A 54,557-nucleotide genomic window follows, 5' to 3' on the forward strand; every position below is an offset into this window, starting at 1 on the left:
AAACCTCATCAATCTTCGATGGCACTGCTCAAAATCCTGATTGGTTAGGCGAGGAGCCAGAGCGAATTCAGCAGTTAATGTCAGCGTAAAGCATGAGGGGATTGAGTTTAACTCAATTCCTGCAGGAACCTGGGCACTGTTGGCGGTCTGTCCTCAGCTTGCCCCTTTTGCCCTTTGTGTCGGCTCTAGCCCCTAATCATTCACGGATAGCATCAGCTGTGGGGTCGGGATGTGGTGATCCGCGCGAAGGGGGATGACCGCCGTCCCCACGGCAAAAAACTCAATCACATGGGCACCCCAGGAATAGCGCCCCTCATGCAATTGGACGCCCACAATGCCTTCTGCTTTCAAGTGGATCGCCTCTGCCTGCATCCGTTCCATCGCGAGTTCGCGGGCATCGTACAACCCCTGGGTGAAGTTAGTCATTTCCACATTTTTACCGATGTTCTTGAACCACTGCCCAAAGCCCTGGTAGGCGACATGGTAAACGCAATTGCCCATCACCATGCCAACGGGACGATAGCCCGCCCGGAGAAGCGTCCAGAAGTCTTGCCCGGAGAGGTCACTAGTGAACGGTTTGTTGTCCAGGGTGCGGTAGGAAAGGTCAGGGTTGCGGGCACGCACTGCCGTTCCGATCGCCACAAATTCTGCCATGTTCGGTTCCCATTCCATGTGTTTGGCCGTCAACCGCACGCCCACAATGCCATCGGCACCGAGAGCATCCGCTTCTTCCTCCATGCGGCTCATTGCCAGTTCGCGCGCATGGTACATGGCTTGAGAAAGGACGGTCATTTCCATGTTCTGGTTAATGCCTGCCCACTGATAGCCAATGTGATACATAGAGCAACCCACCACCATGCCCACTGGATCAAAGCCCGCTTCTTTGACCAACAAAAATTCATTGACGGTCAGGTCACTGGTAAACAGGCGATGGGCTTCATCTTTACCCCGCATCGCCAGCAGTCGTTCACGGGCATGGGCGGGAAGATCGGAGGGGAGGGAAGAGTTGGTCATTTTGCTTAGCGTGCTGGTGGTTTGCTGACTTCAAGTTGGGAGACTTTGCCTTGGGCAAGGTCGTAATAGAGCAAGGGAGTTTGACGATCGCCCGCTACAGGCTGCGGATCATGGATGATGGCGGTACCCATAGCCACAAAATGTGCCAGCAGGTCGTGATAGGTGGTTTTATTCAGTTCATATTCGATATCTTCGATACCCATGTCAATGTGCATGCCAACGGCACCTTCACCCCCATGTTGACGGATATCGGCGGTGAGACGCTCGGTTGCCAGGTAACGGGCTAGCTGAAACCCCTGCGTGTATGGGGTAATTTCCTGGTTCTGGCTGCTGCCTCTGCCCAAAAAGCCGCCTCTGGTCAGGTTGCGGGTGTTCCAATCCGTGTGGACGTAGTAGGAACAGATGCCCAGCACCAACCCTCTGGGGTAGTAGCCTGCCTGATGCAACTGCCAGAACTCCTGTCCACTCAAGTCGCTGGTGAAGGGGTGGGGGTCAGGGTCCCGGTTGGGGATGCGGATGGCCGTGCCGATCGCGGTAAATTCCACCGTTTGGGCACTCCAGTCATAGGCTCCCATTTGCAGCCGCACGCCAATCACGCCATGTGCACCCAGGAGCATGGCTTCCTGCTGGAGACGGGCGATCGCCAGTTCGCGGGCTGCCAACTGAGCCTGACTGAGGCTGGTGAGTTCTCCGGTAAAGGTGCGGTAGCTGTTGAAGTAGCCCCAAAAGCTGACTTTATAGAAAGCCGTTCCCATCACCAGCCCGAGCGGTTCATAGCCAGCTTCGCGGGTCAGCAGGTGTTCGTTGGAGGTGAGGTCGCTGGTAAAGAAGCGATCATCCCGCTGTCGTTGTTGCTCCAAGCGATGACGGGCACGGTAAGGAATTTGCCCCCGCTCTAGCGCTCTGTGGGTAGCTTCGTGCGCTTCTCGCCGACTTTTAGCCTCTGCCGATTCCCAAAACGCCATCGCTCAACCTCCCAGGACAAATTTATCTAACGCCTGTCGGGTTTGGGCACTGCGCTCTGCCAGTTGCGCCAGTTGTTGGGCGATTTCTGTAGTCCATTGGTCAACAGACAGTTCTGTCGTCTTCAGTACCACTCCCCGCACCACTTTCAAGCTTTTAGCGGTCACGGAACCATGCTGTTCGCGAGTGATCTGGTAATGGTAGTCATCAAACCGCACCAAAATTTCCTTGACTGGGTGGGTTTTGGTGAACAAACCACCCGATCTCGTCATGGTGGTTGCTTGCGGTAACGCTTGTGTCAATTTTTGGGACAGAAACTCCAGCAAATCGCTCGCTTCCTGACAATCCAGACGGAGGGCTGCTACTAAGACATCAACGTGCAAAGCGGGATCAAGGTCTTCAGTCATGCCAAACTTACCGGGTGACTCACTACCATTAAAGCACTGGGTTTTCCGACGGGTGGTATAGCGGGGAAAACCTTAATGTGTCTGTCAATCACTCGATTGAGACTTCACATCGTCGCCTGTGATCAAGCACAACGGTCTCAATCTGGACTAGGATCATGATTGGCGCACTGAATCGAATCTTCGGCTTTTGTTTGTGGCGTTAGCGTTCATCTTGGTCAATCTCTGGGTCTACTCAGATCTTGCGCCAATATCATCAACCCGATTTTCCGCCGTTAAGTAAGCTTCAAAACCCTGGTTTCTCGTCAAAAAAGTGGCTTGTTGAGAAAGGTGCAAGATCTGAGTCTATTTACTGTGGCATTTCGTGAGTTCTCCTAGACCCGGTGGGCGGCTTGTTTACCAGGCATTGCTGCCCCTCAAAACCCTGCTAGAGTTCTTGAGTCATGCGGTTGAACGACGATTTCCGGTCATCACAGCAATTTATCTCCCTGGCTCAGGCTGACTTTGCAATCTACTGACCTTATCCAAATTAGGCGCTTAATGACCTCACGTTACCCTTTTTGAGCGCGATTGTGCTCAGTTGAGACCAGGAAGGCTATAGCCTAACTTTTTCAACGCGTTGCGGAACTTGGTTTCGGTCTCAAGGGGCACGACTAGATAACAGGCTTGTCCAGCGGTAATGGCTTTTGGTTGATCTGCCAGAAAACAAAACGCTTTGGTGCGAGAGTCATTGGCAATCAAGTTTGCCAGTGCCGTATCGCTACAGCGGATCAGTCGGGCAGAACCCAGATCTTGCAAGCTGGTAGTGCGGGTCTGCAAGTCGGCAAGAAACTGGGCTACAGGTTGTGGTAGGGCTTCGCTACTACTGGCGATGAGGAACGTTCGCAGTTCATCCACACTTCGTCCTTGCGCGATCGCATCTAGCAACGTACCTGGATCTAATTGCCAGACAGCATCGGAACGGGGTTGCAAAAAATTATCAAGGAAAAGGCGATCGGCGCGAGTGAGTGGTTGCACCGCTACGATTTCAAGATTTGACAAAATGCGTAGAACTTGCTTTTGTGGCAGCGTTGCCGGAGTGTAGCGATCGCTCAAACCTAGAAAATATGTTCCCAACGACGTGAGCCGAAAATAGGTTAGACCATCATACCGACTGAGCGATCTGCCGTAATAGTAATCCAGATCCCTACCTTTTTGAAAATTGAACACGCCATCATCAGGATGGATATAGGCTACATCCATCAAGCCCAGAGTAGCGGCATATTCAAACAAAAAGCATAGAATATAGCGTGCTTCTAAAACTAGAAAACTGGCATCATAGAGCGATCCATACCCCTCCAACGTCAGGCTTTCAGGATTGCGGCTGACCTCAAATTCGTAACCCGCTGCGATTATGTAGCGAAAAAAGTCATTTAGAGCAATCCATCGCCCAGCAGGACAATCTTTGAGCGCTTCGACAATTTTACTGCGTCGCCCAGCAACAGCGGTCAAGCTACGTTTGCCTTTACCGGTTTGCCCTTTGATGCTGTCAATCCGTCGCAATTCATCCAGCAGTGTATTTTTCAGCCAGTGCTTCCAGATGGCTTGTAGCGTCTTTTCCGATGGCTCATTCAGGGCTTTCTGCCCTGCTTTTGTCAGGTTCAGCCGCTTGCCGCTCAATTCCACCAATTTGCCTGCCTGTAATAGCATCACCCAGGCAAAGGGCTTGATCGGTTCAATGGGATGATCGTATTTCCAGCCTCCAGGTGATTGGGTTTCTGTCCACTCGCTGTAATAGTCTCCTGCTTCCAACACATCTGCGATCGCCGTCAACGTCGCGCCTGTCGGATGAAAGGTCTTATCGCTGATCGCAACTTTGCCCAAATCAACCAACCGTAAAACAGTTTGCAGGTCTCGCCGTGCGATCGCCTCCGTCTCCTGCGACAGCAACGGTAATTCAATAGCACGGTCGATCTGTTTGCGATTACTGGGGTCGTATTCCCGCTCAGTGCGAGAAAGCGTGGTCGGTAGGCTTTCAATACTTTGAATCCGCGTTGGTTCTGGCGGCGGTACAAACGCCTTCAGCTGTGCCTTCAAATCCTGAGGCATCGTGTAACTATAGAAAAATAATGCCAGGAGCGAAGGTTTGTAACTGTAGGAATAGCGATCGCCCGTTCCCCATTTGGGTTTCTCACCATACTTGCTCACAAAACGTGCTTCCTGGTAGCGACCGTCGGCACCATACACAACTTCTGAGATTACGGCTTGCTGGAGGCGATCGCACTGTTGCCAAAGGCGTTTCAAGGATTCGCCCTGCAACTGCTGATGCACGTAGTCTACTAATTCAGCCTTGCGCGTTGGAATTTTTCCCGCTGGCAATAGATTTGCCAACACTTTCAACTGATCTACCGTTTGGTGGGTGAGTGCCTCCAAGACGGTGGGAATGCGATCGGGTTGGGCATAGTATGGCATAACGAGCGATTCCTTCAAACTGTTCAGTGGCTCTGTTTTCACACCTGCGTCGACTCATTGCTTCTGTGGTTTGTGCGCCTGTCAGTTTGTCTACTTTGACTCAAAGTGCACCCACGCGAAAGCTGGTTCCATTGCAAAAAGGTATAGGATTACTGAACCACTATGCACTTTCAGTGCATAGGTTCCCAAGGGCTGAAAGCCCAAGCTACACGTAGAAGCGTTGCCTTCGGTTAGGCGGAGCCACCAGAGCGCCCCGTGCGGGTTTGAGCATTTGTTCTAGCGGTCGCGAAGCCTGAGAATAGCTGTCGTCTAATAAGTAAGGGCATCCAACTCTATCAAACGTCGAGCTGGGTTTGATAGAGACAACCCCTTTCCTGTAGCGATTGAAGGACTGACAGAGAAGCGCCGATAAACGCCCGGTGACTAAAATACTTAGGGAATAGAAATGCGCTAATCCGTCCCAGTTTTCCCTAAGTCTCGAAATCCTGCTCCCTGTTTGGAAGCAGCGGTGTAGGTAGCTCCGCTACCTACACCGCGAAACTTAGGGAAAATTCTTCTCGTTTAACCGGGTAACTGTTCCCTAAGTAGACAACAACTGAAGCGACTGAAACACTTGTACCTTCAGCAATCTTCCCACTTAGGGAATACTTACTCACGGTTCGCCCATTTTTGAGTGAGGTGGTCACATTGGGCTAAAGTCTATCAATGAATAAGCCTGTAGCCGTTACGACTGAACGAGTTGATGATATCCCATTGCTCCTAGCACAGCTAAAACGAATGGGTGTTCAAGAACTGCTGGATGAGCACTTTCCGACGCATGGCAGTTGGCAAGGGCTGAGTTTAGGACAGGTTGCCGTAGTGTGGCTCAGTCACATTCTGTCGCAAGCCGACCATCGTCTCAATCAAGTTCAAGGCTGGGTAGAGCATCATCTTGAGACGGTTGGGGTGAGTTTAGGTCAAGACCTACGGGGACTGGATCTGAGTGATGATCGCTTAGAGAGTTTATTGAGATATCTGAGCAAAGATAGTTCCTGGAAAAGCTTTGAGGAAGCTTTAAGCCAGCGTCAATTACAAGTCTACGACCTCAGTCCCAAGCGAGTCCGTCTGGATAGCACATCAGTCAGTAGTTTTTGGAATGCCAATGAAGAAGGACTATTTCAACGAGGTCATAGCAAAGACCATCGACCTGACTTAGCTCAACTCAAACTGATGTTGGCAACCCTTGACCCATTAGGGTTACCGATTGCGAGTGAGATTGTAGCCGGAAACTGTGCCGATGATCCGTTGTATGAACCCGCAGTGCATCAGGTCAGAGCCACGATTGGGATCAGGGGACTGCTGTATGTCGGAGACTGCAAAATGAGCAGTTTGAGTACCAGACATTTAATTCACTCAGGGGGCGATTATTATTTATGCCCGCTGTCCAAAACGCAGGTCAGTCCAGAAGATTTACAGCAGTATCTATTACCCGTAAAGGAAGATCCGGTCAAACTGGAGGACGTGATCTATAACTATGCCGATGGAACAATGACGCTTATTGCTCAAGGGTTTGAGCAATTACATACTTGCAATTTCACAAAAGAAGGTGCCCCATCGACTTGGAAAGAACGACGCTTAGTCGTCTATTCCATCGCCCATGCCAAGGCGGAGAAAAAAGCTCTCCAAGCCCGTATCGACAAGACTCAAAAAGAGTTGGAAACTCTTAATCAACCTCGTCGAGGAAGGAAACTCTTTCCAGATCTCGATAGCTTTGTCCAAGGGGTTGAGAGGATTATCTCGAAGCACCGGGTTCAGTCTGTATTTCAATTGAAATTCCAAGAGCAAGTAGAGCAACAATCCCAACGCCGATATCGAGATAGATCTGCTCGGATGAATCAACAACTCCGCCGCAAGCGGACGGAGTATGAAACAGCCACTTCTTAGCACTTCTTACGCCCCAAGGGACGGGGAATCGACCCTTGATGAGATTGAAAAACGACGATTTCAAGTGGACTTTGCGCTAGACATGACTGCGGTTGAGCAGCAAATGCAGGGATTGGGGTGGCGAGTCTATGCCACCAATCATCCTCAAACAGAATTGTCTCTCTCTGAGGCGGTCATTGTCTATCGACAGGAGTACTTGATTGAGCGAGGATTTGGACGACTCAAAGGACAACCCCTCTCGCTGCGACCAATGTTTCTCCAACGTGAAGACCATATTAAAGGGTTGATTCGGTTGCTTACAATCGGGCTGAGATTACTGACGCTAGTCGAGTTCCAGGTACGGCGCGCGATTGCCCTTGAAAAGATTGAGATAGCTGGGTTGTATGCGGGTAATCCCAAGCGTTCAACAGCCCATCCCACCACCGAAAGACTCCTATCTAGTTTCAAAGAAATCACATTGGTTCTCATTCACGTTAAAGAAGAAGTCTATGCAGATCTAACTGTTCTAAGTCCCCTACAGCAGAGGATTTTGCAGTTAATGAACTTGCCAATGGAGATCTATTCTCGCCTTGAACCTCAATCTGACGACCCACCTTGAAAATAAGCGAACCGCAAGATTGCAGAACTAGAATTGCCCCGGAGCTACAGCGATGTTGCAACATTGGGGAATGGAAGCGAAGCTCTTTTCGATATCTTCGAGGGTATCGACTGCGGGTGGATACCGTTCCCGGTGGACTGGTTGAGATCGAAGCGTTACCAAATGAATGAGAGTTTGGTATTTACGATCGCAGCTATTTCGCGTATCCCGTCTCTTTCAAAAACTTCCGCAGACTGCCGAAAAACTCAGATCGATCGCTTCCCTGATAAACGTTTTCCACCCGTTTCCACCCGTCTTCTTGCTGACCCAACAGATACTTATCTGCAAGATACGCCGCTAGAACTCCCTTTGTCGCATCTCCTCCTGATGTCGATCGTTCTTGATAGGTTTGCCACAGTCGATACGCATCGCCATAAATTTGCTTCGGATATTGCCGCGTCACATCGACCATTGAACCATTCTCAAATCGCAGAATCATAACGGGAAAGGCTGAACCTGCATAACTTGTGAATGCGTAGGCGAAGCGATCATCGGCACTATAGAACTCCGTTTTGCCATTACCATCTAGATCCCGCAGTCGGTAGCCCAAGTTTCCCCAATTTGCGCGAGACTCAACGTATTGTTTTTGTTGCGGATTGTATTGATAGATCAATGAATACGTGCAGCAATGTGCGCCACCCGTAAAGATATCTGTGATCACTTCAGGATTGTTATCGCCGTTGAGATCTTGAACAGTTAGACCGCCACTGCCAGTAAAGAAAGCCAGCGGGCGATCGAATTCGGAAATTTTCAGCAGTTGATCAAAGATAGATCGTCTCGATCGTTGAATCTTCAGCCGTACATTTCTCGCTTGCGGAATTCCGTTTTCTAGAACTTTCTCGTACGACAGTTCAGCTTTCACATTTCCTTGCTGCGCTGTCGTTGTAAATTCTTCTGCCTGCGCGGGCGACACCGCAAACCCCAACATACCTAACCCAATTAAAGCGATCGTCTGTAAACTCATCATAAACACAAAATCTATTGCTGCAGTTAGCTACAGATCAAGAATTGGGAATTACGAACTCTTCTCGTTTTGTGCGAAATTTCCAGTAGTTCGAGAACGCTAGATGGACAGGTTTCAACAATTGCACAAATCACAGCCTGGTTGTCGTTCGCAGCGAAAGAACTGGCGATCGGGTTGGCAGCGGCGAGAGTACGTCATCTTTTGGGAGGACAAGGAATTAACTTTGTCACCCGCCTCAACATTGAGATTGACAGAGCCACTGCTCAAGCTGAGAAATCTTTAGAAGTTCTTAATCACTATCTTTCTGCTCACCAGTGGCTCGTAGGAGATGCTCCAACGATCGCGGATATTGCTTGCTTTCCAGTGGTTGAGTTTGCCCACGAAGGGAAGATCAGCCTGAGTCCCTATTCGCATGTGCAAACCTGGGTTGATCACGTGAAACAACTACCAGGCTATGTTCCGATGAAAGAACTGGCGGCACCTTCAGCTTAATCTGTTCCTCTTGAATGGAGAGAAAGCATCATGACACTCTCAGGTTGGACTCGCACCGAATCTCCTTTTCATGCAGGCGAATTGGCAATTCAAGCCCGACTAGGAGTTCAAGAACAGAGCGATAAGCAAGGACGGCGAGTGATTCGGGAGTTTCTTCCCGGTCAACGTCGACAGTTTTTTGCCCAATTACCTTACGTCCTTGTGGGAACAGTCGATGCGTCAGGTAATCCCTGGGCTTCTATTTTGGTTGGAAATCCTGGATTTCTCTCTACTCCTGACGCTCGCACCCTGGAAGTTGTCGCGAAACCTTTGTTTGGTGATCCTTTGTTAACCACTCTCGCAGATGGGATTGATATTGGGTTGCTAGGCATCGAATTACAGACTCGTCGGCGCAACCGGATAAACGAGGTTGTGATCGCAGCTCGGAGTGATCGCTTTGAGGTACAGGTAGAACAATGCTTTGGTAATTGTCCCCAGTATATTCAAATCCGTCAGTCTGAATTTACTGAGTTCGACCCGGCAAGTCCCAAGTCTGTACATCGGATAGAACGCTTGGGGAAACAGGAGCAGTCTGTGATCACAACTTCTGACACATTCTTTATTGCGACTGCTTATCAAGCAGAATTAGCCGGATCTGCTAGGGCGTGTCATCAATTAGCTAAACTGGGAATAGCCATGCTTGAGAAGAACTGACGGAACTACCATGACGACTCGACGTTACGCGCTCAGAGATGACCAGTGGGAGCGGATTAAGGACTTACTGCCCGGGCGCGACGGGTATGTAGGAGTGACAGCGAAAGACAATCGGTTGTTTATCGAAGCGGTGCTGTACCGCTATCGAGCAGGCATCCCGTGGCGAGACCTGCCAGAGCGATTTGGGGATTTCCGGGTCGTTCACACCCGCTTCAGCCGTTGGTTAAAGACTGGAGTATGGGAGCGAATGTTTCAGCACTTGGCAGAGGACGCGGATAATGAATACGCGATGATTGACTCCACAATTGTACGCGCCCACCAACACAGTGCGGGGGCAAAGGGGGGGAGCCAGACTCAGAAGCGATGGGTCGCAGTAAAGGGGGATTGAGTACCAAGATTCATGCGGTCGTGGATGCGCTGGACAACCCTATCCGCTTTCATCTGACTCCTGGACAAGCCAGTGACCTAGAAGGAGCCGATGAACCCCTGCCCGACCTCGCTGCCAATACAGTGCTTGCGGATAAAGGCTACGATGCTGACGAACGGGTGATTGAGCCGCTTCAGGCACAGAGGAAGACGGTAGTGATTCCGCCTCGACGCAACCGTAAGCATCTGCGAGAGTATAACCAGGAGTTGTACAAAGCCCGCCATCTCATTGAGAACTTCTTTGCCAAACTCAAGCAATATCGAGCCATCGCCACCCGCTACGATAAGCGAGCCAGGAACTTTTTGGGTGCTTTTATCTCGCTGCTTCCGTAGTCTGGCTCAACTGATGACACGCTCTAGAGATGAGAGATTAGCGATTTTTAGTAGCCAGATCTTTCTCATACAGAAGAGAGATGAATTTGGGCTTACTCTGGTTTACCATGAAATTAAACCAATTGATCCCAAGCCAGTAAAAGCAATTTTCCTTCGGAGGTCGCTTAACAATTGCTCAAGGCAGAGCTTCCTGTTTTCCTTCACTGCCAACTGTCTAACTGTTCAAAGGTGTACTATGGCAACTCCTATTTACCAAGCTGTAATTCTGGGTGGTGGTTTTACAGGTCTGTTCGCGGCTCTGCATCTTAGCCATCAGCATTATCCACGCTCCGTCATTTTGATTGATCAAAACGATCGCTTCTGTTTCAAACCACTGCTATATGAATACTTCAGTGGTGAAATGGATGCAGGACAGGTCATGCCCAGGTACGAAGAGCTACTACAACGTAGTGGAGTAATCTTTGTACAGGGAAGTGTGGAGTCGATCGATTTGCAGCAACGGCAGATCCAACTGGTAGGTGGCGACTGCTATGGGTACAGCAATCTGGTTCTCGGCTTAGGAAGTGTGACCGGATATTTTAGTGTAGAAGGGGCGAAGGAGAATGCTCTGCCTTTTCGGACACAGGACGATGCGATCGCCATTGATCGGCATCTGCGAGATCGGCTGCAACGAGCAATTCAGCTACAAGATTCAGATCTGCGTCGTCGCTTGTTAACCACCATCGTGGTGGGAGGAGGACCGTCTGGGGTTGAGATGGCGGCAACTTTAGCAGATTTTCTGCCGCAGTGGTATGCCGAATTGGGGGGGGATGTAGAAGAAGTCCGAGTGCTGCTGGTGAACCACGGAGAACTGCTCGAAGGGGATGTTAATAGCCAACTGCGGACAACAGCAGAGCAAGCGTTGCAAGAACGTGCTGTCCTTGTAGAGGTGATCATTGGAGCTAAAGTAACGGCTATTCATCTCGATCGCTTGGAGTATCAGCGCAATGACAAAACAGAAACTCTAGATGCTGGAACGATCATTTGGACAACGGGAACGACTACCCATCCACTCATCAAGTCGTTGCCCATTCCAGATGAACATCGAGACAAACATGGGCGGTTGAGCGTCACCCCAACACTACAATTGCCTGATTTTCCAGAGGTTTTTGCAGGTGGGGATTGCGCGATGGATTTGCAGCCAAAATCAGGAAGTGGCGATGCCTATGAGCCAGCGGAAAGCCAGTCGGATCAAACGACTAGTGCCGAAAACCATCATCCCAATCCAAAGCCCTTACCGCCAACGGCACAGGTCGCCTATCAGCAGGGAGCAGCGATCGCCTATAACTTGTGCGCCTCAGCGTTGGGATATGCCTTGAAGCCTGCCAGAGTCAATTTGCGCGGAACCTTACTCAAGCTGGGATTGAACAACAGTGCTGCCAATATTTTTGACACGATTGAAGTCACAGGAGAAGTAGGACATCTGATTCGCCAAGGTACATATTTAGAGCTATTGCCGACACCAATTCATAACTTCAAAGCCACAACAGAATGGCTGAAGGATGAAGTGGTCGAACGCTACCAAACTAATAGCGTGAAGCAAGTTGTCAAAACGGCTGGGATAGTCGGAGGTGTGGTGATGGGAGCCGCGATCGCCCGACGCATTGCCCGATCCCTATCGGACGATCGTTAAAACACAGTTATGCTTCAGGCACTAAACAAGACATTTTTGTAGCGATGCGGTTGATCTGAGGAGGTTTCTGACGAAGAAGTTACCAATCTTGGAAAGCCCCAATTCTGGGGGACTTTGACTTTCAGAACCCTCATGGGAGATAGATAGTTAAATTCATTAAAGGAAATCTCCTTAGTTGAAGGTGAATCTGATTTGGGGATTGCTGCGAAGCAAGTCCTGTCTCATCAAGCCTATATTGTAAATTGGTTTCTGGATGGCAATCAAGCATGGAGTTATCAGGCGATCGCGCAAAGGCATCAGGGTAGCATTCACGTTCACAGCCAGCTTGGAAAAGGCAGTACTTTTATAGTGCGGCTTCCTCTAAATCATGAGGTGTCTGCCTAAAGAGATAGATATTTTTCATGCTGACTTCACTATTCTGTTGAATGAATGATAAATAGCTGTTTTTCGTAAGGAACACGAATCTCATCTAACAAAATCTTTATAAATAAACCAATGTTTCATTTATCGCTTAATCAGCAGGGGCTTCCTTATCCTGATCCGCTTCACCCCATCATCGTTCACTTTGTGATTGCGATGGTATTTTTCTCGTTTATTTGTGATGTATCGGGTTACTTTACTCACCGACCTCGTTTGTTTGAAGTTAGTCTCTGGAACTTAATTGTCGCTGCAATTTCGATTTTTCTCGCAGTCATATTTGGTCAATTTGAAGCAGGTCTAGCACAGCCTCAAGCAGCCGCTCAATCAACACTCAGTTTGCATACCATCATGGGTTGGTCTTTGGCTGCTTTTTTAGTTGCAATCACTGCTTGGCGTTTTGTCATGCGCCATCAAAATCCCTTGAAAGTTTCTCCGATTTATTTAGGAGTTACCACTCTTTTAACTTGTTTAGTATTTTTTCAAATGATGCTGGGAAGTCAACTCGTTTGGGTCTACGGTCTGCATGTAGAACCTGTGGTAGAAGCAACTGAACAAGGGCTTTTGAAATAATGATATTACTGATGGATTTACCCGGATTAAAGCTAGGAGCAAATGGACTGCCTTACCCGATTCCTATTCATCCTCAGCTTGTTCACCTGACCTTAGGGCTGGTCATCATCGCCATCCTGTTTGACATTGCTGGAACGCTGTTTCCACTGGGAAAACCCATTTTTAAGTTTTTAGCACTTCCCGCCATTCGTGCAGGTTTTTATGAGGTTGGTTGGTACAACCTGGTAGGGGCGACAGTTATCACGTTTTTTACCATTGCGGCTGGCTTTTTTGAGCTGATGTTAGCGACTCCACCAACCAATCAAGTCAGCAATTGGGGTTTAGATGCCAAGTCAACGCTGTTGCTGCATGGATTGGGAGGCATTTTATTGCTGGCGGTGATCGTTGGAATGGCGGCCTGGCGGGGATTACAGCGCTACCGCTGGCGTAAAGATCGTCCTAGAGAGGTGCAATGGAGTTATTTACTGGTGGGCGTTGTTCTGCTAGGAGCGCTCTACCTGCATGGCACGCTGGGGGCACAATTGGGCGATGAATTTGGTATTCACAATACGACAGTTCATATATTGAGACATGGGAATGGTTAATATAACGTCCTGACCGAAGAATACTACGAACCGTTTGAAGAGCTGATATTAGCATTATCAAGGTCACATTGAAATAATCAATTTTAGTGCGCTCATAGCCGATTAGTCCTTTACCTGCTTCAACCGCCTCGCAGTCTCCTTCCAACATTCAAAATGATCCCACTGTTGATCATGGTGGACAATTGATTATCTACGTTGGGCTTTCTCTACTTGTTGTCAGTATCACAGCGATCGTCGGGTTGAACATGCTCTCATCACTGCATCAGCTTTAAGTTTGTGCTTAGTATCGTTGGTTGCTTTCGCAAGATGATGATAGTTGGGATGTTGAAGTCACTCCAACATTTTTCTATTCACGATGGTTAGATTAATGATGAGAAGTAGGTTCATCCATATAAGCCTAGACTGCTTCAAGGATGCGATCGCTGTTACTTGCTTGAGCCAGTACATCCTGACTTGCAGACGTGAGAATGAAACCGAACCCAACTTTAGCGCATAGATCGAGAATCGCGTAGCAGGCAGTTTCAGCTTCAACACTGAGCACTCGGAATCCTTCTGCACCCAAAATCCAGACGATCGGATAGCAAAACCACAGGGTTTTTGCCTAGAGTCCATGCATCTCAAAGACCGAGACCGATTGAGGAAGCTCATCGCACTCCTGACCTTAACGTTCTGTTGGGCACATCGCCTTGGGCAGTGGTGTGTGGAACATCAGCCCCTCAAAATTAAAAAGCATGGATGCAAAGCCAGAAGTATTTTTCGCACTGGCTTTGATGTTCTCCGGCAGATTTTCCTGAATCTGCACAGCCAAAACTAGCAGTATCGACAAGCCCTAAATCTTTTGTCCTGGATTTAGAGGTGAGTCATACCTTTTTTCATATCTTTCCAAGTTCTTGACTTTCAGTGCCTACAGTGAAATAGCAAACCAATCTTAGGTAGATTTGACTCAATGAAAACTTCAACAAAACTCATTTTGACTCTTGTTGCGATCGGTACACTCGGACTTGGTGGTTTAGCCAAGCTGGTCAACGCTGCTCAAACTCAATCTCCGGTTGCCGTTATGCCCGCTGCTCAAGTGACCGAAAAAAGTGATGGAGATGGTGAAGCCAACCCTGCGACAGAAGTACCAGAAAACGCTTCTGTCTCTCAGCTTAAAGCCAGCAATCCGAAGGCGGAAAAGAGCGATGGAGACGGTGAAACCAATGATGATGCAAAGGGAACCCAGGAAGCTCAAACGCTGCAATCCTTTGCTAAAATCACGCCTCAACAAGCTCAGCGATCGGCGGAAACGGCTGCAAAAGGAACTGCCAGCAGTATGAAACTGGAAAATGAAAACGGTAGTTTAGTTTATGCTGTTGCGATCGGGCAGAACGAAGTCATTGTGGATGCAGGCAATGGTACTGTCCTCGGTACAAGCACTCCAAACAGTGAGAGTGACGAGAAGACGCAACCCCGCAGCAGCGTTCAAGTTCCTCAATCGGCAGGTGATGGAGATGGCGAAACCAATGATGGTTAGTCTGATTTAGTTCTAGTCTTGAAGGCTTCTAGTAAGACCATCTAGGAGCCTTCAACAGTTAACCGATTCTATTTGTAGAACATCATTGGAGCATCGATCATGAATAAACCGTTAAATAGGGTTCCAGAAATTACGATTTATTTTTGGATCATCAAAGTTCTAGCAACTACAGTGGGCGAAACCGCAGCAGACTTTTTATCCACTACATTAGGGTTTGGGTTAGCGACGACTTCGTATATCATGAGCGGCGTATTACTGATAGTACTACTCAATCAGTTTCGGCTAAAACGCTATGTTCCAGTCAGCTACTGGTTTGCGGTTGTGCTTGCTAGCATTGTGGGTACGCTGATCACGGACAGACTCGTGGATAAGCTTGGGGTGAGTTTAGTTACAACAAATATCATTTTTGGGGTTTCCTTAGCGATCGTTTTCGCTATCTGGTATGCCAATGAAAAGACTTTAGCAATGCACTCGATTCACACGGCAAAGCGAGAACTGTTCTACTGGATTGCGATTTTACTGGCGTTTGCATTAGGAACGGCGACCGGAGACTATCTCGCAGAGGCGTTGAACTTGGGCTATTTTCAAGCTTTACTGCTATTTGGGGCTGCGATCTCGCTGACAGCGATCAGCTACTATTACTTGAGACTGAATGAAGTTCTAGCCTTTTGGATTGCCTACATTTTGACTCGTCCTTTAGGAGCATCACTAGGCGATTTGCTGACGCAACCTCGGTCAAATGGCGGGTTTGGTTATGGTGCAACAAACACTAGCATCCTCTTCTTCTGTGTTATTTCAAGCTTAGTGATCTACTTGAGCCTAAAGCAAAAGCGGGCTAAAGCAAGCGTTTCTGACATTTAATGATGAGCATGATGACTACGCTGTTCATGCTTTTTGGTAGGATGATTCATCATCCGCAGTACATCAGGTTCTCCTGTCTTGACAAAGTGAGTCACGAGGATAACAGCCAGAACCAAGAAAACGATGCTGAGAATCGTTGTGTAGTTAAAACTAATGCCTGCATCTAAAACTTGAGCATTGCGATCGCTGGGCACCAGATGTAATAGCTGAAGCAACAGTTCAATGATGAATGCCGCGCCTGCCATTGCTGCTCAAAAGGTCGCCAGCATAAAGACACTCATTTTGCCTGCGGTACGAGCTTTGGCTTCAGAAAAGCGCGAAAGAGCAGCACCAGTAAGAAGATCATCAAGGGACCCCCGACGAACCCTACCAGCGTAAAAAGTTGGCGGCTTGCAAAATCGCCACTAGATCCACATCCTTTTCGACTAGACAGGCATGACCGCTATGGGGCAAGGTAAAAACCTGTGTATTAGGGAAGACTTTAGCGAGTCGATATGCTTCATTCACTGAAGGCAAAAGATGATCGTTTTGACTACCGATTACCAACACTGGCTGAGTAATTTTCTGTAGCTTTATTTCATCAGTTTTGAACGTTCTGAGCAACTCTAAGCGCTGTTCTGCGGTTCGCTTGGGAGCATCTTGGGTTGCTTTGATTAGAGCATTACGAGCTTTTGGAGATAACCGCGTGATTTGAGCCAGAAAAGGCAACGCCAGTATTGAGGAAAAATCGTAAAAAAATTGAGGTGTCCAGGAAAGCAGAAACGAACCGAGATTCAGCAACGGAACGCGGTGAAACGAAGAAGCTGAATTGATTAAAATAATGCGATCGTACAGTTCAGGAGCTTGTGTCAGTGCGGTGAGTGCCACACAAGTTCCAAACGATTCGCCACAGAGGTAAACCGATCGTGGTGCTTTCTCAAGTTCAGCTTTGGTTAAGGCAATCAATTGTTGTGCAAGTGAGTCCCAGCTATCGAGAGCATCGGCAGGAATGACGAAGCAACGGACATCAAATACAGCCTCCAGTCCAGCCGTTTGAAGTGTCATCAACTCTTTTCCAGTTTCGTCCATCCCTGGTAGAAATACAAACAGTGGTCGGTTTGAATCGGACTGGAAAGGACTAAAAAAGTAAGGTTTACAAGATGTGAAATGAGTCATGTTCTAAAGTCGGATCGCTCCGATAGAGCAAGCATTGCTGAATTGCAATAAGAATCAAACAAGACTCCAAAGCTTTCTAAAGTCAGGCTTGATCGCAAAGGCACGACGGCAGTTTGATTATGAAGCTATTTATTGCATCAAGAGTCCGTCTATAGTCAGAGTGGCAAGAGTCCTGCTGGTAAAGGGTTCCATCAAAAAATGAAATAGGCGTGAAATTTTGTCTGTTCTTTAGAGGGAAGTCATTTTAGTTAAACGTGTTTAGAATTCTCTGAAGTAAAATAGCGAACGTCTGAGGGTATGCGGCTCATAGCCCTCCTTTAGCTAGATATGGAACCTGTTGTTTTCTGTTACAGTCCGCCCAATGCTGCAACTCAGATATGCAGTCACTCGAAGCTGCACTGGTATGAAACTGGAATGTTAAAGATTCTCGAATACTTTCTGCTAGCTATCTTCATCGCTGGGCTGATGCTTATCAGTCGCTGGATGGGGCAGCAAGCCTATACCTGGATGCCGCCTCAGGCAACTGCAGAAGCTCAACGCGTAGATGATTTATTTAGTTTTTTGGTGTCTATTGGCACATTTGTGTTGCTGGGGTTAGTCGGCATGATGCTCTACTCTGTTTTATTCTTTCGGGCGAAGCCGGATGACTACAGTGAAGGGCATCCGGCTAGAGGCAGTGTGAAGCTGGAAATTCTCTGGACAGTCGCTCCAACGCTGCTAGTGCTGTGGATTGCGGCTCAAGATATTAATATCTATAGCCAACTCAACATTTTGGGGCTTCAACAAATTGTCCATCATTCTCTCGATTCTCCTGCCTACGCTGCTACAGACACTCCAAATTCCGCTTCAGATTATCCCAAACCTGCAACCGAACAAATTCAGGTGATGGCGAAACAGTGGGAATGGGCATTTCGCTATCCGAACCAAATCACCAGCCATGAATTGCATTTACCTGTGAATGAAAGAACTCGGCTGGATTTGCGGGCAAAAGAAGTGATTCACGGATTTTATGTGCCAGCTTTTCGCCTTAAACAAGATATTATTCCCGGACGTGATATTGATTTAGTTGTAACGCCGAACCGGGTAGGTAAATATCGTCTGCAAGACTCGCAGTATAGCGGCACCTACTTTGCATTAATGACAGCGGATGTGTATGTGGAGTCGAGAGATGCTTACAATCAGTGGCTGGCTGCGACGGCTCAACAGCCCCTTGATGGAACGAATCCAACCATTGCAGAACAACTGCATCCGCCCAAAACGCTGTTCAAAACGGGATGGAATCCGACATCGACTGAATCGATCGCCAAATCCGCTCCGGTTCAGGGGGGTGACTCATGAATAATTCCTTGATCGGTCGCGGCAGCAACGACCCTGAATCTGCTCAAGCCGAAGCGATCACCTGGCGACACATTCTTCGCTTTAGCACCGATCATAAAGTGATCGGTGTGCAATACATGATCACGACATTCATCTTTTTTCTGATTGGCGGCTTGATGGCAATGTTCGTGCGGGCAGAACTGATGACACCTGAGTTAAATCTGGTCGATCGCCCCCTCTACAACGCGCTCTTTACCCTGCATGGCACGGTAATGATTTTCCTGTGGATTATTCCCTTTAACGCAGGACTGTCAAACTATTTGGTGCCCTTGATGATTGGGGCGCGAGATATGGCGTTTCCACTGCTGAATGCGATTTCGTTCTGGATCATTCCTCCGGCTGGACTGCTGCTCATCTCCAGTTTTCTGCTGCCCAACGGTCCAGCTCAGGCAGGGTGGTGGTCTTATCCGCCCGTAAGTTTTCAAGCTCCATCTGGACAACTGGTTTGGATTATCAGCGTGATGCTACTGGGCATTTCTTCCATCATGGGAGCCGTGAATTTTATCACCACGATCGTTTGGCTCCGGGCACCCGGCATGACCTTCTTTCGGATGCCCGTCTTTGTCTGGTCGGTTCTCAGTGCTCAACTGCTGCAACTGATTAACCTGCCATCGCTCACCGGAGCACTGATCTTACTCATGTTTGATCTGGCGTTTGGGACAAGCGTTTTCAAACCGTCGGAGGGCGGCGATCCGATCATTTATCAACATCTCTTCTGGTTCTATTCTCATCCTGCCGTTTACGTGATGGCGCTGCCTGCGTTTGGCATTATTGCCGAGGTGCTACCTGCGTTTTCCCGTAATCCCTTGTTTGGCTATCGATCGTTGGCGATCGCGTCTTTAGGCATTGCGATGGTTAGCATCTTTGTTTGGGCGCACCATATGTTTGCCAGTGCCACACCAGAATGGATGCGAATTCTGTTTGTTATCACCTCAATGCTGGTCGCTGTGCCGACTGGAGTCAAGGTATTTGGGTGGACTGCAACCATCTGGCGAGGCAAGCTGCATCTGGATACACCCATGCTGTTTGCGATGGGTGGCGCTGCCATGTTCATTTTTGCGGGCATTACGGGTGTCATGCTCGCGTCCAATGCTTTTGATCTTCATGTCAATAATACTTACTTTGTAGTGGGACATTTTCACTACATCGTCTTCAATACCATCACAATGGCAATCTTTGCTGCCGTTTACTTCTGGTTTCCTAAAATTACGGGACGGATGTATGCCGAAGGATGGGGTAAACTACATTTCTGGCTGACGTTTATTGGGGCAAATCTAACGTTTTTCCCCATGCATCCATTGGGCTTACAGGGCATGGTGCGTCGGATTGCTTCCTATCCACCAGAATATCAGGGCTGGAATATCCTTGCCAGTTTAGGAGCCTTTTTACTGGGAGTGTCAACCTTACCTTTCATTGCTAATATGATTGGCTCGGTATTGGATGGACCCAGAGCAACGGACAATCCGTGGGAGGCAACGGGTCTGGAATGGACAACCTCCTCGCCTCCGCCCAGAGAGAACTTTGCCGAAATTCCTCAAGTGATTTTTCCACCCTACAACTATGGTAATCCCATAGCCTACGGCGAAGGCACTGTAACCCAATCAGGGGAGGAAGGCTCTAACGATGAGTAATTCATCCCGACCTAGACTTGTTCATGCTGATGAAAGCCCGATCGACCTCGAACGCCTGCGGCACAGGTTTCCCCACTGGCTTCAACGATTTTTACCAAGCGGAGGGGGTAGCCATGAAGATCATCATGGCAAAGGAATGTTTGGATTTACAGTATTTCTGCTGTCAGAAAGCATCATTTTCTTGAGTTTCTTCTTCACTTACACTGTACTCCGACTCACAACTCCGAATTGGCTGCCTCCAGGAGTTTCAGGACCAGAGTTATCTACTTTTGTCATCATCAACACGGTAATCCTGCTTTCTAGTAGTGCTGTCATTCAATTTGCAGAACGATCGCTCAGTCGTCATCATCTGAATAAATTTCGCGTGTTGTGGCTGTTGACTTCTCTAATGGGAACCTACTTTTTAGTTGGGCAAGGCATTGAATGGAGCCAACTCAATTTTGGGTTGAAAACGGGTTTGGTTGGTGCAACGTTCTATATCTTGACGGGCTTTCATGGCTTGCACGTTTTCAGCGGGGTAATTTTACAGATAATTATGCTGGTGCGATCGTTCACTCCCAATAACTACAGCAACGGTCACTTTGGAGTAAGCGCAACGACGCTGTTTTGGCACTTCGTCGATGTCATTTGGATGATCTTATTTTCACTTTTGTATATTTGGTAAGACAGCATGACAACTGGGGGCGCTCATAAAACAATCTGCGCGGCGATCGCCGCTAACCTGGTGGTCGCCATCACCAAATTTGTGGCAGCCTCGATCACTGGAAGCTCTGCAATGTTGTCCGAGGGCATTCACTCGGTCGTCGATACCACAAACGAGCTTTTACTGTTGTTAGGAATTCATCTCAGTAACCGACCTCCAGATGATAGACATCCCTTTGGTCACGGACAGGAACTTTATTTCTGGACGCTGATTGTTGCTATTTTGATCTTTGCCATTGGAGGCGGTATGTCTATCTACGAAGGCATTAGCCATTTGACTCGCCCTAACCCCATTGAAGATCCAACCTGGAATTATGTTGTACTGGGGATCGCAATGGTATTTGAAGGCTTTTCCTGGTCGGTGGCATTGAAAGAGCTTCTACCTTCTGTCGGAAATCAAACGATTTGGCAAGCGGTTAAAGCTAGTAAAGATCCCACGATCTTTACGGTGCTATTTGAAGATTCGGCGGCTCTGTTGGGCTTGCTAGTGGCATTTCTAGGCGTGTTTTTGGGGCACTCGCTCAACAATCCTTACCTAGATGGAATCGCGTCAATTGTAATTGGAATTATTCTAGCGATCGTTGCGATTCTTTTAGCGCGTGAAAGTAAGGGTTTGTTAATTGGTGAAGGTGCCGATGCTGCCACAGTAAAACAACTGCGATCGCTCGTTCTAGAGGATGACGCTGTTGATGACGTCTTAAAGCTATTGACCCTTTACTTCGGTCCTCATGAAGTGCTGTTAAACATCGAAATTCAGTTCGATCGCACGTTATCTGCTGAAGCGGTGACCCAAGCGATCGAGCGACTGGAATCCACAATTCGTAGTCATTATCCCGACATCCGTAATATCTTCGTTGAGGCTAAATCATTAACAGGGCGTAGGAATGAGCACTAAGTTCTTGGGTCTAGTCGGCAATTTTCAGGGACGATCGGGTAGCCCATTCTTGATTTCGTACAAACGTACAAGCAGTTGAAATTAGAAACAAGGAAGCTAACCAAATCATGAACGATCGGACATCAAAACAACACTCTTCTCAAGATCAGTCACCGCCTACTGTTGACTATTGGCACGTTTGGACGGATCAAGCGGGAGTCAGCCATCAATCCCGTCGTCAAATTCAGGACTTTAAACTCAAAAGCATTGCGCCTCCTGCCTCTCCTCAGTGGTTAGGGCAGGTAAAGCAGCAAGGTGGCACCTTCAGCTTTACCGTGATGCCTGTCGGCTGGACTGGAACCTGGCACGAGAACCCAAAGCCCCAGTGGATTATTCCTCTGTCGGGACGCTGGTTTGTAGAAACGATGGATGGGCAACGGGTAGAAATGGGTGCGGGTGAAATTTCGTTTGGCGCAGATCAGAATACGACAGAAGACGCACAGGGACATAAAGGGCACCTTTCAGGAACGGTTGGCAATGAACCCACCGTTTTGGTCATCGTGCAGTTTGACACAATGCCAGAGATGGATGGCTAAACACTTCTTTTTTAATCAAAAAAGTTGCACTAAGGAACGTGAATTTATTAAGGTGCAACAGATTTTACAAATTGATGTGCTTTCACTGATTACACAGCAATTGTCTCTCCATCAAACTTGGTAAGCGTAAAGCCGTGAAAGTCTTTGTTGAACGTTACTCTTTGATTTTTGAGGATACAGATCGCCACCTCTTCATCTAATTTCAGAGATGCCGCTGCGTCCGATCGCCAGTACACACCAGCAATGTTGCGACCGATCGCGATGTTGACAGCCAACTTGTTTAGAACCTATACAGCCGAACATCACAAACGCTTTAAGGCTTCCCGTTGCGTAACTCTTTGAGAAGCTGATTGTTTAATTCCAAGTGTAGAGAGAGTAGCCAGAGACAACAGTACCCTTGTGGGTACTTTAGCTACTGCATCCTATAAGTATTCAAACCGATCGTGTACAGCGAATGCCCAGCGGCAATAATCAAGCGATCGCGATTTTTTCCACCAAACGTCAGATTAGCAACGGTTTCTGGCACTAGAATTTTACCGAGGTGCGTTCCATCCGGTGCATATACTTGCACACTATCTTCAGAACTGATAAAAACATTGCCGTGCTCATCAATACTTAAGCCATCAGGCTGACCCGGATCAATCACGGCAAACACGCGACCATTGATGGCGTTTTGACCCTCTACAACTTCGTAGATGCGAACATGATGGTAACCCTCAGAAAGGTCGAAAGCAGAAGAGTCTGACACGTACAATAGTTGTTCATCTGGATTAAAAGCCAATCCATTGGGACGCAGCATATCTGTTATTACAGCATCTATTTCACCTGTTGCCGGATCAAAGCGATAGACATAACTTCCGGGTTGTTCTTGCTCACCACCATAGCCTTGATTCGGTTCTGTAATTCCATAGGGTGGATCGGTAAACCAGATGGTGCCATCGCGTTTGACGATTAAATCATTCGGACTATTCAGGCGTTTCCCCTGATAGCGATCGCACAACACTTGCCATTGTCCATTATACTCTTGTCGAATAATGGCGCGTAAACCCGATGAACAAGAGACTAGCCGCCCTTCTAGATCGTGGTCATTCCCATTCTGGTAATCCGATGGATCGCGCAAAACGCTGAGTCCATCACTTGCACTCCAGCGCAGTAACCGATTACCGTGATCATCACTCCAAACGATGCTGTCATCTTCCCGACAATAAACAGGTCCTTCGCTATGAACCGCACCATCGGTCAGCTTTTGGAGTGAAGCCCCTGGGCGAATTAGCGATCGCATTCGATCGTCATAGATTTCAATCGCGTTGGGTAGCATCTCGATTGCTTCTGCCATAAAAACCTCCTGAGCTTTTTAATCTTTTGGCTCCGCAACTAGCAACATAGAATGTCCAGTCGGATCTTTTACTAGATAACCCTGTTGAGATCCGCGATCGTCAAATTGTACAGGCGAAACTTGAAGATGATGTTGTTGGAGTTGCTTTACTGCCTGGTTAATGTCGCTGACAGTTAGTTCAACTTGAACATAAGCAAGGTCATCGCTTTTCAGATCGAAGGGAATCGGACGACCATTGGCGGGTTGAATGTAATCTAACAGTTCAATTCCTAATCCTTCTTGAGCTGGTCGTAGCGCTGTAATGCGGACTTTTGCATTGGGCAAATCGTCCATACGGGCTTGGGTTTCTCGCCAATTAAAACTGCCACCCTCAACCTGCATTCCCAAACGATCACGATAAAACTGGAGGCTTTGCTCAGTATTGGCAACGGCGATCGCCGTATGGTCAATACCTAAAAACAAGCGGTCATTTTTTTGATGCCATTTCTCCCGTCCTTTGTTTGGTGGGAACCAGATCAGTTCTAAGGGATGGCGATCGGGATCTCTAAACTTAAACGCCTGAATATAAGCGGCTTCTTTATTTCCGGGAGGAATGGTTTGGGGAGCGGTTGAAATAGGTTCGATCGGAAACGCTTGAAGATGGGCATAGGCACGATCCATATCGCTAACGACGATCGCCAAATGCTGAAACCATAAATCATTACTTTGCGAATCCAGAGGAATAGATTTTCCTTTGATATCAAGATACTGTTTGAGTCGAATCCGCTCTTCACCCAGTTTCAAGGTAATGATCCGCATTCTGGATGGGGGCATTGCTGCCAGATTGACATACTCTTTGCCGTCAATGGCATCAGAAACTACTTCAAAACCAAGTGCTTTTGTATAAAACTCTCCGGAACGATCGGCATTAGCAACAGTTAAACTAATGGCTTGAATTCGTTGTGCCTGAATCAATGAATCCATAAATCTTTATTTGAATAAAAGTGCATCAAGTGAAAATGCGCCGGGACCAAAAATTGCGATCGCCATCAACATCAAGCAATATATAAAGGCTTTCTCCCAATTGGGTGGCTCACCCTTACCCTTGGGTCCTTCGTACTGTCCTTTAGGAATTAAGTAGGGGTCGCGGGCAACGAAGGGTGAGCCTTGAATAATTTCCAGATAGGCAGCAAATGCCATCAACACAAAGAGGACTGCACTCGCTAGAGGAGTGAGTAGTCCCAAAATCAGGCAAACGCCGCCTACTAACATGGACAGCGCTGAGAGGAAGCACAAAAATACAGGCATTTTGAGCGCCTTTGCCCACTGCTGTAAATGCGTGATTTTTGGGTAGCCATGCAGCAGAAACAGCACTCCTGTCCCCACACGCAGTAAAAGCAGCGTGATCCCCTCCACCCCAGATGGGAAGCCTGTATAAAGCCTGCTCAAAACATTTAGCCCTGGAATATGAGATACGCTGCTACTTGTGAGTAGGACAGCGACGGCAAGACCGATCGCAAATTTGTAGATCATGATTCGTCATCAAAATTGATTACAGTCATATAGGGGTAGAGATAGTAATGACATAGAACTCTCAATTCTATTAGAGAAATCTAATAATGAAATTGACGTGAAATAAGCCTAAGCCAAACGGGAGAAGTACCACTTAAGTCTTATGGTAGAGGTTTTGTTAAGTTTTGCCCTCTAGGCTAAGGTAGAACTCTCTAGCACACCAATGAGCTATTCTCCCTGTTTACTCAAAGGTCAAAAAGCGCTGGTCACTGGCGCAAGCTCTGGTCTTGGTGAAGCTTCGGCAAGATGCTTGGCGAAAGCAGGTGCAGCGGTTGTTGTTAACTACCATTCCGAGAAAGAAGAGGCAGAATCGATCGTTCACGATATTGTTGCTGACGGTGGAGAGGCGATCGCCATTGGTGCCAACGTTGCCAAAGAAGATGGAGTCAAGACAATGTTCGCTCAGATGCTGCGGGAGTTTGGCACGATCGATATTTTGGTCAACAATGCCGGACTCCAAAAAGATGCTGCCTTTGTCGATATGACATTAAATGACTGGAATCTGGTCATCAACGTCAACCTCACAGGACAATTTCTTTGCGCTCGTGAAGCGGCAAAAGAATTTTTGCGCCGGGGTGTAAAACCAGATGTGTCTTGTGCTGCTGGCAAGATCATTTGCATGAGTTCGGTGCATCAGGTGATTCCCTGGGCAGGACACGTCAACTATGCGACCAGTAAAGGTGGCATTGATATGTTGATGAAAAGTATGGCGCTGGAACTGGCACCGCAAAAAATTCGGATTAACAGCATTGCACCGGGCGCGATCGAAACTCAGATCAACACCGCTGCCTGGAGTACACCAGAAGCAAAAGCGAAATTGCTGCAATTGATTCCCTCTGGTCGAGTGGGTATTCCTGATGACATTGGCAAAGCAGTGGTTTGGTTAGCATCCGATGATTCTGATTATGTCAACGGGACAACGCTGTTTGTGGATGGTGGCATGACGCTCTATCCTGGTTTTGCTAAAGGTGGGTAGATCATGCCAACAAAAGTTTCGGTAAATTCGGGTCAAATTGCGATTAATGATGGTTCTACATTTCTTGTCACCGATTCCTATGGTTGGATTGATGACACATTAGCGCAGGGGTTTTTTGTTGCCGATACGCGCTTACTTTCTTACTATGAGGTATCGATCAACCGCGATCGCATACTCCTGCTTGCCTCTAGCCCGATCAACCATCACAGTGCATTTTACCAGTTCACCAATCCTCAATTTCGTACCGTCAATGGTACAGTTCCAAATGGTCGATTAATGATCGGCATACGCCGCGATATTGTCGGTGGAATGCACGAAGATATTGATATTACGAATCATCATTCAGAACAAGTTGATTTTCAATTAATGCTGGCGATTCGCTCCGATTTTGCTGACATCTTTGAAGTAAAGTCGCAGCAAATCTTGACGCGCGGTGAAGCTGAAACGGTTTGGCAAGACGGGAAATTGATCACGGATTACCACAATGGTTCGTTCCATCGTGGATTGATTACCCAGCCAGAATCCGCCAGTTCTCAACCTCGCTATGCCAACGGTCGCCTGCTCTTTGATGTGGTGCTTGCTCCGGGAGAGTCGTGGCACACCTGCATTAACTTTGCGGCGATCGTGGGTGATAAAACGATTTATCCTCAACAAACCTGTGCAGTAGAACATGATACGGAAGCCAAACAGGTCAGCAAGGATTTTCTCGCTCAAGCGACTCAGCTACGATCGTCCAATGCCGAAATTGCGGCTTATTACCAGCAAGCTTTGCTCGATATGTCCGCCCTGCGAATTAAAGTTGAGGGTAATGGGCGCGACTTTTGGATGCCTGCGGCAGGAATTCCCTGGTTCGTCGCCGTGTTTGGTCGCGATTCTGTTGTAGTTAGTATGCAAACGATGGCGGTGTACTATGGGTTTGCTCATGGAACATTGCTGCAACTGGCGCAACTGCAAGCCACAGAAGTGGATGATTGGCGGGATGCCCAACCGGGAAAGATGCCGCATGAACTGCGCCATGATGAATTAACAGAACTCAAGCAACTCCCTTATACGCCCTATTACGGCACGATCGACACCACAATTCTTTGGATTACAACGCTGGCAGAGGCGTATCAATGGAGTCATAACGAGAATTTACTGTACGATTGCCGCGATCCTCTGGCAAAAGCATTGACCTGGATCGATCAGTATGGCGATTCTGACCAGGATGGGTTTGTGGAGTATCAAACTCGCTCTTCGATGGGTTTGCGAAACCAGGGTTGGAAAGATTCTGGGGATGCGATCGTCTATCCTGATGGTACTCAGGTTGATCCGCCGATCGCGCTCTGTGAGGTGCAGGGCTATGTCTACAGTGCTTGGAAAGATGCAGCAACGATTTATGACATTCTGGGAGAGCCGGAGCAGGCAAAACGACTACGACAGAAAGCAGACGACCTGTATCAGCGCTTTAACGATCGCTTCTGGATGGAAGATGAAGGCTTTTATTGTCTTGGCTTAGATAGCAAAAAGCAACAAATTCGTTCGGTCGCCTCGAATCCCGGACATTTGTTGTGGTCAGGTATTGTGCCTAAAGAACGCGTCGATCGCCTGGTTAAACGACTCTTTCAGCCCGATCTCTGGTGTGGTTGGGGCATTCGTACCTTGTCTAGCCGCAACCCTGCTTATAATCCGATCAGCTATCAACTGGGGAGCGTGTGGCCTCACGATAATTCGGCGATCGCGATGGGCTTGAAACAGTATGGCTATCACCAGGAAGCCAACCAGATCGCGGAAGGAATTTTTGCCGCTGCCAGCTATTTTGAAGCGGGACGGATGCCTGAACTGTTTGGTGGCATGGAACGCAAACCTGGGCATTTTCCCGTTCCTTATCCCGATGCCAACATTCCGCAAGCCTGGGCTGCTGGCTCAATCTTCCTGTTGATTCGCGCCATGTTAGGGCTGGAAGTCAATGCAGCGGATCGATCTCTCACCGTCCAACCCGTTTTACCCGATTGGTTGCCCGATCTGGAATTGGTAAATTTGCGCGTCGGAAACGCAACGATAACACTACGTTTCTGGCGCGAAGAAGAACAAACCCAATGGAAAGTGATGCACCTGGAGGGTAAATTGACGGTATCTGCCAGACATTAACAACAATAAAGAAATAACAATAAAGGGGCGATCGGATGACAACAGCAACCAACCACTATGATTTAATCATCATTGGCACAGGGGCAGGTGGCGGAACCTTAGCACACCAGCTTGCGCCCACAGGTAAAAAGATCTTGGTGTTAGAACGGGGCGACTTTTTGCCGCGTGAAAAGGCGAATTGGAATGCGTCAGAAGTCTACCAAAAAGAACGCTATCACACTGATGAACGTTGGATTGGTAGTGATGGTAAACCCTTCCGTCCGCAAACGGGTTATTGGGTCGGTGGCAATACAAAAGTCTATGGTGCAGCCTTACTCCGGCTACGCGAACGCGATTTCACACAAGTCACGCATAAAGATGGCATTTCACCTGCCTGGGAACTTAGCTATCAGGACTTTGAACCCTATTACACCCAGGCAGAAAAGCTGTATGACGTGCATGGCGATCGCGGTCAAGATCCCACCGAGCCACCGTGCGGCGATCCCTATCCCTATCCGCCCGTCAGTCATGAACCCGATATGCAGGAAATTTCTGACTGCATTCGCAAGCTGGGCTACTATCCCTTTCATCTGCCGCTTGGCTTGAAGCTGAATGAACAAGACCCTACTAAAAGCCCTTGCATTCGCTGTGATACCTTCGATGGTTATCCCTGTTTAGTCGGTGCAAAAGCCGATGCTGAGGTAAATGCTATCCGTCCTGCCCGCGAAGCGCATGACACTCTCACCCTACTCACTCAGGCAAGAGTTTTACGGCTATTGACGAGTGAATCGGGACGAGAGATTACCGGAGTCGAGACGGATGTACATGGAGAACATCACGTTTTCACAGGTGACATTGTTGTAGTTGCCTGCGGTGCAATCAATTCAGCCGTCTTGCTATTGCGCTCAGCCAATGACCAACACCCAAATGGATTAGCGAACCGCTCTGATCAGGTTGGGCGCAACTTTATGAAGCATGTGGAAATGGCATTGGTGGCGTTACATACAGAGATCAACCATGCCAGTTTTCAAAAGACGATCGCAGTCAATGATTTCTACTGGGGCGAACCCGATTTCCCCTACCCGATGGGGATGGTGCAAAATACGGGAAATGTCTTGGCGGATATGCTTCCAGCAGAAGCGCCGCCGCTGATGGCTCCTTTTGTCAAACTGATTCCTAAATTTGAACGCCATTTGCTTGCCGAACGAACCACAGGCTGGTGGCTGCAAACAGAAGATCTACCCGATCCGAATAATCGCGTTCAAGTCGTTGATGATCAGATTCACTTAAACTACACACCCAACAATACGGAAGCGCGCGATCGCCTGCTTCATCGCTGGACTTCGGTACTCAAATCCATTGAGCGCAAAGCCATGCATGTGTTGCCGTTCAGCATTTATCCCCGCACCCATATACCCGTACAGGCAGTGGGTCATCAATGCGGTACGTGCCGTTTTGGTTCAGATCCTCAAACCTCAGTCTTAGATTTGAACTGTCGCACCCACGATGTGGATAATCTTTATGTGGTGGATGGCAGTTTCTTCCCATCTAACTCAGGGGTCAATCCAACGCTCACAATTATGGCAAATGCGCTGCGAGTGGGAAATCACTTGATGGAACAATTGGGATCGTAAATAGGCAAAATACAACAATTTTAGGAGGCAGCAGCGATGAATGAGCCAGATCAATCAATGGAATCAACCCAAAATCAGTCAGAATCACCGACCCATCATCCGATCGCCACAGGTGTAGGAGCGGCAGGGGGTAGCGCTGCGGGTGCTGCGATTGGAAATGCCATTGCAGGTAAAGTGGGTGCAGCCATTGGCACTGTGGCTGGCGCGATCGCAGGTGGCATGGCTGGAGGCGCGATCGCAGAGTTTACAGAAGAGGTGCTTCAGGAAACCAAACCTTCTCTCAGCTTAGGCTTGGGTGCAGATACCAAAGAACCTGAGTTACCCGCTCATTATTCCTGGGAAGAGTTACAAGCACTATCCAAGCCTCGTTAAAAAATCTAACTCAGTGAATTGAACACTTTCGGCTAATTTGTACCGATCGGATCTAGCCAGCGAAAAGCCCGTCTTAGTTCCTGCATCCCGTTTTGCCGATACCAACGACCATGAGCCAGAATGATTTTTTCTGGATTCCATACCAACATCTGACGAACTGCCTGTCTTGCCTGGTTTTTCTGCCCCCAAAAGGTCATTTGTATAGCCATCGCCACTTTGCTTAGGACATTTTTGGTAGTGTACTTCGCGTGCTGCCAAAAATGTCCCTGTCCTAACCTATGTGGCGGTAGCTATATATCCAAAGGAGCCTTCCCATCAGGGTCAAGAGCACCGCCAAGTTTTGCCAGTAGTCCGAGGAACCTACCTATCTTTTCACGCTCAAAGTTCTCAATTAAATCTGCCAGAATAAGTGTGCGGGAAGATTTGTGAAAGAAAACGACTTCGTGCAGAAAACGGCTACCGTGAACAATTGTCTGATCAATCTCGTCTGCCCAAGCAGGATCAGGTGTCTCGCCTAAATCGCGGTCGAACACAACAGAAATTTTCATTTGTTCAGCACGCTGTTGCACACCTGGCGAAGCCCATCTCAGAGCCGCTGGGTAATGTTTGCTCCATTCAGGGATGAATTCATAGTGGAGTTTGTTGGGTGAGATGAGGTGCCGGACTGTACCCAAAGCGTCAATTTCTGCCTTCAGTCCAAGTGTCAGTTGTATCGGCGAATGGAGAAAGAGATCATCATTCTTGAGCTTAATCACGGTCATCCGAGTTGGGAATGGAATAGTTGTCCCATAAGCTCGCATATGGGCGATCGAGCCATCAACAATCCAGATATTTTCGTTGACAGCCTTCAAAGTATTAATGGGTTCGTAGAGCTTGATATCTGAAGTAGTCATACATCTATTTGGTGTCGGGTGAGACTATTACGACACATCTAGAACGATCGTAATAGATGCCAGCGCTAGGGTGAATCATCCCCTGAATGTTTCTCTGCGCCGGAGAGATCGATTCGCTCCTTCAGTGGGCTTTGAGCGATTTTGCTCTTGGCTCATTGGTTTGTAGGAATCTTTTTGTTTTTATTGATCGATGAAGCACCCTCTGCCCGGATTTCTTGCACCTGACCGACAATAAAAACGAGTGTAAACGGCTGTTTCATTTCGCGCTAGACAAAGGCTTGCAGCAAAGATGCTTGCTTGGGTGTAATGGGGTCTTGAGCGCGTACATTCAAACGTACTTCTGGTGGTTTCATGAGCCAATTCGTCTGAATCTTCAACAGTCCCAAACGCTGAGAGGTCACGGTGCGATTGAGCAGCGCTTGTTTCAGGCTCGTTTCGAGTTGTGCCTACCGCACGAGGCGAAAAAAACCGATGCCCAGTGGGGCAACCAGAACAGCGGTTAATGCCAATGTCCAGAGTAACGCCCTGCGAGCACGTTGTATGGAGGCATAACCTGCCACCCAGAAAGTCAGCATACAGGCAAGTGTGATGCCTAGTAGATTCGTCAGATAGAGCAGTGTTGCGCCCCAGCTCAACGACCAGTCCACTTGCGATAGTCCTAAGCCAAGTCCAAATCTCGGTGTTTGAGCAGCCCCATCAGCTTGTACTTGCGGGCATGAGTCTGCATCAGTTGAGTTCGATAAGTGACCCACTCAGTGCGGTTTTCGAGGTGTAGATAGGCAGTTCGGGCTTTCTTGAGCCACTCGATCGCGTGACCATAGTGTTCCGCCTTTTTGGCATCCATAATCGACTCGGCGCGACGACGCGCATTCTCGATCACCCAGGAAGAATGCGATGGCATCGCAGCATCCATGACCCGCTGAATCAGCACCGACTGATAAGAGCTTTGGTCAGAAACGACTGAGATCGCATCCTCAATCAAGCCCTCATGCAGATAAATGTCTACCTTTGCCTGAGTCGCATCCCAACTCTGGCTCGATCTGAGCCGTGCCAGTAGCTCTAGTTTGTGGGTCGTCCAAGTTGATCCAGCCAATGCCTCGACTTGGCGGTAGTTCGCAAAACTGGGACGGAGGTTGAAGGCGATCGTACCTGCTCTCAACGCCAGATCCGGCTGACCCAAGCCTTGCGCCAGATCACTCGTCCATGTTGCAAAGTCATAGCCACAGTGCCCCGGCAACGACAATCCGGCTTGAGCAATCTCCAACGCTTCTGGCACCGCGTTTTGGTCTCGTAACGTCTAGGCAAGGGCAAACGCTTCTTCCATCACGCTCATGTTTGTCTGAGCCGCACTGACTGCTTCAGCAATCTGCCCCAACTGTGCCAGCATCGTTAAATAACACTGAGTTTGCCCTTCGGCTTCAGCAAGGTGTAGATATTCGTCGTAGCGGGCTTGGCGATCGAGAATTCTCAGTCGAATCAACGCCAAGTCATCCGCGTAATCTGGTGCGTCTTCTTCCCAACTGCCGAGTTCAGAAATCTCACCCCCTAGAATCCGCAGCAGAGGTGGATCAGTCCATCCTTGCCGCAGAGCTTCTAGACTCATCTCAAAGCTGCCCAATGAGTCTTGCCAGGTCTAACTCGACTTGCAAATCAATGATTTGTTCAGGAGTCAGCTCGGCACTTAAAATTGCCTCTGTCCAGGCTTCATTCAGGGCAGCCACAGTTGCATCACTGTCTGCACCGTAATCTTCTAGGTCGCTCCAATCCTCAGCGCAAGCCTGAGTAATCGCTTCGAGCATCACAATGGCGCTGTTGCCGTCTCTACTTTCTGAGAACGCTTGTGCATCCTGGATCACCTCCTCCAAGTCTTCGGTGATGGAATCTTCCTCAGATTCGTTCTCCAAATCACGGATGCCATCGCGAATAATCTGTCGCACTCGACGACGTACCGGAGCGGGATCAATCTCCGTTCGACGGACTGCTTTTGCCCCAGAGGAAGCGGGCTTTGGAGTGGAATTGACGTGTTGATCAATCTCATCGATCAGTTCAGGATGACGATTCACCAGGGTTTGTAGAAGTTATTGAGTTTGCAACGAGTCGAGCCGATCGAGGAGTTGCGCCAGAGTCGGACGTGGCTCGATCGTGTTCGGTTGCCGCAAACAGACCAATAGCATGGCGACGATGTGCTTACACCACCCTTCAAAACTATATTCGCAAGTGCAGTCAGCGATCGTGATGCCGCCCTGGTCAAACTGAACGGTAACTCGATAGGGCTGAACGTCACTCCCTTCGACTTCGGCTTGTAGCACTTGACCGCGCAACGTAAGCGAGGCAACCGCACCCGATTTGGCGTAGGCTTCGCCGCGATCAAACGATTGAGTTGTGGCGTGGCGACGCAGAACTGCTTCAGTGAAGGTCAGAGTCAGCATGATTCAGAATGTCCCTCAAGGCGTTCCCCATCTCGTTGAGCAGGGCATTTACAGAGGGATATGCAGAGCAAGATCGGAGGTTCTTGAGCTTCGTTCTGCAAGCCCTACGAGGGTATCAATAGGAGAGCGACTTCGCAACCATTGCGGCTCAGTCGGTTACTTCGTTGATTCAGTCCTGTAAGACCCAAAGGGTGTCCGCTTGATAAAACTCGCCTCGTTGCTCTAGTTTGTATTCACCTAGCAATAATGCTAACCAGGTCTGCACTGGCACTGATCGGAGGTTGTCTACTGCCTCTTCGCTCCTTGCTGGAATGGCTTTGATTAGTTCCAGGAACGGAACCGAGCGGTGCGCCTGTTCTGCGAAATACTGTGAGACCGCATCCTTCCACTCCTGAACATTCTCATCATGGGCAAGGGCAATCGCTTGCTCATAGGTTTCTGTCTCTGCAAAATCTACTTCTGCCTCTAACGCTTCTAGGAGTAAAGCTCGATCGACCTCCGCGACCACGGATCGCTCATCATCGGGAAGCTCAGATTGGTGGGTCTCCTGAGACTGTCTCGGCGGTACGGGTGGCGCTTCGATGAATTGCTCAAAGTTCACCTGCATCGATTGCCGCACAAAGCGATCGAAGGCTCCGATCGGCATAACGGGACCTTCAGTATTGCTTAACTGGTGCAGTTCCGTGATCGTCAACCAAGCGCGGTCTTGAACGAGTTGGGCTAGACGCACGATCGCGTCCCCGGCGAGAGTCAATTGCGATCGCACACTCAAAGGTTCTAGAGCAACCTCTAGCGATGCCCAGAGTTCCTGGAGATCCGCCTCCTCTGGCAGGTCTTCTGCAACGTCGAGGGCACTCCACAGATTGAGTTGCACCACCTTGCTCGACGAATCCATTTGCCGCAATTCGTCTTGCGAAGCTCTAAAGGATCGAGCTATCCCCCATTTCCTCATCGCATCTGCACCGGACAGGACTGGGGCGCGAGTTCTTCCAGCGCCGCGAACTTGCGAATGCCGTAAAGTTCCCCCAGTTTCTTCAGCAGTCGTTCGACATAAATCTCCACTTGTCGGGGCGTGAGTGTTACACAGGCGATCGGGGCGATGTCCGCTTCCTTCTGTCGTCCGCGCCATACTTCACCAGAGATTGCTACCAAGGGCGCATCCACAGCTCGACGATACACTTGCAGGACCGCCGAGTACCCGACATCGGGTAACTCCGTCTCGAACTGAATCTGCTTGATGCCTGAATGCGATCGAAGGTCTACGATCGCGTCTGCATCCAAAGGCTGGTCGGTGAGCTGAACCGCTATTCGTCCTTGTTGTGCCCAGCGTTTCTGATTGCGCTGTTGGTTGCGGCGATCGCGGTGGCGGGCATACGATCGTCGATTGGGACAGACCCGCAAATCCCAACAGGAGTCGCCCTCCTCGCCGTGCAGTTGCTTCGCGTCAGTTGCAGGCAGCTTGGCACACAAGCGGCACTTTTCGGGTAGGGGCTTTGGCATTACTGACTCCGCAACGGGGCAAGTAAGTCATCGACCCACTGTTGATCCTCTGGCGAGAGTTTGGGCGGCGGTAGCGGTTGACAATAATCAATGCGGTGAGCATATCGCGCCCGGTCGTACACCTGATTAAAGACTTCTTGCAACCGCACGATCGGTTCTGTATCTATCGCTTTCAGGGGAATCGGAAGGGTGTGACCTAAATTTGATGTGAGTCATAGAAGCTGATATCCTTTCAAGAATAAGGCTCTACTTGAGCAGATTCAAGGAGTTTATGAGATGACAGTATCCATCATCGAACGGACGACGGAATCGGTCACGATTCAAATCCAGATTCCTTTAAGCTCTCGGTCATTGCTAGAGAGTGAAGAGACTATTCAACAGGTGCTGAACGAAGCAGGGACGCTCGCCACTGGAGAAAGCTTGAAGCAGTTTGCTAGCGATGGGGCAGCGATAGAAGTCGCTGGGGAAAAGTGGACGAGTAAAGGCAAGCAGCCCAAGCGCTATCAAACCCCGGGAGTCGTAGAGATCCAACGATATGTCTATCAGAAGAGCAGTGGTGGAGCCACCTACTGTCCTTTAGAAGTGGATGGACGGATCGTCATGACCTCGACCCCCCGATTTGCCAAACAAATTAGCCATAAGTATGCGGAGATGAGTAGTCCTCGACTGGTCGAAGACTTAGAAGAGAATCATGGACGGATAGTCCCGCGTTCCTTCGTACAAAGGCTAGCAGAAGCGGTCGGCAGTATTGCCTTGCTCAAAGAGGAAGATTGGCACTATCACACGCCTAAACTCTCCATGCCCGTCACAACGATCAGTATTGGCATTGATGGCACTTGCTTACTGCTGTGTGAGGGCGGGTTTCGACAAGCCATGGTCGGCACGATTAGCCTGTACGATGCAGACGGGGAACGACAACACACAACGTATGTTGCTGCCCGTCCTGAGTATGGACGAGCCACCTTTCTAGACCGAATGCACCGCGAGATAGAACAGGTCAAGCGACTGTATCCGACTGCTCATTATCAAGGATTAGCCGATAGCGCACCAGAGAATTGGACGTTTCTAGAGCCGTTGACCGAGACTCAGGTCTTAGATTTCTATCATGCCACCGCATATCTCGACCGAGTGGCTAAAGCCGTTCATCCTCGCAGTCAAGATGCTCGGAAACGCTGGATGCAAGAGCAATGCCACGCCCTCAAACACGAGGTCGATGCAGCCACTCGTCTGCTCGTGGACATGGAGGCTATTGCACCGCCGAAGTCGCTCTCCCACACTCTGCGCGATGGACTCCAAGATGCTATCACTTACTTTCGCAATCATCATCATCAAATGCACTATGCTGAAGCACTCTCCCAGCATTTACCCATCGGTTCGGGGGTCGCCGAAGCCGGATGTAAAGTCATTATTAAAGCTCGCTTGTGTGCCGCAGGAATGAAATGGAAGGAGCAGGGAGTGGCGATTGTTCTAAGTTTGCGGACATTGAGTTATTCGCAAGGTCGTTGGCAGCAATTCTGGTCAAAGATCAATCAATACGGATTCAACTTAGCAGAAACATAACATCAAATTTAGGTCACACCCTCAGCACTTGGCAGAGGATGCCGACAACGAATATGCGATGATTGACTCCACGATTGTGCGCGCCCACCAACCTAGTGCGGGTGCAAAGGGGGGGAGCCAGACTCAGAAGCGATGGGTCGCAGCAAAGGGGGCTTGAGTACCAAGATTCATGCCGTCGTGGATGCGTTGGGCAATCCCGTCAGCTTTCATCTGACTTCTGGACAGGCGTGCGACCTAGACGGAGCCGACAAACTCCTGCCTGATCTCGCTGCCGATACGGTGCTGGCGGATAAAGGCTACGATGCGGATGAACGGGTGATTGAGCCGCTGCAGGCACAGGGGAAGACGGCAGTGATTCCGCCCCGACGCAACCGCAAGCATTTGCGTGAGTATGACAAAGAGTTGTACAAAGCTCGACATCTGATTGAAAACTTCTTTGCCAAACTCAAGCAGTATCGGGCGATTGCCACCCGCTATGATAAACGGGCGGCTAACTTTCTCGGTGCCATTTATCTCGCTGCTTCCGTGATTTGGCTTAATTGATGACACGCCCTAGGCTTGTTGGGAAATAAAACTAGCTTTGGGACAGGGTTTTCCCAATTCTCCTCCAATCTATGCAGCATCCAAATAAAAGTTCCACAAGCCCACTGCATTCAACATCAAGCGATCATCAAAATCAGACACACGATTGCGATACACGTCTGTTACGGCGTTGTACCGCTTGATGCCTGCGTGGGCATGTTCACATTTGACCCGTTGACGATTCAATTCTCGGTTTTCTTGCTTCTGGTGTTCGCTCAATTCCTTGCCTCTCGGTTTTTTATGGGGCAGATGAATGTTGTCAAACTCATTTTGTAATCCTTGGAATCCTAAATCTCCCTCAACGGCAACGGCATCAGGGATGTTGCCTACCAGATCCGCTTCATCCAATTGCCGCTTGTCATGAACTCTGCCCCCTCTCGCCTGAGTCAGGAGGATCACCCGCTTTTTTCGCGTACTGCCAGTAATGTGCTTGCGGGTGTGCCGTTTCTTTTTGCCGGAGTAATGCTCTTTACTGTTTTTCTGAGTCCTTAGGACGCTGCACCGGACGTTCTGTTCCATCCAAAATCACCGCTTCGACATTGAGAAAGCGTTCCAGAAACTCCTCCATGTTCCGCAACTTGCGTTCGGGCAGCACCTGTTTGAACCCCAAAGCCTGCTCCAAAATCGGTAATAGTCCATGCACCCAGAGTCACAGGTCAAGCAGAATCCCTAGAGTTTGGTAGCATCCAGCAGTGGGAGGTGAGATCGCCCAGCGTCGTACTACAGATCTTTGACCACATTCGCTTGACGGGCGGCAATTCAGAACGGCGCTGGAAAGCCCCACCTGTCAACCGTCGCGAAGTCTTTCGTCGGGATTATCACACCTGCCAATATTGCGGCAGCACCAAGCGTCTGACGCTGGATCATGTCATTCCCCGATCGAAAGGAGGAACCCATACTTGGGACAACGTGGTAGCTGCCTGTGAACGATGCAACTCAAGTAAAGGCGATCGCTTGCTTCATGAAATCAGCATGATTCTCAAAACCAAGCCCAAAGCTCCGATTCACCCTGCCATTATGTCTGCAGAGCAGTTCTGGAAAGAACAAGGAGGAGCCGTTTAAGCAGGTCAACGCTGACTTACACCCAAGCAAGATTGCAATGAGGGGGTGCAGTCTCACGCTTGAGCAGAGGACACTCGTCCGAGTGTTGTCCTCTCACTCTGAAAAAAATCTGTAGTCCCCCTTGACACTTTTGTATTATGTTTGTAGTATTAATGTAATACAAAACCAATCAACTCGGAGGAAACGCAATGCTCCTCTTTATCAAGCCTCCATCTTTTGGGTCAAAGCCAGCATCTTTGATGCCTGACGACCCGGCAGATGATGAATTAAGGAAGCGATCCCTTATAGGTCACTCAAAGCGATCCCTTGCGGGTCACTCAGAGAGATCGCAGTCAAAAATAAAGCAAGAGTTCCAACGTCAAAAACAAAGAATTCAAACCCTTTGTAACATTAGACAAAGACACTCACTAGAACGACGTTTGTTTCTATAAGCAACGTCAACTACATCAGAACCTTGAAAACTAAATAATAGAAATTTCCACCTTAATTCAAGGCAAAAGGAAATACACAAACGCAACGATGATTATTAGTCAGTCAACGTGATTGTTTACTCGATTTCCTTTTGCCTCCTAACACGGGGGTGTGGCTCAGTCTGGTCTAGAGCGCCTGTTTGTCGAACAGGACATCGCAGGGTTCAAATCCCGCCACCCTCGCTCGTGGGGACGCGAATGGTGTTTGACTGCTCCGAAACCAACAGACGGACGGTTGCAGGATTGGGGTTCAATTCCCCACGTCTCCACTTCATCTCCAGGTTGCCAAGTGGGAAGGCGTTGGTCTGCAAAACCAATCAACGAGAGTTCGATTCTCTCCCTGGAGTCCATTTAATTGCAGTGTCACCTAATGGTAAGGTACTCGGCTCATAACCGAGCTTATGCGAGTTCGACTCTCGCCACTGCGACCCATGCAGAGATGGTGTAACGGCAGCACAAAGGTCTCCAAAGCCTTTTGTCCGGGTTCAAATCCTGGTCTCTGCGTTCTAGGGTGTGCCCCCATCGTAGAACTTTCAAAGCTTGGTGCCGTAGGCAAACTGGTAAAGCCACAGAACTTTCAATTCTGCGTTTGCGGGTTCGACTCCCGTCGGCACTGCCTGGGTAGGGTTGCAAATGGCTAAAGCAACCTGACGATCAATCAGTGGTTATCGACTTTGGGGGTTCGAGTCCTTGTCAAATTATGGAGAGTAACCCTATCAGGCGATAGGCGCTGTTTGCTAAACAGATGGAGTTAATGCTTGTGGTTCGAGTCCACTGCTCTCCGCTACGTGAAGACGTGGTGTAACGGGATCAACCCATCGGTCTACGAAACCGAATGGGGGTTCAAGTCCATCCGTCCTCGCCTTTTCCCCCGGTAGCTCAGTCGGTAGTAGCGCCTGTTTGAAGAACAGGAGGTCGTCGGATCGAAACCGACCTGGGGGACTGACGATCGCAACTATCCGACCTCACTTTTTATTGCTCCATAGCTCAATGGCAGAGCGTTCGGTTGTTAACCGCAGGGTTGTAGGTTCAAATCCTACTGGAGCAGCCATTCCTTGCCGAGTGGACGAATAGGTAGAGTCACCCGTCTCTGAAACGGGAATTTGTAGGTTCAAATCCTACCTCGGCATCTACTGCGATCGCTCACGATCAAAGACGTTTAGTGGGAAGTACGCAAATAGGCAAAGCGACTTGACTTTGAATCAAGTGGTTGAAGGTTCGATTCCTTCCTTCCCAGTCGGGAGGCGTGAGATGTAATTGGGTCACTATCTCTATTCTCCTGTTTCTTTTACTCCTGTCGGGTAGAGGTGGCTGTCTCAAGAATAGTTTGTGTACAGGTTCGACTCATACCAGGAGTATACCCAGCACCGAAGGCGGAAGTAGTCTACGCGCACGCCCGATAAGCGTGTTATTAGCAGGTTCGAGTCCTGCTCGGTGTATCAATCTGGGTCGTTGGCATGGTTATGCAGCCGCCTTTTAAAGGGAGCGATCGAGGTTTAACTCGACCCACCAAAATCAACTCTTTGGGCGTTTGGCAGAACGGTGATGCTCCTGACTCTTAATCAGGCTGACGTAGGTTCAACTCCTACAGCGCTCACCAACTTGCTCACTCATGAGCAGCAGTCAACCCTTGCTCCTGTGACGCAAATGGCAGACGTGTCCGACTTAAAATCGGAATCTTTGCGAGTTCGACCCTCGCCAGGGCAGCGGGGATAGAGCAACAGTGGCTCGGCAGTCTCATAAGCTGCACATCAGTGAGTGCAATTCTCACCCGCGTCCAATAGGCTGGTGGCGCTCGATCGGGCGCAGGTTCAACTCCGACCAGCCTCAGAATATTTACACCAAAACGCGGATGTGGTGCAAGCGGCAGCATCAGAGGATGCCAATCTCTAGACTCGGACTCGTGTCTAGAGATTCGCTCTCAAAGTCCTGTAGCTCAACGGTAGAGCATCTGGCTTACAAACAGAGTGTTGTGGATTTGAGCCCTACCACTCCTGCCAAATCTGGGGCTGTAGCTTAACTCCGGTCTTATTGGCACCAAACCTAAAATAAGCGATCGGTAATAACAATACTCCGGACATTTTTTTGAACGGTTCCACAAGGCTTTCAGAGTTTATGGTTCAAGGATCGAGCTATTTTTTCAGAGTTAGCTCTGCCTCTGACTTGGAAAAAAAGATCTTGTCCACGGCAGAATAAGGGTTTGAGCCTTAAAATCTGCTCAAATTTTGTCCGGAGTATTGTAATAATGGAAACAAAGTATATCGGCAATGCACATCGGTCTACGAAATCGAAAGCGTTCAATTCTGAATATCTCCGCTGTGCTGGTGTAGCTCAATAGGCAGAGCGCCTGCCTTGTAAGTAAGATGTTGCAGGATCGTCACCTGTCACCAACTTGACCATTCAATCATAAGGACACGATTCTATGCCTTACAAAGCCGTTAACTTCTCAACTAAAACGCCTGTGTTGTCTTGGGCAAACCATGACTTAGGGCACGAAGAAATCAGGATGGCAAAGAACGTCGCTTCACTGCCGTTTATCTTCAAGCACGTTGCTCTGATGCCAGATGTTCACCTGGGGAAAGGTGCGTTGGTCGGCTCCGTTGTGGCAACGAAAGACGCAATTATTCCTGCCGCCGTGGGTGTGGATATTGGATGCGGTATGTGTGCGGTGAAAACACCGTTTCGGGCTGAGCAATTGGAAGGCAAGCTGAAGAAAATCCGCCTGGATCTTGAAGCGTCTATTCCCGTGGGTTTCAACGAGAACAAAGACCCTGACAAGACTGCTTCTAACTGGCAAGGCTGGAAAGACTTCAAAGAATTGCATTCTGGTGTCCAGGATTTACAGGGAAAAGCAATGCGACAACTGGGATCGCTCGGTGGTGGAAATCACTTCTGTGAGGTTTGCCTGGATACCGACGATCAAGTTTGGCTGATGCTGCACTCTGGTTCTCGCAACATCGGCAATATGCTCGCGCAGGCACACATCAGCACAGCAAAAAATCTGGCGAAGATGACGGATACTCGTCTTAGCGATCCTGACTTGGCTTATTTTGTCGCACAAACTCCTGAGTTTGCTGCCTACTGGCGCGACCTCCAGTGGGCACAAGATTACGCCCGCAGGAATCGCGAAGTGATGATGGCTCGATTCCAAAAAGTCGTTGAAACCCATTTGGCTGGCGGCAAGCAAACCAAACCTTTGCTGCAAGTCAACTGTCATCACAACTATGCCGAGAAAGAAGTTCACTTTGGTGAGGAGGTGTACATTACGCGTAAGGGCGCAGTCAGAGCACAGGACAATGACTACGGCATTATTCCAGGTTCAATGGGTGCGAAATCTTTCATTGTCAAAGGCAAGGGAAATCTCGAAAGCTATTGCTCTTGTTCACACGGTGCCGGACGGTTGATGTCCAGAAATAAAGCAAAGAACTCCTTTAACCTGGATGATTTGATCGCTCAAACTGCTGGAGTTGAATGCCGTAAAGATGTCGGAGTTCTCGATGAAATTCCGGGTGCCCATAAGCCGATCGAGCAGGTGATGGTAAACCAGTCCGATCTCGTTGAAGTGGTCGCAACCCTCAAACAGGTGGTCTGCGTCAAAGGTTAGAAAAATGTGCGGATATGAACCTTCTAGCAAGAATCCTGCTTGCCTCTACTCCACGAGAAGTGTAGGAGAGGTCGCTCCCGTCTCTTTGCCCGATGCCTTGAATTTAAACTGGGCTGGGTTACTGTGCGTTTTCTCCAGAAAATTTCTCCGCACTCCGCGAGTGAGCGTACCTGCCACACTTTTGATCGCTCTCGGCATCTCAGATTCCTCAAACTCCCCATAGACCTCACGAATGATTTCCACCGTGGAGAACGATCGCGCTGGGTCAGTTGCCGTCACATTGACCATTGCCTGAAGCGGTTCCATTCCCCGAAACGATCGCTTGGTCTTTGTAGCCTCGAAGGATTGAGCTTTGGGTTGTTTTGCCTTCTCCTTCGCTCTGGCTCGCGGTTGAGCTTTGCCTTTGGCAGCTTTTTTGGATGACCTTTCTGGGGAGTCAGACGGCTCATCGTCATCGGGTTCTGCTGAAGTAACCTCGATAGCCTCATCCGATTGGTCATCTGTTAGTGCACCTGCTGGCGACTTTGCGCCCGTCAAAGCTTTGAAGAGGGGCGGATTTTCTTGCACTCTTTCTAACCATCCCTTTTTCGCTCCCCCGACTAAGGTGATTTTCACACTTCGTTTTGCAGTGGGTAAGTCTGCGGGGTCAAACTCGTCATAGACGGTGCGAATAACTTCTTCAGCATCAAACGTCTGCTCTGGAGATTGCTCAATCACTTGCACCATTGCTTTGATCGGAGACAGTCCTGCGAACTCAGGTTTGAGCACCTTGCTATTGAATTGATGGGCGGCTGGGTGCTGACCTTTTCCTTCAGATTTTGGTTTCGATTGACCTTTCGGAGTTGAGGTCTTTTTCGCTTGCTTTGCAGGGTGTTCTGGAAGTGATTGTTCTGATGGCTGAACGATCGTTTCGCCGCGACTCCCATAACCGTTATGGGCTTGCCCGTCGTTTAAAAGATCGTTCAACTGTTGCAGAGCACGATCAAGGGCGGCAGTTGCTTGCTGAACAGCAGTTTGAATGACAGCATCTCGATCTGCGGTTAACCGCGCTCGCTCCTGCTCTAACTGCTGCTTAGTTTCGTTGCTCAAGATGGAATAGGACATCACGTTGCCTCAATCTGTCAATATTTTGATTGTAGTGCGAGGAACCGGAAATTTTGAATCTCATCCAGGGTAGATGCCCCTTGGGGCATAAGAAATGCTAAAAAGTGGCTATTCCATACTCCGCCGCAAGCGGACGGAGCCTTTCACAGCGAGGAGAACCTTGCGCGGGATTGAAGCAATGGCAATGATTCGCAAAAGACAAGTGAAAGGAATCAACCAAGGGAGCAGTGTGTCGCAGATGAAGTTCATTGCAAAACTCTTTGGAGTGAGTGCTTAAGACAACGAGATTGGCACAGTTCGTTTGTCGCCTTAAAAAGTTTGCGACAGAACCAGAACAGGTGGGTGAAGCGGCTAACTTGGAAATCAAGGCTCATGCTTACAGGCTGCGGCACTCGTGCGAGTATTGGCTGGCGAATCAAGGCTATGACACGCGATTGATTCGAGATTATTTGGGGCACAAGAACATTCAGCATACAGTGAGGTACACCAAGCTGAATCCTGAGCGGTTTCGAGAGATCCGATGGTCAATATAAATTTAGCCTGACTACACCCATGAAGCCTCGAATTTTGAACGGATTAGCGATCAGCATTACAGTTCTCACTCTCACCAGTTGCACCGGGGAAAATGGAATTATTCCGCAAACTCATTGTAATGCTGCGATCGCAACCGCAACTCAAACTTGGGAGGTGGACTATTACATCAGCAAAACCAGTGGCGGTTTGAATAGTAGCCGAACTCAGTCGTTTCAAAGCAATACCCTGACAAACCTGAACGGAGAGAAACCTGCAACGGCGGTTTCGGGTGACGACAACGGGATTTGGTGGGCTGCTCTGCCTCCTCGTCCCACTGCTGATGAAGTCGATCAACACCGTGATATTCAAGAACAAAACGACCCGCCTTTGTTGCAGCGATCGGTCGATCATCAACTCCGGTGTGAGACTGGAACCCTGTTGACAGACGCTCTAACGTATCGGGAAGTCAGCAGAGCCGTTCGCGTAGGACAAGCGGCGAGAGTGAGCTATTTGGGGAATCGAGCGTTAAAGGTTGAAGCCAAAGAGGTCAAACCGTAATCCCTATCTGCTTCTCAGCCTACTTCTGAGTGTCTATAAGAATACTGGAGGGGGGAGATCAACAGGTAGGTCGATGGATGAGATCGCGACGTTGTAAGTAACTTTTCGTCACGAGTAAATTCTTTAGCGGTTCCTTAACCATAAATTATTCTTCAAACCCTTATTTCAAGGCTTTACTGATGGGGTTCACTGGTGGTTCGTGAGGCATTGACATGATGGTTAGCTCAAAGTTTTTGCAGCGCTCCTTCACTTGGGTCTGTCTGGGTGTCCTGTCATTTTTGATGGTGATTGGAAGTGCGACAATCTTACAGGCTCGTAACTTTGGTAGTGTTCAGCTTTTAATGGGCGCTCCCAGTTCTGCAACCAAAGATCCTGCTAACAAAAACGATTTTTTGATTGCCCGACGGCAATATGCGCTTTCCTACAACAACGAGAAGGGCACCCCAAATTGGGTGAGCTGGCAACTGAACGCCTCTTGGCTCGGAAGTGTCGATCGCTGTGGCGGTTTCAGCCCCGACCCCCTCCTCCCCAAAGACTTCAATATTGTGAAACCCAACGAATATACAGGTAGTGGGTTTTCCCGGGGCACATGACACGATCGGGTGATCGCACTGCTAACACAACTGACAATTGCGCGACGTTCTTCTTGACCAATATCGTTCCTCAAACTCAAGAGCAGAATGAAGGTCCTTGGTTAGAGCTTGAAAATCTGTCTAAAGAGTTAGCACAGTCAGGCAAAGAGCTTTACATCGTCGCTGGACCACTCGGAGAAGGCGGAACAGGTTTGAAGGGAGCAATGACTCGAATCAAAGACAAAATTACTGTCTCTGAAAGCACCTGGAAAATCGTGGTGATTCTTGACAAGCCTGGTTTAGGCGTAAAGGGCGTGACCACTAAAACCCGCGTGATCGCTGTCAGAATGCCGAATACGTTGGGTATCCAGTCTGATAGCTATAAAAAGTATCTAACGACTGTGGATGAGTTGGAAAAGCTGACGGGATACGATTTTCTCTCGGATGTGCCTGTAGGTGTTCAGGCTGTGATTGAGGCAAAGAAAGATAGTTAGCTTATTGAGGAATCTATGAGCGATCAGGGTGACGAACTCGTTAAGGTGCTGCAAAATCTAACGAATGATTTGTTGTGGATTAGTGAGATTGACTCTCCCTTTAAAGTTTTCCAATGGGAAAACCAATCTGCCAAGCTGACTGACCAGCAGATTTTAGAGCGAACCCATCACTCGATGGATACAGCGCTCGAAACAGTTTCCTTTGATGAGTTTTTTGCGGCTGCCACCCAGGATCAAGATTGGTTTGGTACAGAGGAAAAGGCAGTTGCAACAAAATATCGCTTGCTTGTAGACCTGCTTAAGCAGCATCTCAGCGACTTGAAGGTTTACCGAGTGGGAGAGATCAGGATTAATCTCTACGTTGTGGGGCAAATGCAGACAGGCGAAGTGATCGGACTGGTAACACAAGCGGTTGAGACTTGAGAATCCGGTGAATCTGTGAATTTTTGTGAGTGCTAAAAGAAATCAGGCTGCTCGATCGTGTTTATGCTGTTGACCCACTTAATGGAGTGTAAACAGCATGAGTTAAATAGAGTGTTTTCTGAAAATCGACGGCATTGAGGGCGAAAGCCAAGATGCTCAGCACAAGGACAAAATCGCGATTCAGTCCTAGTCTTGGGATGAGAGTCAATCAATCCTGTCAAGTTCAGGAAGCGGCGCGGGCGCAGGCAAGGTGAATTTGCAACCCTTCCAGTTCATGATGCCTACCAGTAAAGCGAGTCCCAAACTCTTTCTCGCTGGAGCATCCGGGCAACCTCTCAAAACGGCAACGCTCACCTGTCGGCAGTCTGGGCAGAAAGCGAGAGAGTTCTTAAAAATTACCCTTTCTGATGTGCTGGTGTCCTCGTTCGGAACGAGTAGCGATACTTCGGTTCCGGTCGATCAACTCTCTCTCAGCTACACGAAGATTGTGTACGAATTTACCTCACAGAGGGCGGATGGCTCACTCGATACGATCGTGAAAGCGGGTTGGGATGTAAAGGCGAATAAGGCAAGCGATTGAGTTCTTTCAATCACCCGATGACTCACTAACACTCAAACGGGCTGAAGATAGCCCCAACGGGTACTGTGAAGCGATTATACCCGTGAGCAAGATGGAACTATCCACGATTGACGCTAACCCTACCGAGTTTGAATGATCAGCGTGGATCATGACTATCTCTTATTAATCACTGGAGTTTCTGAAATGTTCAACCGCTCAATCACGATCGCCACTTGTGGGACCCTCTTTGCTGCTGGCTTGATGGCTCCTGCGTTGGCGGCTCCTCAAGACTTTGTGGGCAATTGGGTCAACGTTGATAGCAATACACGCGGCATTACTCGCTTTGTCGTGACGGCTCCGCAGCCCAACACCTTGAAGGTTCAAGCGTTTGGAAAGTGCCATCCGACTGACTGTGCCTTTGGAACGACCCAATTCACAACCTATGGCAACAGCGTCCAAGATACTGACCACAAAGAAGGGACGGCAACCTATCGTCAAAGCTTTGCCAATGACTTTTTAACGTTCGCATTGGGAGGAGCGAATAAAAATCAGATTTTACTCCAAAGCTTTACGCAGTTTACCGATAACAGTGCCCGTCAAAACTACTTTGCTCAATACCGATTCAAGCGCTCCTAGAGCGTGAGTGCTTTGCGTTTAGAGCAATGGCTCCTCCTAATGTTGGGCGATCAGGGAAGGAACATGACTAAATCACCAATCCTGCCCCTACACAGTTTTAGAGCTTTGAATTTGGAAAATGTATGATGTACCACAAGATTTTAGGGCTACTGGCTCTCTCGCTGTTACTGCCGGGAGTTGTCCTATCAGCCCAATCCCCAGGACAAGCCATTATCGTTCAAGGAGGAACCAATCGTGTCGTTTTGTTTGGGGATGGATCAAAACGATCCAGCGTTCAAACCCCTGGTAGTTTTGTTCAATTAAATCCTCAACCTCTACCGCCTGATAGTTCAGTTCAATTAAATCCTCAACCCTCACCGCCTGGTGGCTTAGTCGAGTTGAATCCTCAACCTCTACCACCGGGTCGTTCTCCCCCTGGTTCTTTCGTCCAGCTAAACCCACAGCCAGAACCACCTGGAATAACAGACTCTGGTCTTAAATAGCTTGGGCTAGAGATTAGTTGCACCCTTAGAACAAGACGGCAAGGATGATGAGAAATCTTTGCCGTTCTGCTTTGTGCCATCGGTACTTGATAGTCATCCTTTTGTGATCTTCCAAGCGCTCTCTGCACCATTGCGACCTGTACGAGTGCAGATTATCAACTCCGGTGTGAGATTGGAACCGTGTTGATGGATGCTCTAACGTATCGGGAAGTCAGCAGAGCCGTTTGTGCAGAACAGGCAGTGAGGGTGAGCTATTTGGGGAATCGAGCGTTTAAGAGTCGGGTTATGCCTGCCAAGTGACTCTCACCCCATTCCTCCAGCATTGGGTGCAAATTTGGTCTAAGACAGTCGGGTCAACCTCCCTATACAGATGAATGCGCTTCTGATGACTGGGATAGTAGTAGCAATATGCCAGAATTTGCCCCAAGGCGTGCTTCCAGCGGGCGGCAGCCTCAACCTCAATGATCTCTGTCCTCGTCACAATATCGACTCTGCCGGTCGGAGTCGTGACTTCAGTGACTCCGCTCAACGTGCGGGCTAACTGATCGCGATACATGCCCTCTGATTTATGTGCTCCTTTCCTAGAGCGTCCCCGTGAAGGTTTTGAAGGCGGCGACGGGATTTGAGGCAGTTCGGGTGGACGAAAGAATTCCGGTGGGGGACTAACTGATGGAGCCATTCTCGTAAAAAGTGAGCAGGGTCCGGGAACACAGAGCGGGTTTCCTACAGAGAATCAACAACTCCGCCGCAAGCGGACGGAGTATGAAACAGCCACTTTTTAGCACTTCTTACGCCCCAAGGGACGGGGAATCTACCCTTGATGAGATTGAACGGATTTTAGTTCCGGCTGGTCGTCATGGCGGTGGTCACCAGATGAGCAACCCCGATCGCAATGCCAATTTGCCAAGAGTGGGGAACGAGCGTGTATCGGACCCACCCGCTGAAGCTATCGAGAATCGTAGCCACTGAGTGCAATCCCCAGCCCACTGTTAATAAGAGAACATAAAAGGGATTGCTGAACATGAGTGTTGAGACGTGTAGAGGTGCTTTCAGAGTACCCACAGTGCTTGAAGGCTGCACCAGGTAACTCTATTTCCTCTTAAAGCTTCATGAGCTATGAAGGAAGCGTGAAATCAATCTCTGGTAGTCCTAAAACGGAAAGGTTAGAGAATAATCAAGCATGGTCAGAAGCTTTACAGGATTAGCCTGCCCATTGCAGACTATTTTTCTCTGTCCTTCCTAAAAGGCACTACCTTCATTCCCTCTAAACAGACGTTCGAGGAGCCAATTTCTCAGCCACTTTTTCTTGTACTTTCACCTGGAAACCTACAACCAGTTCTTCTACCTCCTCTGGGGATAGCACCTTACCAAGCTGCTCTGATAACAGTTCGATCAGCTTGATCCGATCTACGGAATTGAGCGCTAACTCTAGCGCTTTATCGAGATGAATCCCCCAGCTAGGACCTGCACTAATGTCGCAACCAACCTCTACCTCAAACTGCGCCATCTCACGAGCTTCTGCTTCTGTAACGGTGAATTTCATCGGGTACTCCCTACTTTAATCTACTCGTCTGACTCGATCTCGATTCCCATCTCTTCCAATAGAGAAGGGCGACGGCGATACCACTCAAAATAGGTTAAGTTCTCTTTTGCCGCATCTGTGCCTCCCTCCAACATCCCCATTTTACGGTAGAACTTCTCTGCGTTGGGTAATGAGTGTAATCCTACCAATCCGCCATATCCTAACTCCTCACTCCGAAACTGGGCAAACTTTAATAGCACCCGTCCCACCGCTCGAAAGCCATTGGGATCAGGAGCCGTAATCCGATTCCAAGGCGCTGTCGCCAGAGAAAGAATATAAACCAGTGGTCGGGTTGGCTCAACCTGAGATCGCTGTCCTTGAATCTGAAGCAGCATTAATCCCTGGGTCATCTCCTCACACTCGATTGCATAGCCTTCATACCGACCCTCTCCACTCCCCAAATAGAGCCGCTGCTTCTGCTCCCAGTCCCAATATTGATCGGCATCTGCCGAAGTTCTCAGTCGGTCTTTCCAAATGGTTCTGAAATCCTCTAAATGGTCTACGGTGAGCGAGACTAACCAAGCCGCAACTGCCGATTCATCTCCGACTCGAATTAATTGCACGTCAGCCCGAATGGACACCATTGAAATCTCCTGCGTAAGAGGGGCATTTCGGGATCAAGCGTCCTCGTTCTAGCACTCTTCAGGAAGAATACAGCGAGTTCTGCACGTTTCATGACCCGATTACACACAATTTGATCTAGTTGTAGCTTGTCATAGTGAGATTGATGGTTTAGCGATCGTTGAGATTAAAAGGCACTTGAGCCAGTGAGTTCGGAAGCCTCTCACCTTTGCAATAAGCATTAATGCTCAATGTTGATAGAGCTACAAGAATGCAGAATGAGAGCAACTGTCTTTGTGAGGAATTCTTCAAGCCCCCTGAACAACAAGAACCCCAAGCTCATTCCTTCTTCAGTTCTGAGCATCTTGGCGTTAGTTTAGTGGTATTTGGGATTGTGACGATCGCGCTAGCCGCGTGGCGATACAATCAGGTGTTTTGGCAAATTGAGCGCGGCAACTATCGCCCTGATCGTTCGATCGTGTGGCTGATGACGGCTGTTGTGATGGTTTTAGGATTGCTCAGTATTCCGCTACTTCTCTCACGCAATCGTCTGCCCAGTGTCCCTTCTACGCCCATTAAACCTCATTCTAGGCAGCCATTTTGACATCCAGCAGGAAATTAGACTTCTTGCATAAGTAGCAGAATGTGAGACTGAAACTGTTAGGAATTCGTTCAAGAAATGGACTTTTGCAAGAGGTCTATTGTCTATTGTCTATTGTCTATTGTGCCAGACTCCCTTTCTCAAGGTGCGAATCACTAGGGTTAGAGAAATCGAAGGAATCCGCTCATCGTCAGTTTTTCAGTAACCTTAAACCACTCAGCGTGACTAGCAACGTCGATCCCTCGTGTCCGACAACGCCAAGCGGGAGCGTCATATAGGCAAAGTTTGCGATTAACAACAGCACAATGAAACTGAGCGCAAATACAATGTTTTGCTTCACAATGCGCTGAGAGCGTCGACCGAGACGAATCGCCGTCACTAATCGTTCTAGTCGATCTGCCATCAATACGATATCTGCGGTTTCTAGCGCCACATCACTTCCGGCAGTTCCCATCGCAATTCCGACAGAGGCTTGAGCCAGCGCAGGCGCATCGTTGATGCCATCCCCGACCATTGCAACCGTTTGGTAGCGGCGTTGGAGCGATCGTACCACCTCGACTTTGTTCTCAGGCAGCAGGTCTGAATACACCTGGTCGATACCCAGTTCATGAGCAATGCTGCGAGCAGTGCGCTCATTATCTCCAGTCAGCATTACAACCTCTTGAATGCCCAATTGTTTGAGTCGAGCGATCGTCCGAATGGCTTCGGGTCGGACGGTATCGGCGATCGCGATTACGCCCAACAATTTTCCGGCATAAGCAACCCAGACCACGGTTTTTCCAGCTTCTTCAAGTTGCTGCACCGATGCAACCAAGGTTTCTGACCAACCGCTTATGTGTTCCTTGACGAAGGCTGCTTTACCGACGATCGCCAGTTGTTGATCAATTTCTCCGGTAATTCCTTGCCCAGTATGAGCCTGAACATTTGTCGCTGGCTGCCACTCAACATGCTGTTTTTGAGCAAATCTCACCACAGCTTCTCCGATCGGATGTTCAGACAGGCTTTCTAGAGCTGCCGCGACTTGGAGCAATTGGGTTTCAGCCTGGTCAACCGCCATGATTTGAACGACTTGAGGTTTTCCCATGGTGAGCGTTCCCGTTTTGTCGAAGGCGATCGCGCGGACTCGCCCAATCAATTCCAATTGAGCACCATTCTTGAATAAAATCCCTTGCCGTGCCCCATTCGCAATTCCCGATAGCAAAGTTGGCATCGTTGCTGCCATCAACGCACACGGAGACGCGACCACGAGAAAGATCAGCGCCCGATAAATGGTGGTTTCCCAACTCCAGCCCCAGAAAAAAGGCGGCGCCAGTGCCAGCAGAATTCCTGCAACTACGATGACTTTGGCATATCCTCGCTCAAACCGTTCGATAAATTGCTGTGACGGTGGGGTTTCGGTTTGCGCTTGCTCGACTAAGCGAATCACGCGCTGAATCAAGCTACTTTCAGGCGGTTGATGAATCTTGAGTCTCAAAGCTCCGTTGCCGTTGATGGTTCCGGCAAAGACTTCATCCCCGATCGCTTTTTCAACGGGCATCGATTCTCCAGTAATTGAAGCCTGATTAAGCATGCTGAATCCTTCCACAATCAAGCCATCAGTGGGTACGAGTTCGCCCGGTTTGACGATGACTTCGTTGCCGATTTGAAGCGATGAAATTGCGACTTCCTCTTCTTGTCCGTTCCGCCAAATTCGTGCTGTGTCGGAGGTCAAGTTCATCAAACCACGAATACTCCGCTCGGTTCGCTGCATGGCATAGCCTTCTAATGCCCCACTGATTGAGAAGATTAAGATCAGAATCGCACCATCCACAATAAAGGAGTATTCTCGTCGCCATAGTCCCAGCCCTGCTGCTCCTAAAGCCGCCACAATCATCAGGAGATCGACATCTAGTTCTTTTTCCTCAAACAGAGTGGTTAACCCTTCACGGGCACTTTCATAGCCCCCAATTACATAAGCCGCAGGTAAAAGTAGCAGCGCCAGCCCGACCCAGCCCGATCGCAGCGTGAGCCAGCCGAGCAAGACCAGAATGCCACAGAGGATAGCCGCGATCGCATCAGGATGCTCTTTGAGGAGAGTGGGAAAGCGAGGAAGGGTTCGTGAAGACATGGGCATCGGTAGAGACAAAATCACGCTTCTACTCTAAACCTTGACATCAGTGTCAATGTCAACCTCCTCCCTTAAGATGGAGAGATGAAAACGCAGAATCTGACGATCAAAGAACTGACCGAAGCGGTTGGCGGTAATATTACGCCTCGGATGGTGCGGCACTACCATACATTAGGACTGTTGCCTCAACCGCCCCGCTCTGCCAGTAACTATCGTCTTTATACGCATCGGGATGTGCAACAGCTCAAGCAGATTGTCGCGCTAAAACAACAAGGATTTCAGCTTTCGCATGTCCAGCAGTTACTCAGAAGCGATCCTAAAACAGATGCCGAGCAAACGCTAGTCATGCAACTGCAACTGCAATATCACACCGTTGTTCAGCAGTTAGCCCGACTAAGACAGACTGCCGCAGCGCTGGAAGGAGTATTGGGACGCGATCGCGATTGTCAAGCCATCCAAGCAGAAGCCCTAGCTCAGTTAAGATTGTTAGAAGTCGAAACCCAAGACGGATTGGGAGACTTAGAAAAACTTTGGCAGCGCTTAGATTCAGAAACTACGGCTCATCCAGAAATGTTTCAGGAATCCTTGCAACGGTTGTTGCCCGATCTGTCTGATCGGTCTGAAATTGAAGTCGATCTGCTGTCTAAGCTCGTACTCGCCTGTGGGGATGTTAGTTTAGTGCAGTTTGTTCGACGGAGTAAAACTGCGATCGTTGCCGCGCGGGATGCCCTCAAAGCAGGATGTCACATTGTCGGTGATGTCATGCCTGTAGTTGCAGCTTTGGATCAGACTCGCCTCGCTCATCTCAAGTGTTCGGTTGCAACCCTGATTAATGATCTGCATATCACCGATGCAGCAGAGGCAGAGCAAGCCTTTTGGAACAATGAGCAATGGAAAGAGCGCTTACAGCAGCTTCCGACAGGCTGCATCTTGGTGATTGGGTATGCTCCTTCTGTCTTGATGGCTGCCTGTGCCTTAATCGAACAGGGTCAGCTTCAACCTGCGCTTGTGATTGCAATGCCGATCGGCTTCAGTCACGCACCTGCTGCAAAGCGGCAATTAATGAGATTAGACGTTCCTTACATCACGATCGAAGGCACTCTTGGCGGTGGACTGCTGGCAGCAGTGGCGTTAAATGCGCTAGCGGAGTCTTTGATCGAAAAGCCAGATTGTCACTGTTACTTATCTATTTCATGAGACGAAGCACTTGATCTCGTCATTGAGAGCCAATTACAAGCATTGCACTCCAAGCAATGTCGCGATCGACAGTCTTAAGCAGTGACCCGATAGTTTCTCATCATGCCTCTATCTTCGTGTTCTAGATTATGGCAGTGATATACAAATAGACCTGTATAGTGTTCAAATTTCATCAGCAGTTTAATGCGCTCACCCGGCATGACCATCACTGTATCTTTCAATCCCTGATCAATATAGCCATCTTTAACTGTATTCCAGCCCGCTTGCAGTTCTGGTAGAACCTCGCGGCTGATGACTTGAAACTGAGTTCCATGTAAGTGAATCGGATGTGCCATCCCACTTGCATCCATCATTGCGCCACGATTGAGTTGATTAATGACTTCCCATTGCTCGATCGTATTTAGCTTCACGGTTTCTTCAGGCGTTGCTGCCTCCATCTCAAACGAGCGATCATTGATCTGCCATTGCATTCCATTCAGCGAGAGGGTTACAGGGCGGGGATTGTTGGCATTCACAGCATCTTGAGGACGTAGCAAAGGTAGACTTGCTAATTGATTCGGTAAACGTCGAGTTTCTCTTTCTTCACGATCGATCTTGATGTCGAAGAGTGGCATTGCTGTACCGACTGCTAGAGCCGTATTTCGCCCACCCATCTGCCCCATATTCCCCATACCTCCTATATTTTCAGCACCGGAAAATGCCAGACTGTTGAGCGTGAGTTCGGTTCCAACCTTCAGCTTGCTAAAGTCTGCCCAGACATCGACTCGTTCGCCGGGAGCCAACATTAGATATTTCCGTTCTACAGGGCGAGCTAGTAAGCGCCCATCCGTCGCGA

At 48.9% G+C, this 54,557-nt stretch carries 62 protein-coding genes, 13 tRNA genes and 5 pseudogenes (1 of these 80 running past the window's edge); 49 read left to right on the forward strand and 31 right to left on the reverse strand.

Annotation, left to right across the window (positions count from 1 at the left end; genetic code table 11):
* Positions 1-192: 192 nt before the first annotated feature.
* From A8707_RS15920 to A8707_RS15930, 3 genes are read right to left on the reverse strand one after another with little or no spacing between them, the layout of a single operon-like run.
* Entirely contained in the window at positions 193-1,014 is an 822-nt protein-coding gene (locus tag A8707_RS15920) for a heavy metal-binding domain-containing protein (protein ID WP_068818238.1), read from the reverse strand.
* 5 nt (positions 1,015-1,019) lie between these two features.
* Positions 1,020-1,979: a heavy metal-binding domain-containing protein gene (locus A8707_RS15925; RefSeq protein ID WP_068818239.1), complete on the reverse strand. Its 960-nt coding sequence runs from the start codon at positions 1,977-1,979 to the stop codon at positions 1,020-1,022.
* 3 nt (positions 1,980-1,982) lie between these two features.
* Entirely contained in the window at positions 1,983-2,384 is a 402-nt protein-coding gene (locus A8707_RS15930; protein ID WP_068818240.1) for a hypothetical protein, read from the reverse strand.
* Between the two features lie 361 nt (positions 2,385-2,745).
* Between A8707_RS15930 and A8707_RS28250 the strand changes: the two genes are divergently transcribed.
* A complete protein-coding gene (locus A8707_RS28250) occupies positions 2,746-2,883 on the forward strand; it encodes a hypothetical protein (RefSeq protein ID WP_156518632.1) in 138 nt (45 codons plus the stop codon).
* A gap of 74 nt (positions 2,884-2,957) precedes the next feature.
* Here A8707_RS28250 and A8707_RS15935 read toward each other — a convergent pair whose 3' ends face one another.
* Positions 2,958-4,832 (reverse strand): helicase-associated domain-containing protein, encoded by a 1,875-nt coding sequence (locus A8707_RS15935; protein ID WP_068818241.1) that lies wholly within the window; start codon positions 4,830-4,832, stop codon positions 2,958-2,960.
* 705 nt (positions 4,833-5,537) lie between these two features.
* Between A8707_RS15935 and A8707_RS29125 the strand changes: the two genes are divergently transcribed.
* Positions 5,538-6,755, forward strand: coding sequence for an IS1634 family transposase (locus tag A8707_RS29125; RefSeq protein ID WP_068818242.1), 1,218 nt, complete (start codon positions 5,538-5,540; stop codon positions 6,753-6,755).
* The gene (locus tag A8707_RS29770; RefSeq protein WP_231948103.1) at positions 6,736-7,353 is read left to right on the forward strand and encodes an IS1634 family transposase; all 618 of its coding nucleotides are present in this window, start codon (positions 6,736-6,738) and stop codon (positions 7,351-7,353) included. The genes A8707_RS29125 and A8707_RS29770 overlap by 20 nt, the downstream gene beginning before the upstream one ends.
* A 193-nt stretch (positions 7,354-7,546) precedes the next feature.
* On the opposite strand, the gene A8707_RS15950 is transcribed toward A8707_RS29770, so the two are convergent.
* A complete protein-coding gene (locus A8707_RS15950) occupies positions 7,547-8,359 on the reverse strand; it encodes a hypothetical protein (protein ID WP_068818243.1) in 813 nt (270 codons plus the stop codon).
* 66 nt (positions 8,360-8,425) lie between these two features.
* Here A8707_RS15950 and A8707_RS15955 point away from each other — a divergent pair, with 66 nt between their 5' ends.
* From A8707_RS15955 to A8707_RS15985, 7 genes and pseudogenes are all read left to right on the forward strand, one after another.
* Positions 8,426-8,848, forward strand: a complete 423-nt coding sequence (locus A8707_RS15955) for a glutathione binding-like protein (RefSeq protein WP_068818244.1) — start codon at positions 8,426-8,428, stop codon at positions 8,846-8,848.
* 30 nt (positions 8,849-8,878) lie between these two features.
* Positions 8,879-9,541 carry a hypothetical protein gene (locus tag A8707_RS15960; RefSeq protein ID WP_197484798.1) on the forward strand — a complete coding sequence of 221 codons (663 nt, stop codon included), beginning with the start codon at positions 8,879-8,881 and terminating at the stop codon, positions 9,539-9,541.
* Between the two features lie 10 nt (positions 9,542-9,551).
* Positions 9,552-10,300 (forward strand): annotated as a pseudogene (locus tag A8707_RS27610) (IS5 family transposase).
* 235 nt (positions 10,301-10,535) lie between these two features.
* Complete coding sequence (locus tag A8707_RS15975) at positions 10,536-11,972, forward strand: NAD(P)/FAD-dependent oxidoreductase (protein ID WP_068818245.1); 1,437 nt, start codon at positions 10,536-10,538, stop codon at positions 11,970-11,972.
* Positions 11,973-12,164: 192 nt separating this feature from the next.
* On the forward strand, positions 12,165-12,356 hold the full coding sequence (locus tag A8707_RS29130; RefSeq protein ID WP_074382516.1) for an ATP-binding protein: 192 nt from the start codon (positions 12,165-12,167) through the stop codon (positions 12,354-12,356).
* Between the two features lie 111 nt (positions 12,357-12,467).
* Positions 12,468-12,962: a DUF2231 domain-containing protein gene (locus tag A8707_RS15980; RefSeq protein ID WP_068818246.1), complete on the forward strand. Its 495-nt coding sequence runs from the start codon at positions 12,468-12,470 to the stop codon at positions 12,960-12,962.
* Positions 12,962-13,546 carry a DUF2231 domain-containing protein gene (locus A8707_RS15985; RefSeq protein WP_068818247.1) on the forward strand — a complete coding sequence of 195 codons (585 nt, stop codon included), beginning with the start codon at positions 12,962-12,964 and terminating at the stop codon, positions 13,544-13,546. The genes A8707_RS15980 and A8707_RS15985 overlap by 1 nt, the downstream gene beginning before the upstream one ends.
* A gap of 397 nt (positions 13,547-13,943) precedes the next feature.
* On the opposite strand, the gene A8707_RS26940 is transcribed toward A8707_RS15985, so the two are convergent.
* Positions 13,944-14,087: a G protein-coupled receptor family protein gene (locus tag A8707_RS26940; protein ID WP_231948104.1), complete on the reverse strand. Its 144-nt coding sequence runs from the start codon at positions 14,085-14,087 to the stop codon at positions 13,944-13,946.
* A 42-nt stretch (positions 14,088-14,129) separates the two neighbouring features.
* Between A8707_RS26940 and A8707_RS30850 the strand changes: the two are divergent.
* From A8707_RS30850 to A8707_RS16005, 3 genes and pseudogenes are all read left to right on the forward strand, one after another.
* Positions 14,130-14,360 (forward strand): annotated as a pseudogene (locus tag A8707_RS30850) (IS4 family transposase); the annotation flags it as partial.
* Between the two features lie 132 nt (positions 14,361-14,492).
* Entirely contained in the window at positions 14,493-15,059 is a 567-nt protein-coding gene (locus tag A8707_RS16000) for a PepSY domain-containing protein (RefSeq protein ID WP_068818250.1), read from the forward strand.
* Between the two features lie 99 nt (positions 15,060-15,158).
* The gene (locus A8707_RS16005; RefSeq protein WP_068818251.1) at positions 15,159-15,920 is read left to right on the forward strand and encodes a COG4705 family protein; all 762 of its coding nucleotides are present in this window, start codon (positions 15,159-15,161) and stop codon (positions 15,918-15,920) included.
* On the opposite strand, the gene A8707_RS16010 is transcribed toward A8707_RS16005, so the two are convergent.
* On the reverse strand, positions 15,917-16,165 hold the full coding sequence (locus A8707_RS16010; protein WP_068818252.1) for a hypothetical protein: 249 nt from the start codon (positions 16,163-16,165) through the stop codon (positions 15,917-15,919). The genes A8707_RS16005 and A8707_RS16010 overlap by 4 nt on opposite strands.
* A gap of 121 nt (positions 16,166-16,286) precedes the next feature.
* Positions 16,287-17,075, reverse strand: coding sequence for an alpha/beta fold hydrolase (locus A8707_RS16015; protein ID WP_068818253.1), 789 nt, complete (start codon positions 17,073-17,075; stop codon positions 16,287-16,289).
* Positions 17,076-17,489: 414 nt separating this feature from the next.
* Here A8707_RS16015 and A8707_RS16020 point away from each other — a divergent pair, with 414 nt between their 5' ends.
* The 5 genes from A8707_RS16020 to A8707_RS16040 all read left to right on the forward strand — a co-directional run bounded on the left by A8707_RS16020 (position 17,490) and on the right by A8707_RS16040 (position 22,255).
* A complete protein-coding gene (locus A8707_RS16020; protein WP_068818254.1) occupies positions 17,490-18,413 on the forward strand; it encodes a cytochrome c oxidase subunit II in 924 nt (307 codons plus the stop codon).
* Positions 18,410-20,083 carry a cytochrome c oxidase subunit I gene (gene ctaD, locus A8707_RS16025; protein ID WP_068818255.1) on the forward strand — a complete coding sequence of 558 codons (1,674 nt, stop codon included), beginning with the start codon at positions 18,410-18,412 and terminating at the stop codon, positions 20,081-20,083. The genes A8707_RS16020 and ctaD overlap by 4 nt, the downstream gene beginning before the upstream one ends.
* The gene (locus tag A8707_RS16030) at positions 20,076-20,747 is read left to right on the forward strand and encodes a cytochrome c oxidase subunit 3 (protein ID WP_068818256.1); all 672 of its coding nucleotides are present in this window, start codon (positions 20,076-20,078) and stop codon (positions 20,745-20,747) included. The genes ctaD and A8707_RS16030 overlap by 8 nt, the downstream gene beginning before the upstream one ends.
* Before the next feature lie 6 nt (positions 20,748-20,753).
* Positions 20,754-21,680 (forward strand): cation diffusion facilitator family transporter, encoded by a 927-nt coding sequence (locus tag A8707_RS16035; protein ID WP_068818257.1) that lies wholly within the window; start codon positions 20,754-20,756, stop codon positions 21,678-21,680.
* 107 nt (positions 21,681-21,787) lie between these two features.
* Positions 21,788-22,255: a cupin domain-containing protein gene (locus tag A8707_RS16040; protein ID WP_068818258.1), complete on the forward strand. Its 468-nt coding sequence runs from the start codon at positions 21,788-21,790 to the stop codon at positions 22,253-22,255.
* A gap of 89 nt (positions 22,256-22,344) precedes the next feature.
* Here the strand turns inward: A8707_RS16040 and A8707_RS16045 are convergent, their stop codons facing one another.
* The 4 genes from A8707_RS16045 to A8707_RS16060 form a co-directional block, all read right to left on the reverse strand.
* A complete protein-coding gene (locus tag A8707_RS16045) occupies positions 22,345-22,530 on the reverse strand; it encodes a hypothetical protein (RefSeq protein ID WP_068818259.1) in 186 nt (61 codons plus the stop codon).
* Positions 22,531-22,667: 137 nt separating this feature from the next.
* Positions 22,668-23,591, reverse strand: coding sequence for an SMP-30/gluconolactonase/LRE family protein (locus A8707_RS16050; RefSeq protein WP_068818260.1), 924 nt, complete (start codon positions 23,589-23,591; stop codon positions 22,668-22,670).
* Positions 23,592-23,609: 18 nt separating this feature from the next.
* The gene (locus tag A8707_RS16055; RefSeq protein WP_068818261.1) at positions 23,610-24,554 is read right to left on the reverse strand and encodes a VOC family protein; all 945 of its coding nucleotides are present in this window, start codon (positions 24,552-24,554) and stop codon (positions 23,610-23,612) included.
* 6 nt (positions 24,555-24,560) lie between these two features.
* The gene (locus tag A8707_RS16060; RefSeq protein WP_068818262.1) at positions 24,561-25,103 is read right to left on the reverse strand and encodes a DoxX family protein; all 543 of its coding nucleotides are present in this window, start codon (positions 25,101-25,103) and stop codon (positions 24,561-24,563) included.
* Positions 25,104-25,305: 202 nt separating this feature from the next.
* Between A8707_RS16060 and A8707_RS16065 the strand changes: the two genes are divergently transcribed.
* Genes A8707_RS16065 through A8707_RS16080 form a run of 4 tightly spaced genes read left to right on the forward strand, consistent with a single transcriptional unit; the run spans position 25,306 to position 30,233 of the window.
* Positions 25,306-26,118 carry an SDR family oxidoreductase gene (locus A8707_RS16065; protein ID WP_068818263.1) on the forward strand — a complete coding sequence of 271 codons (813 nt, stop codon included), beginning with the start codon at positions 25,306-25,308 and terminating at the stop codon, positions 26,116-26,118.
* A 3-nt stretch (positions 26,119-26,121) separates the two neighbouring features.
* A complete protein-coding gene (locus A8707_RS16070; RefSeq protein WP_068818264.1) occupies positions 26,122-28,248 on the forward strand; it encodes an amylo-alpha-1,6-glucosidase in 2,127 nt (708 codons plus the stop codon).
* Between the two features lie 35 nt (positions 28,249-28,283).
* The gene (locus tag A8707_RS16075) at positions 28,284-29,861 is read left to right on the forward strand and encodes a GMC oxidoreductase (protein WP_068818265.1); all 1,578 of its coding nucleotides are present in this window, start codon (positions 28,284-28,286) and stop codon (positions 29,859-29,861) included.
* A 36-nt stretch (positions 29,862-29,897) separates the two neighbouring features.
* Entirely contained in the window at positions 29,898-30,233 is a 336-nt protein-coding gene (locus A8707_RS16080; RefSeq protein WP_068818266.1) for a glycine zipper 2TM domain-containing protein, read from the forward strand.
* Positions 30,234-30,265: 32 nt separating this feature from the next.
* Here A8707_RS16080 and A8707_RS29135 read toward each other — a convergent pair whose 3' ends face one another.
* From A8707_RS29135 to A8707_RS26945, 10 genes are all read right to left on the reverse strand, one after another.
* Positions 30,266-30,442 carry a hypothetical protein gene (locus A8707_RS29135; RefSeq protein ID WP_197484801.1) on the reverse strand — a complete coding sequence of 59 codons (177 nt, stop codon included), beginning with the start codon at positions 30,440-30,442 and terminating at the stop codon, positions 30,266-30,268.
* 81 nt (positions 30,443-30,523) lie between these two features.
* A complete protein-coding gene (locus A8707_RS16085) occupies positions 30,524-31,126 on the reverse strand; it encodes a DUF4336 domain-containing protein (protein WP_197484802.1) in 603 nt (200 codons plus the stop codon).
* Positions 31,127-31,392: 266 nt separating this feature from the next.
* Positions 31,393-31,527, reverse strand: a complete 135-nt coding sequence (locus A8707_RS30250; protein WP_269452732.1) for a hypothetical protein — start codon at positions 31,525-31,527, stop codon at positions 31,393-31,395.
* Positions 31,528-31,784: 257 nt separating this feature from the next.
* Positions 31,785-32,402 (reverse strand): hypothetical protein, encoded by a 618-nt coding sequence (locus tag A8707_RS29140; RefSeq protein WP_197484803.1) that lies wholly within the window; start codon positions 32,400-32,402, stop codon positions 31,785-31,787.
* 21 nt (positions 32,403-32,423) lie between these two features.
* Positions 32,424-32,729 (reverse strand): hypothetical protein, encoded by a 306-nt coding sequence (locus tag A8707_RS29145; protein WP_197484804.1) that lies wholly within the window; start codon positions 32,727-32,729, stop codon positions 32,424-32,426.
* A gap of 1 nt (position 32,730) precedes the next feature.
* The gene (locus A8707_RS29150; protein WP_197484805.1) at positions 32,731-33,189 is read right to left on the reverse strand and encodes a hypothetical protein; all 459 of its coding nucleotides are present in this window, start codon (positions 33,187-33,189) and stop codon (positions 32,731-32,733) included.
* A gap of 15 nt (positions 33,190-33,204) precedes the next feature.
* On the reverse strand, positions 33,205-33,555 hold the full coding sequence (locus tag A8707_RS29155) for an SWIM zinc finger family protein (protein ID WP_197484806.1): 351 nt from the start codon (positions 33,553-33,555) through the stop codon (positions 33,205-33,207).
* A gap of 169 nt (positions 33,556-33,724) precedes the next feature.
* Positions 33,725-34,450 (reverse strand): hypothetical protein, encoded by a 726-nt coding sequence (locus A8707_RS16100; protein ID WP_068818268.1) that lies wholly within the window; start codon positions 34,448-34,450, stop codon positions 33,725-33,727.
* A gap of 53 nt (positions 34,451-34,503) precedes the next feature.
* Positions 34,504-35,055, reverse strand: a complete 552-nt coding sequence (locus tag A8707_RS16105; RefSeq protein WP_068818269.1) for a hypothetical protein — start codon at positions 35,053-35,055, stop codon at positions 34,504-34,506.
* Positions 35,055-35,237 (reverse strand): DUF4058 family protein, encoded by a 183-nt coding sequence (locus tag A8707_RS26945; protein WP_082906389.1) that lies wholly within the window; start codon positions 35,235-35,237, stop codon positions 35,055-35,057. The genes A8707_RS16105 and A8707_RS26945 overlap by 1 nt, the downstream gene beginning before the upstream one ends.
* Positions 35,238-35,331: 94 nt before the next feature.
* Between A8707_RS26945 and A8707_RS16110 the strand changes: the two genes are divergently transcribed.
* Complete coding sequence (locus A8707_RS16110) at positions 35,332-36,615, forward strand: ISKra4 family transposase (protein WP_068818270.1); 1,284 nt, start codon at positions 35,332-35,334, stop codon at positions 36,613-36,615.
* Positions 36,616-36,735: 120 nt separating this feature from the next.
* Positions 36,736-37,158, forward strand: a pseudogene (locus A8707_RS16115) (IS5 family transposase); the annotation flags it as partial.
* A 69-nt stretch (positions 37,159-37,227) separates the two neighbouring features.
* On the opposite strand, the gene A8707_RS16120 reads toward A8707_RS16115, so the two are convergent.
* Complete coding sequence (locus A8707_RS16120) at positions 37,228-37,716, reverse strand: transposase family protein (protein WP_197484807.1); 489 nt, start codon at positions 37,714-37,716, stop codon at positions 37,228-37,230.
* Positions 37,667-37,840: a hypothetical protein gene (locus A8707_RS29160; RefSeq protein WP_197484808.1), complete on the reverse strand. Its 174-nt coding sequence runs from the start codon at positions 37,838-37,840 to the stop codon at positions 37,667-37,669. Before A8707_RS29160 ends, A8707_RS16120 begins: the two co-directional genes overlap by 50 nt.
* Positions 37,841-37,896: 56 nt before the next feature.
* Between A8707_RS29160 and A8707_RS16125 the strand changes: the two genes are divergently transcribed.
* The 16 genes from A8707_RS16125 to A8707_RS16190 all read left to right on the forward strand — a co-directional run bounded on the left by A8707_RS16125 (position 37,897) and on the right by A8707_RS16190 (position 42,333).
* Positions 37,897-38,259, forward strand: a complete 363-nt coding sequence (locus tag A8707_RS16125) for an HNH endonuclease (protein WP_231948107.1) — start codon at positions 37,897-37,899, stop codon at positions 38,257-38,259.
* A 576-nt stretch (positions 38,260-38,835) separates the two neighbouring features.
* Positions 38,836-38,912: transfer RNA gene (locus A8707_RS16130), tRNA-Asp, on the forward strand.
* Positions 38,913-39,004: 92 nt separating this feature from the next.
* Positions 39,005-39,079 (forward strand) — tRNA-Cys (locus A8707_RS16135).
* A 6-nt stretch (positions 39,080-39,085) separates the two neighbouring features.
* Positions 39,086-39,157: transfer RNA gene (locus A8707_RS16140), tRNA-Ile, on the forward strand.
* A 5-nt stretch (positions 39,158-39,162) separates the two neighbouring features.
* Positions 39,163-39,233: transfer RNA gene (locus A8707_RS16145), tRNA-Trp, on the forward strand.
* A 38-nt stretch (positions 39,234-39,271) separates the two neighbouring features.
* Positions 39,272-39,345, forward strand: a tRNA-Glu gene (locus tag A8707_RS16150).
* 86 nt (positions 39,346-39,431) lie between these two features.
* Positions 39,432-39,513: transfer RNA gene (locus tag A8707_RS28265), tRNA-Ser, on the forward strand.
* Between the two features lie 84 nt (positions 39,514-39,597).
* Positions 39,598-39,671: transfer RNA gene (locus tag A8707_RS16155), tRNA-Phe, on the forward strand.
* A gap of 34 nt (positions 39,672-39,705) precedes the next feature.
* Positions 39,706-39,780 (forward strand) — tRNA-Asn (locus tag A8707_RS16160).
* Between the two features lie 5 nt (positions 39,781-39,785).
* Positions 39,786-39,859 (forward strand) — tRNA-Gln (locus A8707_RS16165).
* Between the two features lie 33 nt (positions 39,860-39,892).
* Positions 39,893-39,966 (forward strand) — tRNA-Gln (locus tag A8707_RS16170).
* Positions 39,967-40,093: 127 nt separating this feature from the next.
* A tRNA-Ile gene (locus tag A8707_RS28270) sits at positions 40,094-40,168 on the forward strand.
* Between the two features lie 86 nt (positions 40,169-40,254).
* Positions 40,255-40,329 (forward strand) — tRNA-Lys (locus A8707_RS16175).
* A gap of 31 nt (positions 40,330-40,360) precedes the next feature.
* A tRNA-Leu gene (locus tag A8707_RS16180) sits at positions 40,361-40,436 on the forward strand.
* A 51-nt stretch (positions 40,437-40,487) separates the two neighbouring features.
* A complete protein-coding gene (locus tag A8707_RS30255; protein WP_269452733.1) occupies positions 40,488-40,622 on the forward strand; it encodes a hypothetical protein in 135 nt (44 codons plus the stop codon).
* A 529-nt stretch (positions 40,623-41,151) separates the two neighbouring features.
* Positions 41,152-42,333, forward strand: coding sequence for an RtcB family protein (locus tag A8707_RS16190; RefSeq protein ID WP_068818272.1), 1,182 nt, complete (start codon positions 41,152-41,154; stop codon positions 42,331-42,333).
* Between the two features lie 45 nt (positions 42,334-42,378).
* Here A8707_RS16190 and A8707_RS16195 read toward each other — a convergent pair whose 3' ends face one another.
* Positions 42,379-43,437, reverse strand: coding sequence for a hypothetical protein (locus A8707_RS16195; RefSeq protein ID WP_068818273.1), 1,059 nt, complete (start codon positions 43,435-43,437; stop codon positions 42,379-42,381).
* A gap of 287 nt (positions 43,438-43,724) precedes the next feature.
* Here A8707_RS16195 and A8707_RS30260 point away from each other — a divergent pair, with 287 nt between their 5' ends.
* From A8707_RS30260 to A8707_RS28285, 7 genes and pseudogenes are all read left to right on the forward strand, one after another.
* On the forward strand, positions 43,725-43,970 hold the full coding sequence (locus A8707_RS30260; protein ID WP_269452734.1) for a tyrosine-type recombinase/integrase: 246 nt from the start codon (positions 43,725-43,727) through the stop codon (positions 43,968-43,970).
* 19 nt (positions 43,971-43,989) lie between these two features.
* Positions 43,990-44,508 (forward strand): hypothetical protein, encoded by a 519-nt coding sequence (locus tag A8707_RS16205; RefSeq protein WP_068818275.1) that lies wholly within the window; start codon positions 43,990-43,992, stop codon positions 44,506-44,508.
* A 341-nt stretch (positions 44,509-44,849) separates the two neighbouring features.
* Positions 44,850-45,574: pseudogene (locus A8707_RS28280) on the forward strand (DNA/RNA non-specific endonuclease).
* A gap of 15 nt (positions 45,575-45,589) precedes the next feature.
* Positions 45,590-45,997: a nuclease A inhibitor family protein gene (locus tag A8707_RS16215; protein ID WP_068818276.1), complete on the forward strand. Its 408-nt coding sequence runs from the start codon at positions 45,590-45,592 to the stop codon at positions 45,995-45,997.
* Between the two features lie 124 nt (positions 45,998-46,121).
* Positions 46,122-46,577, forward strand: a pseudogene (locus A8707_RS16220) (Hcp family type VI secretion system effector).
* 183 nt (positions 46,578-46,760) lie between these two features.
* Positions 46,761-47,192, forward strand: a complete 432-nt coding sequence (locus tag A8707_RS16225; RefSeq protein ID WP_068818291.1) for a hypothetical protein — start codon at positions 46,761-46,763, stop codon at positions 47,190-47,192.
* 122 nt (positions 47,193-47,314) lie between these two features.
* Complete coding sequence (locus A8707_RS28285) at positions 47,315-47,674, forward strand: hypothetical protein (RefSeq protein ID WP_156518640.1); 360 nt, start codon at positions 47,315-47,317, stop codon at positions 47,672-47,674.
* A gap of 283 nt (positions 47,675-47,957) precedes the next feature.
* Here A8707_RS28285 and A8707_RS16235 read toward each other — a convergent pair whose 3' ends face one another.
* From A8707_RS16235 to A8707_RS16250, 4 genes are all read right to left on the reverse strand, one after another.
* On the reverse strand, positions 47,958-48,353 hold the full coding sequence (locus A8707_RS16235; RefSeq protein WP_156518642.1) for a hypothetical protein: 396 nt from the start codon (positions 48,351-48,353) through the stop codon (positions 47,958-47,960).
* Between the two features lie 158 nt (positions 48,354-48,511).
* Complete coding sequence (locus A8707_RS16240) at positions 48,512-48,697, reverse strand: hypothetical protein (RefSeq protein ID WP_068818279.1); 186 nt, start codon at positions 48,695-48,697, stop codon at positions 48,512-48,514.
* A gap of 241 nt (positions 48,698-48,938) precedes the next feature.
* Positions 48,939-49,217, reverse strand: coding sequence for a hypothetical protein (locus A8707_RS16245; RefSeq protein WP_068818280.1), 279 nt, complete (start codon positions 49,215-49,217; stop codon positions 48,939-48,941).
* 20 nt (positions 49,218-49,237) lie between these two features.
* Positions 49,238-49,840 carry a GNAT family N-acetyltransferase gene (locus A8707_RS16250; protein ID WP_068818281.1) on the reverse strand — a complete coding sequence of 201 codons (603 nt, stop codon included), beginning with the start codon at positions 49,838-49,840 and terminating at the stop codon, positions 49,238-49,240.
* A gap of 248 nt (positions 49,841-50,088) precedes the next feature.
* Between A8707_RS16250 and A8707_RS16255 the strand changes: the two genes are divergently transcribed.
* Entirely contained in the window at positions 50,089-50,421 is a 333-nt protein-coding gene (locus A8707_RS16255) for a YidH family protein (RefSeq protein WP_068818282.1), read from the forward strand.
* Positions 50,422-50,608: 187 nt separating this feature from the next.
* Here the strand turns inward: A8707_RS16255 and A8707_RS16260 are convergent, their stop codons facing one another.
* On the reverse strand, positions 50,609-52,525 hold the full coding sequence (locus A8707_RS16260; protein WP_197484810.1) for a heavy metal translocating P-type ATPase: 1,917 nt from the start codon (positions 52,523-52,525) through the stop codon (positions 50,609-50,611).
* Between the two features lie 84 nt (positions 52,526-52,609).
* On the opposite strand from A8707_RS16260, the gene A8707_RS16265 reads away from it, so the two are divergent.
* Entirely contained in the window at positions 52,610-53,722 is a 1,113-nt protein-coding gene (locus A8707_RS16265) for a precorrin-8X methylmutase (protein ID WP_068818284.1), read from the forward strand.
* A gap of 74 nt (positions 53,723-53,796) precedes the next feature.
* On the opposite strand, the gene A8707_RS16270 is transcribed toward A8707_RS16265, so the two are convergent.
* Positions 53,797-54,557 carry the end of a multicopper oxidase family protein gene (locus tag A8707_RS16270; protein WP_068818285.1) on the reverse strand. The gene runs 946 nt beyond the window's last position, so only the last 761 of its 1,707 coding nucleotides appear in the window; its start codon lies off the right edge, out of view — the gene reads right to left on this strand; its stop codon occupies positions 53,797-53,799.

The sequence above is a fragment of the Phormidesmis priestleyi BC1401 genome (assembly GCF_001650195.1).
GTDB classification, from domain to species: domain Bacteria; phylum Cyanobacteriota; class Cyanobacteriia; order Leptolyngbyales; family Leptolyngbyaceae; genus Phormidesmis_A; species Phormidesmis_A priestleyi_B.

What these genes read in the sequence shown, in the direction of transcription:
- A8707_RS29145 (WP_197484804.1), bottom strand. Translation starts at nt 32,729, where the DNA reads ATGAGTCTAGAAGCTCTGCGGCAAGGATGGACTGATCCACCTCTGCTG.
- A8707_RS16010 (WP_068818252.1), bottom strand. Translation starts at nt 16,165, where the DNA reads ATGGCAGGCGCGGCATTCATCATTGAACTGTTGCTTCAGCTATTACAT.
- A8707_RS16060 (WP_068818262.1), bottom strand. Translation starts at nt 25,103, where the DNA reads ATGATCTACAAATTTGCGATCGGTCTTGCCGTCGCTGTCCTACTCACA.
- A8707_RS15960 (WP_197484798.1), top strand. Translation starts at nt 8,879, where the DNA reads ATGACACTCTCAGGTTGGACTCGCACCGAATCTCCTTTTCATGCAGGC.
- A8707_RS16240 (WP_068818279.1), bottom strand. Translation starts at nt 48,697, where the DNA reads ATGTTCAGCAATCCCTTTTATGTTCTCTTATTAACAGTGGGCTGGGGA.
- A8707_RS16190 (WP_068818272.1), top strand. Translation starts at nt 41,152, where the DNA reads ATGCCTTACAAAGCCGTTAACTTCTCAACTAAAACGCCTGTGTTGTCT.
- A8707_RS16035 (WP_068818257.1), top strand. Translation starts at nt 20,754, where the DNA reads ATGACAACTGGGGGCGCTCATAAAACAATCTGCGCGGCGATCGCCGCT.
- A8707_RS16020 (WP_068818254.1), top strand. Translation starts at nt 17,490, where the DNA reads ATGTTAAAGATTCTCGAATACTTTCTGCTAGCTATCTTCATCGCTGGG.
- A8707_RS16100 (WP_068818268.1), bottom strand. Translation starts at nt 34,450, where the DNA reads ATGGATTCGTCGAGCAAGGTGGTGCAACTCAATCTGTGGAGTGCCCTC.
- A8707_RS16235 (WP_156518642.1), bottom strand. Translation starts at nt 48,353, where the DNA reads ATGGCTCCATCAGTTAGTCCCCCACCGGAATTCTTTCGTCCACCCGAA.
- A8707_RS29155 (WP_197484806.1), bottom strand. Translation starts at nt 33,555, where the DNA reads ATGCTGACTCTGACCTTCACTGAAGCAGTTCTGCGTCGCCACGCCACA.
- A8707_RS16250 (WP_068818281.1), bottom strand. Translation starts at nt 49,840, where the DNA reads ATGGTGTCCATTCGGGCTGACGTGCAATTAATTCGAGTCGGAGATGAA.
- A8707_RS28285 (WP_156518640.1), top strand. Translation starts at nt 47,315, where the DNA reads ATGATGTACCACAAGATTTTAGGGCTACTGGCTCTCTCGCTGTTACTG.
- A8707_RS15985 (WP_068818247.1), top strand. Translation starts at nt 12,962, where the DNA reads ATGATATTACTGATGGATTTACCCGGATTAAAGCTAGGAGCAAATGGA.
- A8707_RS16005 (WP_068818251.1), top strand. Translation starts at nt 15,159, where the DNA reads ATGAATAAACCGTTAAATAGGGTTCCAGAAATTACGATTTATTTTTGG.
- A8707_RS16015 (WP_068818253.1), bottom strand. Translation starts at nt 17,075, where the DNA reads ATGACTCATTTCACATCTTGTAAACCTTACTTTTTTAGTCCTTTCCAG.
- A8707_RS15920 (WP_068818238.1), bottom strand. Translation starts at nt 1,014, where the DNA reads ATGACCAACTCTTCCCTCCCCTCCGATCTTCCCGCCCATGCCCGTGAA.
- A8707_RS15975 (WP_068818245.1), top strand. Translation starts at nt 10,536, where the DNA reads ATGGCAACTCCTATTTACCAAGCTGTAATTCTGGGTGGTGGTTTTACA.
- A8707_RS16245 (WP_068818280.1), bottom strand. Translation starts at nt 49,217, where the DNA reads ATGAAATTCACCGTTACAGAAGCAGAAGCTCGTGAGATGGCGCAGTTT.
- A8707_RS16120 (WP_197484807.1), bottom strand. Translation starts at nt 37,716, where the DNA reads ATGGAACAGAACGTCCGGTGCAGCGTCCTAAGGACTCAGAAAAACAGT.
- A8707_RS29125 (WP_068818242.1), top strand. Translation starts at nt 5,538, where the DNA reads ATGAATAAGCCTGTAGCCGTTACGACTGAACGAGTTGATGATATCCCA.
- A8707_RS16040 (WP_068818258.1), top strand. Translation starts at nt 21,788, where the DNA reads ATGAACGATCGGACATCAAAACAACACTCTTCTCAAGATCAGTCACCG.
- A8707_RS16265 (WP_068818284.1), top strand. Translation starts at nt 52,610, where the DNA reads ATGAAAACGCAGAATCTGACGATCAAAGAACTGACCGAAGCGGTTGGC.
- A8707_RS16050 (WP_068818260.1), bottom strand. Translation starts at nt 23,591, where the DNA reads ATGGCAGAAGCAATCGAGATGCTACCCAACGCGATTGAAATCTATGAC.
- A8707_RS15935 (WP_068818241.1), bottom strand. Translation starts at nt 4,832, where the DNA reads ATGCCATACTATGCCCAACCCGATCGCATTCCCACCGTCTTGGAGGCA.
- A8707_RS16085 (WP_197484802.1), bottom strand. Translation starts at nt 31,126, where the DNA reads ATGACTACTTCAGATATCAAGCTCTACGAACCCATTAATACTTTGAAG.
- A8707_RS16080 (WP_068818266.1), top strand. Translation starts at nt 29,898, where the DNA reads ATGAATGAGCCAGATCAATCAATGGAATCAACCCAAAATCAGTCAGAA.
- A8707_RS15925 (WP_068818239.1), bottom strand. Translation starts at nt 1,979, where the DNA reads ATGGCGTTTTGGGAATCGGCAGAGGCTAAAAGTCGGCGAGAAGCGCAC.
- A8707_RS16215 (WP_068818276.1), top strand. Translation starts at nt 45,590, where the DNA reads ATGAGCGATCAGGGTGACGAACTCGTTAAGGTGCTGCAAAATCTAACG.
- A8707_RS16030 (WP_068818256.1), top strand. Translation starts at nt 20,076, where the DNA reads ATGAGTAATTCATCCCGACCTAGACTTGTTCATGCTGATGAAAGCCCG.
- A8707_RS16260 (WP_197484810.1), bottom strand. Translation starts at nt 52,525, where the DNA reads ATGTCTTCACGAACCCTTCCTCGCTTTCCCACTCTCCTCAAAGAGCAT.
- A8707_RS16105 (WP_068818269.1), bottom strand. Translation starts at nt 35,055, where the DNA reads ATGCCAAAGCCCCTACCCGAAAAGTGCCGCTTGTGTGCCAAGCTGCCT.
- A8707_RS16205 (WP_068818275.1), top strand. Translation starts at nt 43,990, where the DNA reads ATGAAGCCTCGAATTTTGAACGGATTAGCGATCAGCATTACAGTTCTC.
- A8707_RS15980 (WP_068818246.1), top strand. Translation starts at nt 12,468, where the DNA reads ATGTTTCATTTATCGCTTAATCAGCAGGGGCTTCCTTATCCTGATCCG.
- A8707_RS16055 (WP_068818261.1), bottom strand. Translation starts at nt 24,554, where the DNA reads ATGGATTCATTGATTCAGGCACAACGAATTCAAGCCATTAGTTTAACT.
- A8707_RS29135 (WP_197484801.1), bottom strand. Translation starts at nt 30,442, where the DNA reads ATGGCTATACAAATGACCTTTTGGGGGCAGAAAAACCAGGCAAGACAG.
- ctaD (WP_068818255.1), top strand. Translation starts at nt 18,410, where the DNA reads ATGAATAATTCCTTGATCGGTCGCGGCAGCAACGACCCTGAATCTGCT.
- A8707_RS15950 (WP_068818243.1), bottom strand. Translation starts at nt 8,359, where the DNA reads ATGATGAGTTTACAGACGATCGCTTTAATTGGGTTAGGTATGTTGGGG.
- A8707_RS15930 (WP_068818240.1), bottom strand. Translation starts at nt 2,384, where the DNA reads ATGACTGAAGACCTTGATCCCGCTTTGCACGTTGATGTCTTAGTAGCA.
- A8707_RS16065 (WP_068818263.1), top strand. Translation starts at nt 25,306, where the DNA reads ATGAGCTATTCTCCCTGTTTACTCAAAGGTCAAAAAGCGCTGGTCACT.
- A8707_RS16225 (WP_068818291.1), top strand. Translation starts at nt 46,761, where the DNA reads ATGTTCAACCGCTCAATCACGATCGCCACTTGTGGGACCCTCTTTGCT.
- A8707_RS16075 (WP_068818265.1), top strand. Translation starts at nt 28,284, where the DNA reads ATGACAACAGCAACCAACCACTATGATTTAATCATCATTGGCACAGGG.
- A8707_RS16195 (WP_068818273.1), bottom strand. Translation starts at nt 43,437, where the DNA reads ATGTCCTATTCCATCTTGAGCAACGAAACTAAGCAGCAGTTAGAGCAG.
- A8707_RS16070 (WP_068818264.1), top strand. Translation starts at nt 26,122, where the DNA reads ATGCCAACAAAAGTTTCGGTAAATTCGGGTCAAATTGCGATTAATGAT.
- A8707_RS16110 (WP_068818270.1), top strand. Translation starts at nt 35,332, where the DNA reads ATGACAGTATCCATCATCGAACGGACGACGGAATCGGTCACGATTCAA.
- A8707_RS16255 (WP_068818282.1), top strand. Translation starts at nt 50,089, where the DNA reads ATGCAGAATGAGAGCAACTGTCTTTGTGAGGAATTCTTCAAGCCCCCT.
- A8707_RS16000 (WP_068818250.1), top strand. Translation starts at nt 14,493, where the DNA reads ATGAAAACTTCAACAAAACTCATTTTGACTCTTGTTGCGATCGGTACA.
- A8707_RS29770 (WP_231948103.1), top strand. Translation starts at nt 6,736, where the DNA reads ATGAAACAGCCACTTCTTAGCACTTCTTACGCCCCAAGGGACGGGGAA.